The 54,235-nt window shown below is 61.3% G+C and carries 55 protein-coding genes, 1 other RNA gene and 10 pseudogenes (1 of these 66 cut by a window edge); 31 read left to right on the forward strand and 35 right to left on the reverse strand.

Translation table 11 applies throughout. From position 1 onward, the window contains the following. Positions 1 to 40: 40 nt before the first annotated feature. The 6 genes and pseudogenes from ACFQDL_RS29115 (at position 41) to ACFQDL_RS29140 (ending at position 3,768) form a co-directional block, all read left to right on the forward strand. On the forward strand, positions 41 to 643 hold the full coding sequence (locus ACFQDL_RS29115) for a helix-turn-helix transcriptional regulator (protein ID WP_379912285.1): 603 nt from the start codon (positions 41 to 43) through the stop codon (positions 641 to 643). A 118-nt stretch (positions 644 to 761) separates the two neighbouring features. Then, a pseudogene (locus tag ACFQDL_RS29120) lies at positions 762 to 1,645 on the forward strand (threo-3-hydroxy-L-aspartate ammonia-lyase). Between the two features lie 109 nt (positions 1,646 to 1,754). After that, positions 1,755 to 2,177, forward strand: coding sequence for a RidA family protein (locus ACFQDL_RS29125; RefSeq protein WP_379912287.1), 423 nt, complete (start codon positions 1,755 to 1,757; stop codon positions 2,175 to 2,177). A gap of 292 nt (positions 2,178 to 2,469) precedes the next feature. Beyond that, positions 2,470 to 3,165 (forward strand): dicarboxylate/amino acid:cation symporter, encoded by a 696-nt coding sequence (locus ACFQDL_RS29130; protein WP_379912289.1) that lies wholly within the window; start codon positions 2,470 to 2,472, stop codon positions 3,163 to 3,165. After that, positions 3,129 to 3,275, forward strand: a pseudogene (locus ACFQDL_RS29135) (cation:dicarboxylate symporter family transporter); the annotation flags it as partial. The gene ACFQDL_RS29130 and the pseudogene ACFQDL_RS29135, both read left to right, overlap by 37 nt. Before the next feature lie 34 nt (positions 3,276 to 3,309). Then, positions 3,310 to 3,768 carry a dicarboxylate/amino acid:cation symporter gene (locus ACFQDL_RS29140; RefSeq protein WP_379912292.1) on the forward strand — a complete coding sequence of 153 codons (459 nt, stop codon included), beginning with the start codon at positions 3,310 to 3,312 and terminating at the stop codon, positions 3,766 to 3,768. 323 nt (positions 3,769 to 4,091) lie between these two features. On the opposite strand, the gene ACFQDL_RS29145 is transcribed toward ACFQDL_RS29140, so the two are convergent. After that, positions 4,092 to 4,802, reverse strand: coding sequence for an ion transporter (locus ACFQDL_RS29145; RefSeq protein WP_379912294.1), 711 nt, complete (start codon positions 4,800 to 4,802; stop codon positions 4,092 to 4,094). A gap of 585 nt (positions 4,803 to 5,387) precedes the next feature. On the opposite strand from ACFQDL_RS29145, the gene ACFQDL_RS29150 reads away from it, so the two are divergent. The 4 genes from ACFQDL_RS29150 (at position 5,388) to ACFQDL_RS29165 (ending at position 10,531) form a co-directional block, all read left to right on the forward strand. Next, positions 5,388 to 6,401 carry an SIR2 family protein gene (locus ACFQDL_RS29150; protein ID WP_379912296.1) on the forward strand — a complete coding sequence of 338 codons (1,014 nt, stop codon included), beginning with the start codon at positions 5,388 to 5,390 and terminating at the stop codon, positions 6,399 to 6,401. A 9-nt stretch (positions 6,402 to 6,410) separates the two neighbouring features. Further along, complete coding sequence (locus tag ACFQDL_RS29155; protein ID WP_379912298.1) at positions 6,411 to 8,144, forward strand: ATP-binding protein; 1,734 nt, start codon at positions 6,411 to 6,413, stop codon at positions 8,142 to 8,144. Positions 8,145 to 8,292: 148 nt separating this feature from the next. Next, positions 8,293 to 9,057, forward strand: coding sequence for a DUF6602 domain-containing protein (locus ACFQDL_RS29160; protein WP_379912300.1), 765 nt, complete (start codon positions 8,293 to 8,295; stop codon positions 9,055 to 9,057). Between the two features lie 934 nt (positions 9,058 to 9,991). Then, positions 9,992 to 10,531: a hypothetical protein gene (locus tag ACFQDL_RS29165; protein WP_379912301.1), complete on the forward strand. Its 540-nt coding sequence runs from the start codon at positions 9,992 to 9,994 to the stop codon at positions 10,529 to 10,531. An 83-nt stretch (positions 10,532 to 10,614) separates the two neighbouring features. Here the strand turns inward: ACFQDL_RS29165 and ffs are convergent. From ffs to ACFQDL_RS29180, 3 genes are all read right to left on the reverse strand, one after another. Further along, an RNA gene (gene ffs, locus ACFQDL_RS29170) (signal recognition particle sRNA small type) lies at positions 10,615 to 10,711 on the reverse strand. A gap of 128 nt (positions 10,712 to 10,839) precedes the next feature. Continuing rightward, a complete protein-coding gene (locus ACFQDL_RS29175; RefSeq protein ID WP_379912302.1) occupies positions 10,840 to 11,451 on the reverse strand; it encodes a LysE family translocator in 612 nt (203 codons plus the stop codon). A 63-nt stretch (positions 11,452 to 11,514) separates the two neighbouring features. After that, positions 11,515 to 12,438 carry a LysR family transcriptional regulator gene (locus tag ACFQDL_RS29180; RefSeq protein ID WP_379912304.1) on the reverse strand — a complete coding sequence of 308 codons (924 nt, stop codon included), beginning with the start codon at positions 12,436 to 12,438 and terminating at the stop codon, positions 11,515 to 11,517. Between the two features lie 122 nt (positions 12,439 to 12,560). Here ACFQDL_RS29180 and ACFQDL_RS29185 point away from each other — a divergent pair, with 122 nt between their 5' ends. Next, complete coding sequence (locus ACFQDL_RS29185) at positions 12,561 to 13,133, forward strand: cytochrome b (RefSeq protein WP_379912306.1); 573 nt, start codon at positions 12,561 to 12,563, stop codon at positions 13,131 to 13,133. A 2-nt stretch (positions 13,134 to 13,135) separates the two neighbouring features. Next, a complete protein-coding gene (locus ACFQDL_RS29190) occupies positions 13,136 to 13,618 on the forward strand; it encodes a YceI family protein (protein ID WP_379912308.1) in 483 nt (160 codons plus the stop codon). A 304-nt stretch (positions 13,619 to 13,922) separates the two neighbouring features. Here ACFQDL_RS29190 and ACFQDL_RS29195 read toward each other — a convergent pair whose 3' ends face one another. The 3 genes from ACFQDL_RS29195 to ACFQDL_RS29205 are packed head-to-tail and all read right to left on the reverse strand — an operon-like array spanning position 13,923 to position 15,120. Next, positions 13,923 to 14,300 carry an LOG family protein gene (locus ACFQDL_RS29195; RefSeq protein ID WP_379912310.1) on the reverse strand — a complete coding sequence of 126 codons (378 nt, stop codon included), beginning with the start codon at positions 14,298 to 14,300 and terminating at the stop codon, positions 13,923 to 13,925. Further along, positions 14,252 to 14,485 (reverse strand): LOG family protein, encoded by a 234-nt coding sequence (locus ACFQDL_RS29200; RefSeq protein WP_379912312.1) that lies wholly within the window; start codon positions 14,483 to 14,485, stop codon positions 14,252 to 14,254. Before ACFQDL_RS29200 ends, ACFQDL_RS29195 begins: the two co-directional genes overlap by 49 nt. A gap of 14 nt (positions 14,486 to 14,499) precedes the next feature. Further along, the gene (locus ACFQDL_RS29205; protein ID WP_379913427.1) at positions 14,500 to 15,120 is read right to left on the reverse strand and encodes a LysE family translocator; all 621 of its coding nucleotides are present in this window, start codon (positions 15,118 to 15,120) and stop codon (positions 14,500 to 14,502) included. A 187-nt stretch (positions 15,121 to 15,307) separates the two neighbouring features. Here ACFQDL_RS29205 and ACFQDL_RS29210 point away from each other — a divergent pair, with 187 nt between their 5' ends. Next, complete coding sequence (locus ACFQDL_RS29210) at positions 15,308 to 15,853, forward strand: DUF2058 domain-containing protein (RefSeq protein WP_379912314.1); 546 nt, start codon at positions 15,308 to 15,310, stop codon at positions 15,851 to 15,853. Between the two features lie 123 nt (positions 15,854 to 15,976). On the opposite strand, the gene ACFQDL_RS29215 is transcribed toward ACFQDL_RS29210, so the two are convergent. The 3 genes from ACFQDL_RS29215 to ACFQDL_RS29225 all read right to left on the reverse strand — a co-directional run bounded on the left by ACFQDL_RS29215 (position 15,977) and on the right by ACFQDL_RS29225 (position 17,423). After that, positions 15,977 to 16,486 carry a Crp/Fnr family transcriptional regulator gene (locus ACFQDL_RS29215; protein ID WP_379912316.1) on the reverse strand — a complete coding sequence of 170 codons (510 nt, stop codon included), beginning with the start codon at positions 16,484 to 16,486 and terminating at the stop codon, positions 15,977 to 15,979. A 167-nt stretch (positions 16,487 to 16,653) separates the two neighbouring features. Then, positions 16,654 to 16,785: a hypothetical protein gene (locus tag ACFQDL_RS29220; protein WP_379912318.1), complete on the reverse strand. Its 132-nt coding sequence runs from the start codon at positions 16,783 to 16,785 to the stop codon at positions 16,654 to 16,656. A gap of 164 nt (positions 16,786 to 16,949) precedes the next feature. After that, positions 16,950 to 17,423 (reverse strand): peroxiredoxin, encoded by a 474-nt coding sequence (locus ACFQDL_RS29225; RefSeq protein WP_379912320.1) that lies wholly within the window; start codon positions 17,421 to 17,423, stop codon positions 16,950 to 16,952. A 263-nt stretch (positions 17,424 to 17,686) separates the two neighbouring features. Between ACFQDL_RS29225 and ACFQDL_RS29230 the strand changes: the two genes are divergently transcribed. The 3 genes and pseudogenes from ACFQDL_RS29230 (at position 17,687) to ACFQDL_RS29240 (ending at position 21,182) form a co-directional block, all read left to right on the forward strand. Further along, positions 17,687 to 18,796 carry an S-(hydroxymethyl)glutathione dehydrogenase/class III alcohol dehydrogenase gene (locus ACFQDL_RS29230; protein ID WP_379912322.1) on the forward strand — a complete coding sequence of 370 codons (1,110 nt, stop codon included), beginning with the start codon at positions 17,687 to 17,689 and terminating at the stop codon, positions 18,794 to 18,796. Between the two features lie 65 nt (positions 18,797 to 18,861). Continuing rightward, positions 18,862 to 19,705: pseudogene (fghA, locus tag ACFQDL_RS29235) on the forward strand (S-formylglutathione hydrolase). A gap of 172 nt (positions 19,706 to 19,877) precedes the next feature. Continuing rightward, positions 19,878 to 21,182 carry an MFS transporter gene (locus ACFQDL_RS29240; RefSeq protein WP_379912324.1) on the forward strand — a complete coding sequence of 435 codons (1,305 nt, stop codon included), beginning with the start codon at positions 19,878 to 19,880 and terminating at the stop codon, positions 21,180 to 21,182. Positions 21,183 to 21,344: 162 nt separating this feature from the next. On the opposite strand, the pseudogene ACFQDL_RS29245 reads toward ACFQDL_RS29240, so the two are convergent. Next, a pseudogene (locus ACFQDL_RS29245) lies at positions 21,345 to 22,594 on the reverse strand (DUF3422 family protein). A gap of 121 nt (positions 22,595 to 22,715) precedes the next feature. After that, on the reverse strand, positions 22,716 to 23,621 hold the full coding sequence (rimK, locus tag ACFQDL_RS29250) for a 30S ribosomal protein S6--L-glutamate ligase (RefSeq protein ID WP_379912326.1): 906 nt from the start codon (positions 23,619 to 23,621) through the stop codon (positions 22,716 to 22,718). Between the two features lie 414 nt (positions 23,622 to 24,035). On the opposite strand from rimK (ACFQDL_RS29250), the gene ACFQDL_RS29255 reads away from it, so the two are divergent. Further along, entirely contained in the window at positions 24,036 to 24,239 is a 204-nt protein-coding gene (locus ACFQDL_RS29255) for a cold-shock protein (RefSeq protein ID WP_379912328.1), read from the forward strand. 259 nt (positions 24,240 to 24,498) lie between these two features. Here the strand turns inward: ACFQDL_RS29255 and ACFQDL_RS29260 are convergent, their stop codons facing one another. Then, positions 24,499 to 24,894 (reverse strand): ATP-grasp domain-containing protein, encoded by a 396-nt coding sequence (locus ACFQDL_RS29260; RefSeq protein WP_379912330.1) that lies wholly within the window; start codon positions 24,892 to 24,894, stop codon positions 24,499 to 24,501. Next, complete coding sequence (locus tag ACFQDL_RS29265) at positions 24,840 to 25,973, reverse strand: RimK family protein (protein WP_379912332.1); 1,134 nt, start codon at positions 25,971 to 25,973, stop codon at positions 24,840 to 24,842. The genes ACFQDL_RS29260 and ACFQDL_RS29265 overlap by 55 nt, the downstream gene beginning before the upstream one ends. 159 nt (positions 25,974 to 26,132) lie before the next feature. Between ACFQDL_RS29265 and ACFQDL_RS29270 the strand changes: the two genes are divergently transcribed. Next, positions 26,133 to 27,248 (forward strand): peptidase C39 family protein, encoded by a 1,116-nt coding sequence (locus ACFQDL_RS29270; RefSeq protein WP_379913429.1) that lies wholly within the window; start codon positions 26,133 to 26,135, stop codon positions 27,246 to 27,248. 165 nt (positions 27,249 to 27,413) lie between these two features. Here ACFQDL_RS29270 and rimK (ACFQDL_RS29275) read toward each other — a convergent pair. From rimK (ACFQDL_RS29275) to ACFQDL_RS29300, 6 genes and pseudogenes are all read right to left on the reverse strand, one after another. Next, positions 27,414 to 28,318, reverse strand: a pseudogene (gene rimK, locus ACFQDL_RS29275) (30S ribosomal protein S6--L-glutamate ligase). Continuing rightward, positions 28,315 to 28,742, reverse strand: a pseudogene (locus tag ACFQDL_RS29280) (ATP-dependent zinc protease family protein). The pseudogenes rimK (ACFQDL_RS29275) and ACFQDL_RS29280 overlap by 4 nt, the downstream one beginning before the upstream one ends. 25 nt (positions 28,743 to 28,767) lie before the next feature. Beyond that, complete coding sequence (gene zntB, locus ACFQDL_RS29285; RefSeq protein WP_379912334.1) at positions 28,768 to 29,751, reverse strand: zinc transporter ZntB; 984 nt, start codon at positions 29,749 to 29,751, stop codon at positions 28,768 to 28,770. A gap of 57 nt (positions 29,752 to 29,808) precedes the next feature. Next, positions 29,809 to 30,432, reverse strand: a complete 624-nt coding sequence (locus ACFQDL_RS29290) for a serine/threonine protein kinase (protein ID WP_379913431.1) — start codon at positions 30,430 to 30,432, stop codon at positions 29,809 to 29,811. Then, complete coding sequence (locus tag ACFQDL_RS29295) at positions 30,417 to 30,803, reverse strand: phosphotransferase (protein WP_379912336.1); 387 nt, start codon at positions 30,801 to 30,803, stop codon at positions 30,417 to 30,419. The genes ACFQDL_RS29290 and ACFQDL_RS29295 overlap by 16 nt, the downstream gene beginning before the upstream one ends. Continuing rightward, positions 30,796 to 31,194 carry a DUF2750 domain-containing protein gene (locus ACFQDL_RS29300; protein WP_379912338.1) on the reverse strand — a complete coding sequence of 133 codons (399 nt, stop codon included), beginning with the start codon at positions 31,192 to 31,194 and terminating at the stop codon, positions 30,796 to 30,798. Before ACFQDL_RS29300 ends, ACFQDL_RS29295 begins: the two co-directional genes overlap by 8 nt. A gap of 131 nt (positions 31,195 to 31,325) precedes the next feature. Between ACFQDL_RS29300 and ACFQDL_RS29305 the strand changes: the two genes are divergently transcribed. Next, positions 31,326 to 32,384, forward strand: a complete 1,059-nt coding sequence (locus ACFQDL_RS29305) for a M48 family metalloprotease (protein ID WP_379912340.1) — start codon at positions 31,326 to 31,328, stop codon at positions 32,382 to 32,384. Between the two features lie 20 nt (positions 32,385 to 32,404). Here the strand turns inward: ACFQDL_RS29305 and ACFQDL_RS29310 are convergent, their stop codons facing one another. The 7 genes and pseudogenes from ACFQDL_RS29310 to ACFQDL_RS29340 all read right to left on the reverse strand — a co-directional run bounded on the left by ACFQDL_RS29310 (position 32,405) and on the right by ACFQDL_RS29340 (position 38,214). Continuing rightward, positions 32,405 to 32,953 (reverse strand): HupE/UreJ family protein, encoded by a 549-nt coding sequence (locus tag ACFQDL_RS29310; protein WP_379912342.1) that lies wholly within the window; start codon positions 32,951 to 32,953, stop codon positions 32,405 to 32,407. After that, positions 32,953 to 33,399 carry a hypothetical protein gene (locus tag ACFQDL_RS29315; protein WP_379912344.1) on the reverse strand — a complete coding sequence of 149 codons (447 nt, stop codon included), beginning with the start codon at positions 33,397 to 33,399 and terminating at the stop codon, positions 32,953 to 32,955. The genes ACFQDL_RS29310 and ACFQDL_RS29315 overlap by 1 nt, the downstream gene beginning before the upstream one ends. Continuing rightward, positions 33,396 to 33,698, reverse strand: coding sequence for a peptidylprolyl isomerase (locus ACFQDL_RS29320; RefSeq protein ID WP_379912346.1), 303 nt, complete (start codon positions 33,696 to 33,698; stop codon positions 33,396 to 33,398). The genes ACFQDL_RS29315 and ACFQDL_RS29320 overlap by 4 nt, the downstream gene beginning before the upstream one ends. Positions 33,699 to 33,721: 23 nt before the next feature. After that, positions 33,722 to 34,273, reverse strand: coding sequence for a hypothetical protein (locus tag ACFQDL_RS29325; RefSeq protein ID WP_379912348.1), 552 nt, complete (start codon positions 34,271 to 34,273; stop codon positions 33,722 to 33,724). A 315-nt stretch (positions 34,274 to 34,588) separates the two neighbouring features. Then, positions 34,589 to 35,296 carry a sulfite exporter TauE/SafE family protein gene (locus ACFQDL_RS29330; RefSeq protein WP_379912350.1) on the reverse strand — a complete coding sequence of 236 codons (708 nt, stop codon included), beginning with the start codon at positions 35,294 to 35,296 and terminating at the stop codon, positions 34,589 to 34,591. Positions 35,297 to 35,314: 18 nt separating this feature from the next. Then, positions 35,315 to 36,759, reverse strand: a pseudogene (locus ACFQDL_RS29335) (amidohydrolase family protein). 60 nt (positions 36,760 to 36,819) lie between these two features. Further along, entirely contained in the window at positions 36,820 to 38,214 is a 1,395-nt protein-coding gene (locus tag ACFQDL_RS29340) for a uracil-xanthine permease family protein (protein WP_379913433.1), read from the reverse strand. Between the two features lie 426 nt (positions 38,215 to 38,640). On the opposite strand from ACFQDL_RS29340, the pseudogene ACFQDL_RS29345 reads away from it, so the two are divergent. The 5 genes and pseudogenes from ACFQDL_RS29345 to ACFQDL_RS29365 all read left to right on the forward strand — a co-directional run bounded on the left by ACFQDL_RS29345 (position 38,641) and on the right by ACFQDL_RS29365 (position 41,361). Then, positions 38,641 to 39,458 (forward strand): annotated as a pseudogene (locus ACFQDL_RS29345) (ISAs1 family transposase). Positions 39,459 to 39,767: 309 nt separating this feature from the next. Beyond that, on the forward strand, positions 39,768 to 40,043 hold the full coding sequence (locus tag ACFQDL_RS29350; protein ID WP_379912352.1) for a LacI family DNA-binding transcriptional regulator: 276 nt from the start codon (positions 39,768 to 39,770) through the stop codon (positions 40,041 to 40,043). Further along, a complete protein-coding gene (locus ACFQDL_RS29355) occupies positions 40,040 to 40,165 on the forward strand; it encodes a hypothetical protein (protein WP_379912354.1) in 126 nt (41 codons plus the stop codon). Before ACFQDL_RS29350 ends, ACFQDL_RS29355 begins: the two co-directional genes overlap by 4 nt. Next, on the forward strand, positions 40,162 to 40,806 hold the full coding sequence (locus ACFQDL_RS29360; RefSeq protein WP_379912356.1) for a substrate-binding domain-containing protein: 645 nt from the start codon (positions 40,162 to 40,164) through the stop codon (positions 40,804 to 40,806). Before ACFQDL_RS29355 ends, ACFQDL_RS29360 begins: the two co-directional genes overlap by 4 nt. 69 nt (positions 40,807 to 40,875) lie before the next feature. Continuing rightward, positions 40,876 to 41,361 carry a cyclic nucleotide-binding domain-containing protein gene (locus tag ACFQDL_RS29365; protein WP_379912358.1) on the forward strand — a complete coding sequence of 162 codons (486 nt, stop codon included), beginning with the start codon at positions 40,876 to 40,878 and terminating at the stop codon, positions 41,359 to 41,361. Positions 41,362 to 41,369: 8 nt separating this feature from the next. On the opposite strand, the pseudogene ACFQDL_RS29370 reads toward ACFQDL_RS29365, so the two are convergent. Continuing rightward, positions 41,370 to 42,625, reverse strand: a pseudogene (locus ACFQDL_RS29370) (permease). Positions 42,626 to 42,637: 12 nt separating this feature from the next. Then, positions 42,638 to 43,906, reverse strand: a complete 1,269-nt coding sequence (locus ACFQDL_RS29375) for an MgtC/SapB family protein (protein ID WP_379912360.1) — start codon at positions 43,904 to 43,906, stop codon at positions 42,638 to 42,640. Positions 43,907 to 43,999: 93 nt separating this feature from the next. Here ACFQDL_RS29375 and ACFQDL_RS29380 point away from each other — a divergent pair, with 93 nt between their 5' ends. From ACFQDL_RS29380 to ACFQDL_RS29390, 3 genes are all read left to right on the forward strand, one after another. Continuing rightward, positions 44,000 to 44,791, forward strand: a complete 792-nt coding sequence (locus ACFQDL_RS29380) for an MFS transporter (RefSeq protein ID WP_379912362.1) — start codon at positions 44,000 to 44,002, stop codon at positions 44,789 to 44,791. Beyond that, positions 44,692 to 45,402 carry an MFS transporter gene (locus ACFQDL_RS29385; RefSeq protein ID WP_379912364.1) on the forward strand — a complete coding sequence of 237 codons (711 nt, stop codon included), beginning with the start codon at positions 44,692 to 44,694 and terminating at the stop codon, positions 45,400 to 45,402. Before ACFQDL_RS29380 ends, ACFQDL_RS29385 begins: the two co-directional genes overlap by 100 nt. A 121-nt stretch (positions 45,403 to 45,523) precedes the next feature. Next, positions 45,524 to 46,411 carry a fructose bisphosphate aldolase gene (locus tag ACFQDL_RS29390; RefSeq protein ID WP_379912366.1) on the forward strand — a complete coding sequence of 296 codons (888 nt, stop codon included), beginning with the start codon at positions 45,524 to 45,526 and terminating at the stop codon, positions 46,409 to 46,411. A gap of 158 nt (positions 46,412 to 46,569) precedes the next feature. On the opposite strand, the gene ACFQDL_RS29395 is transcribed toward ACFQDL_RS29390, so the two are convergent. From ACFQDL_RS29395 to ACFQDL_RS29405, 3 genes are read right to left on the reverse strand one after another with little or no spacing between them, the layout of a single operon-like run. Beyond that, the gene (locus ACFQDL_RS29395; protein ID WP_379912368.1) at positions 46,570 to 46,902 is read right to left on the reverse strand and encodes a hypothetical protein; all 333 of its coding nucleotides are present in this window, start codon (positions 46,900 to 46,902) and stop codon (positions 46,570 to 46,572) included. 47 nt (positions 46,903 to 46,949) lie between these two features. Continuing rightward, positions 46,950 to 47,882, reverse strand: coding sequence for a hypothetical protein (locus tag ACFQDL_RS29400; protein ID WP_379912370.1), 933 nt, complete (start codon positions 47,880 to 47,882; stop codon positions 46,950 to 46,952). Beyond that, entirely contained in the window at positions 47,873 to 48,421 is a 549-nt protein-coding gene (locus ACFQDL_RS29405) for a sigma-70 family RNA polymerase sigma factor (protein WP_379912372.1), read from the reverse strand. The genes ACFQDL_RS29400 and ACFQDL_RS29405 overlap by 10 nt, the downstream gene beginning before the upstream one ends. Before the next feature lie 429 nt (positions 48,422 to 48,850). On the opposite strand from ACFQDL_RS29405, the gene ACFQDL_RS29410 reads away from it, so the two are divergent. The 3 genes and pseudogenes from ACFQDL_RS29410 (at position 48,851) to arsB (ending at position 51,271) form a co-directional block, all read left to right on the forward strand. Continuing rightward, positions 48,851 to 48,991, forward strand: coding sequence for a hypothetical protein (locus ACFQDL_RS29410; RefSeq protein WP_379912374.1), 141 nt, complete (start codon positions 48,851 to 48,853; stop codon positions 48,989 to 48,991). A 124-nt stretch (positions 48,992 to 49,115) separates the two neighbouring features. Next, positions 49,116 to 50,177 carry an ArsO family NAD(P)H-dependent flavin-containing monooxygenase gene (locus ACFQDL_RS29415; protein ID WP_379912376.1) on the forward strand — a complete coding sequence of 354 codons (1,062 nt, stop codon included), beginning with the start codon at positions 49,116 to 49,118 and terminating at the stop codon, positions 50,175 to 50,177. A gap of 73 nt (positions 50,178 to 50,250) precedes the next feature. Further along, positions 50,251 to 51,271, forward strand: a pseudogene (arsB, locus tag ACFQDL_RS29420) (ACR3 family arsenite efflux transporter). Between the two features lie 211 nt (positions 51,272 to 51,482). Here the strand turns inward: arsB and arsJ are convergent. From arsJ to ACFQDL_RS29435, 3 genes are all read right to left on the reverse strand, one after another. Further along, complete coding sequence (gene arsJ, locus ACFQDL_RS29425) at positions 51,483 to 52,718, reverse strand: organoarsenical effux MFS transporter ArsJ (RefSeq protein ID WP_379912378.1); 1,236 nt, start codon at positions 52,716 to 52,718, stop codon at positions 51,483 to 51,485. Positions 52,719 to 52,721: 3 nt separating this feature from the next. Beyond that, positions 52,722 to 53,735: an ArsJ-associated glyceraldehyde-3-phosphate dehydrogenase gene (locus ACFQDL_RS29430; RefSeq protein ID WP_379912380.1), complete on the reverse strand. Its 1,014-nt coding sequence runs from the start codon at positions 53,733 to 53,735 to the stop codon at positions 52,722 to 52,724. Between the two features lie 71 nt (positions 53,736 to 53,806). After that, positions 53,807 to 54,163 carry a metalloregulator ArsR/SmtB family transcription factor gene (locus ACFQDL_RS29435; protein ID WP_379912382.1) on the reverse strand — a complete coding sequence of 119 codons (357 nt, stop codon included), beginning with the start codon at positions 54,161 to 54,163 and terminating at the stop codon, positions 53,807 to 53,809. Here ACFQDL_RS29435 and ACFQDL_RS29440 point away from each other — a divergent pair. Further along, positions 54,162 to 54,235: the 5' portion of a hypothetical protein gene (locus ACFQDL_RS29440; RefSeq protein WP_379912384.1), read on the forward strand. Its footprint extends 256 nt past the window's final position; only the first 74 of its 330 coding nucleotides appear in the window; the start codon lies at positions 54,162 to 54,164; its stop codon lies off the right edge, out of view. The genes ACFQDL_RS29435 and ACFQDL_RS29440 overlap by 2 nt on opposite strands.

The raw sequence follows: 54,235 nt of genomic DNA on the forward strand, positions 1-54,235 counted from the left end.
CCCGCCCCCTGCCATGACAAAACGTACTCCGGAACAGCGATTGCTGCTCGAACAAATCAAACAGGTCGCCGATGGCCTGGCCAAGACGTTCGCCCCATTCTGCGAGATAGTCGTGCACGACCTGCTGGATCCCTCGCACGCTGTACTGGCGATCCATAACAACCTTTCCGGCCGCGAGGTCGGCGATCCGGCCACTGAGCTCGGGCTTGCCCGCATCATGGATCCGGAGTTCGAGCAGGTCATCGCCAACTATCCGAACTGTTTCCCGGATGGCCGCCAGGTCAAGAGCACCTCGATTGGCATCAAGGACTCCGAGGGGCGATACATTGCCGCACTCTGCATGAACATCGATCTCACGGTGTTTCAGGGCTTCCAGGGCATGCTGAACCAGTTTGTCGATATCCAGGTGGACGCGCCAGCCAAAGAGACGTTCGACCCTGCGGGCGCGGAAGCGATCCGCGCCCGCATCGACCAGTTCGCGGCGCGCTTGGCCACCACGCCCCGCGCGCTCAAGGCGGCAGATCGTCGTATCCTGGTCAAAGAGCTGAAGGGCGCCGGGCTGCTGGACTTGCGCCGGGCGATGGAAATCGTCGCCGCGCACCTGGGCGTCTCTCGCGCATCGGTATACAGCTATGCAAAGTGACGTCCGCTTCCCGGACAAAAACGCGGTAGAGAGGATTCCAATGATCAGCCTTCCAACCTTTGACGACGTTATCGCAGCGTCGGAACGTATCGAAGGGCACGCTCACAAGACGCCGGTGATGACATCCCGCACCGTCGACGAAAAGTTTGGTGCCCAGGTCTTCTTCAAATGCGAAAACCTGCAGCGCATGGGCGCCTTCAAGTTTCGCGGTGCATTCAACGCGTTTTCGAAGTTCAGCCCCGAACAGCGCAAGGCCGGGGTAGTCGTGTATTCGTCCGGTAATCACGCCCAGGCCACCGCGCTGTCGGCGAAGATTCTGGGCATTCCGGCGACGATCGTCATGCCGCACGACGCGCCGGCGGCCAAGGTGGCGGCGACGCAAGGCTATGGCGGCAAGGTGGTGATCTACGACCGCTATACGGAAGATCGCGAGCAGATCGGACGCGACCTGGCCGAGAGGCATGGCCTGACGTTGATTCCCCCTTACGATCATCCCGACGTGCTCAGTGGCCAGGTACGGCCGCCAAGGAACTGTTCGAGGAAGTCGGCGCCCTGGACGCCTTCTTCGTGCCGCTGGGCGGCGGCGGGCTGCTGTCCGGCTGTGCGCTGGCCACTCGGGCATTGTCGCCGGACTGCAGGCTGTACGGCGTCGAGCCGGAGGCGGGAAACGATGGTCAGCGCTCGTTCCTCTCGGGCAACATCGTACACATCGACACGCCCAAGACCATTGCCGACGGTGCCCAGACCCAGCATTTGGGCAAGGTCACCTTCCCCATCATCCAGCGGGATGTCGACGACATCCTGACAGCTTCGGACGCCGAGCTCGTTGACTGCATGGCATTCATGGCAACGCGCATGAAACTGATCGTCGAGCCCACGGGCTGCCTTGGCTTCGCGGCTGCCCGGCAGATGAAAGCCGAACTGAAAGGCAAACGCATCGGCGTGCTCATCAGTGGCGGTAACGTCGACCTGGCGCGTTTCTCCAGCCTGCTGGCCTCTTAGCCCGAGGCGCCAGCCGGCGGGACCCCACCCACTCCCAACGCCCAGCTGTCGATCGTTTTCTATCGACGGTGAGGGATCGCTTTGTCTATTGACCAGAGAGATAAGCACCATGAATCAAGCCGTCCAATGCTCCGATATCATTTGCTCGAACAGCTCGGCCATTACTCGCCCCGCCGGCCACTACTCCCACGTTTGCGTGGCGGCCGGTCAGGTCTTTATCTCCGGCCAGCTACCGATTCAACCGGATGGCACGCCTCTAAGCGGCCGCCCTTTCGAGGACCAGGCAGCCCAAGCGCTGGCGAACCTCGAAGCCTGCCTGACATGCGCGGGGGTCGGTAAGGAAAGCCTGGTACAGGTGCGCGTCTACGTCACCGACATCAACCACTGGCCGCTCTTCAACGCGACATACGCGAAATGGATTGGCGATCACCGTCCCGCCCGCGCGGTCGCCGGTGTGTCGGAACTGCATTTCGGGCTAGACGTTGAAGTCGAAGCGATTGCATTTCTCAGGCCCGGCGCTGAAACCCGCTAGCACGTCTTGCAAGCCAAAGAAGGGCAAGCCTTCGATGAGTCCGTCGAGGGAGTTCACCGAAGGTTTACCCGGATTGTGCCATTTCCGGTGAGAGGGGCGGCAAACCGCAACCTGACCTCGACACCGAAACGACCGGCTCCCGTGTTCCTGCTTCCGACGCCTGGCGCGCACGCAAGCGACATGTCGTCGAGACTGAAGCCCGGTAATGCCGGGGGATAAATAGGAGATAACAATGACAACGAAACCCTCACCTTCGACCTCTCGCCGTGGACCCTTCCGGTTCTGGAGCGGAATGCAGCTTTGGCAACAGATTTTCATCGCGCTGACGCTTGGCCTGGTTCTCGGCATAGTGCTCAACCAAACCGGCAACGCGGATTTCGCTGCCGGCTTCAAACCGCTCGGCGATCTTTTCATTCGCGGGATCAAGATGCTGATTGTGCCGTTGATCTTCGTATCACTGGTCGCCGGCGTCGCCTCGCTGCAGGATCTCGCCACCATGGGACGGCTCAGCGCGAAGACATTCGCCCTTTACCTGGCGACCACGGCAGTGGCGATCTCGATCGGACTCGCCCTGGCAACCGTCTTCAAACCCGGTGTCGGTGCGGTTTTAGGCTCAGCCAGGGCCGTCGACGCCAAGGATGCGCCGACCATCACCGACACGATCCTGGGTCTCGTACCGACCAACCCCGTCGAGGCCCTCGCCAATGGCAACGTGCTTCAGATTATTGTATTCGCGATCTTGTTCGGTATCGCGATCGTACTCGCTGGCGACGTCGCAAACCCGCTGAAACGCTTCTTCGATTCAGCGGCTGAGGTGGTGTATAGGCTGACATCGATCATCATCTCCTTTGCCCCCTACGGTGTATTTGCGTTGATGACCTGGGTATCCGGTACCTATGGCCTCGACCTGCTGGCCCCGTTGGCCAAGGTTATCGCAATGGTCTATCTCGGTTGCGCTGTCCATGCCGTGGTGGTCTACGGGGGCTGATCAGACTCGTCGCGCGCCTCAACCCGGTACGCTACTTTCAGGGCAGTATCGAGCCGATAATGGTCGCCTTTACCAGCACCTCAAGTTCGGGAACGCTACCGGTGTCGATGATGTCGGCCGAGCGCAATTTAGGTGTGTCACGCCGTGTCACGAGCTTCGTCCTCCCCTGGGCGCCACCATCAATATGGACGGCACTGCACTGTACCAGGGGTATGCGCAGTGTTCATCGCCCAGGCGTATGGCATAGATCTGAGCACCAGTCAGTATCTGACCATCGTACTGACCGCGACACTGGCCTCAATTGGAACCGCCGGCGTGCCCGGCGCCGGCCTGATCATGCTGTCGCTTGTACTGACCTCGGCTGGCCTGCCGCTTGAAGGTGTAGCCATTATTGCCGGCATCGACCGCATTCTCGACATGGCTCGTACCGCGGTAAACGTGGCTGGCGACTGTGCGGTCACGTGCGTAGTCGCGCGAAGCGAAGGCGAACTCGATCAAGCCATCTTTGATACCCCCCATGTCCTCAAGGCCGACGATGTACCGGCTGTCCGGGCAAGTGACCCTAATCCCGCCCAATCCCGGCTCGACCGAATCTCGACCTGACCCGTAGCGGGGCGGATCCCGCCCCGCGTCCACGCATGTCTACCGCACAACGCTATCGGGTTCGCGGCGCAGATCGCAGAGAGGCCAATATGTCATGCACAGGAGCACGTCAGGGGGTCCGTCAGGGGGTCAGCGTCAGGGGGATCAGGTCTTGTCTTTTTCCCTCAACGTTCAGTAATAAGGCAAAAAGCAAGACCACCGTCGGCTAATGGGTGATCCCGTACTCCTTCGCGTGCTCCTTTACTTGCTCCTTTATGGATAGGGCGTACCCTCCAGCCTACGCCGCTTGCACCTGTAACGTCGGCGAAACAATCCTGACCAGGCTAGTCGTCACTTGACAGCGACGACGCGATCTCCTCCTGCTTCGCCCGGATCGCCGACAACGACGAGGCGATAATACCGGTGGGTACCGCCACCAGCCCCAGCCCGATCATCAGCACGCAGAAGGTGAACAGACGTCCGCCCAGGGTGATCGGATAGATATCGCCGTAACCGACGGTCGTCAGCGTGACAACGACCCACCAGAGGCTGTCGAAAATGGAGCGGAACTTGTCCGGCTGCGCCGCATGCTCGAAGTAGTAGATACCGACAGCCGCCAGGAAGAGCACCACCAGACTGCCCAGCGTGAACACCAGCAACTCCTCCTTTGCCATAGCGATCGCTTTAGCGAAGCGGTCGAACGCCAAGCGGTACCGAAGCAGCTTGAGCACTCGGCCCAGGCGCAGTAGTCGCAGCAATCGCAACGTCCGCAAATCGACCGAAGTGGCCAGGTAAAACGGCAGGATCGCCAGCAGATCGACCAGGCCATAGAAGCTGAATACGAACCTCAGCCGGTTTTCGGTGCTGTAGATCCGATACAGATACTCCAGCGTGAACAGGCCGACGACCACAGTTTCCGAGATATCGAGAAAACGACGCACCGCGGGTCTAAGGTCCGGCAGGGTATCGATGGAGAAACAGACAACGGAATACAGAATCAGGAACAGTGTGACGCCAACGATCAGGGGCCGATCCAGTAAGTTTTCCGGCTTCATGCTTCACTTTCTTGTTACGTACAGTCTGGGCTACGAATCTATTGCGACACTGCGATAGCGCAACATACTACCGGATCGCCATTAGTGACACTCCGAACGTGAGCCCAGCCCTTCCCTGCCCTGCGCTTAGAGCCTCCAGAAACCCCGCCTACCCGGAGGCTCAGTAGCCGGTGTCACCTCTTTAGAGTCAGCTTTGTGCCCAAAGCGGACATTGCCTGCTCGCGACCGCAAGCGGCCCACAGCTCTACCATCATCTATGCGACCATGCTCTTGAGCACTGGCAATTACCTCGCGTTTGTATCAGACTCAAACGAGTGGACGACTAGATGTGGCTAATTTTTCACATACCTTTTGGACCGGCTGATTGAGAAAATGTATACCTTATAGAAGGAGTAAAAGCTCAATGGGTCGAATTCTATCTTCTTATATCAGATGCTTAAGTGTCTGCAATATTGTCCGATGAAGATTAAAAGGTATTCCTTCTAATAGGTGCTATTAGGTCGGAGGACTCATTGACAGACTGTTAGCGCTTAAAAACACCTGTGGTCAGAATGCAGATTTAAATAATTTAAAAGGGATTTTTAGATGTCAGAATTCGATTACCACAAGCAAGCTCAGGAGTACCACGGAAAGGCTCCTCTGATTATTTTGGGAAGTGGAGCATCGGCTGCCCATGGCATGTCCGGCATGGGAGCCCTTGCGGAGTATCTAGTTGCTAATACTGATATCTCTGGCTTGTCTAAGGCGGAGAACAATGCTTGGGAGACGTTCTGTCAGGTCTTGAACAATGGTGTAGATTTGGAGTCTGCACTTCATCAAGTTGCTGTTACGGACCTGCTTACCGCCAGAATCATTAATGCGACTTGGGAGCTTATTAACACTGAGGATACACAGGTATTTCTAGCAAGCCTTCAAAACAATGTAATGTTTCCTTTAAGTCGTCTGCTTGATCACATATTTAGAAGTAGTCTAAAGGCAGTAAACATCGTTACTACAAATTACGACAGATTGGCCGAGTATGCTTGTGATCAACAAAGAGTCCACCACTATACGGGATTTACACATGGATTCTTTCGCCAATTGGCAGAACCGAACGAAATATTGCCTGCGCGAAAAGTTAATATCTGGAAGGTCCATGGCTCTCTAGATTGGTTTAAATCTCCTCTGGAAGATATAGTGGCCATCTCAAATATTAGCCATATACCCGACAACTATGAGGCGCAAATTGTAACGCCAGGAACTCAAAAATATCAACGTACTCATCTAGAGCCATATCGTTCAATTATTAATAATGCTGATCGAGCTATTACAACTGCCAGTTCATATCTTTGCGTAGGATATGGATTCAATGACGAACACATTCAGCCAAAATTGGTGGTTAAATGTGTCCGTCAAGGCTCCCCGATTACTATTATTACCTATGCCCTTTCAGATGCTGCCAGAAGGCTAATCCTTGACGGTAAGGCGCAGAACTATCTCGCAATAGAACGAGGAGCAACAGACGATCAATCAATACTCTATTCATCGTTAAGTGAGGCTCCCATGACTGTTGAAAAGAATATATGGAGCTTTAAAGGTTACCTGTCACTAATTATGTAGGAAAAAGATATGCCGATTTTTAACTTTATGGATGAAGATGCTCTTGGCAAAGTCGCTTCAGTGGACACGGCAAACGTAATTGTTGAAGTGGATAATGTAGATCAACTAAAAAGATTGCAAGTCAACCATCTAGCAGTGCTCCAAAGTAGCAGGCCTGGACAACACTTAATCGGACTCATTACTCAAGTTACCCGCAAACGAAGTATCGAAGATATAGCTAGTGATGGTATTGCCGAACAGAATGTGGAAGTCAACTTGTGCCGTATCGCACTTATCGGAACATTGCTTGATCGTGACGGTGAAAAGGGGAATGTTTTCCGTCGTACTCTAGAAAGCGTGCCAGAAATCGATGCTAACTGCTTCTCTCTAGAGGGGCGCAATTTAACTGGATTTATGCGAACACTATCCAATGTGTCAGCCGATGAAAATTCTTTGACGTTGGGTACATACACTCTGGATGAACATGCTATTGCATATCTAAATGGCAATAAGTTTTTCCAGCGACATGCATTTATCGGAGGTAGTACGGGGTCCGGTAAATCCTGGACAACGGCAAAAATTATTGAACAGATGTCGGGCCTACCAACCGCAAACGCTATAGTTTTTGACCTTCATGGTGAGTATTCGCCATTGGTAGAAAAAGGCATCCAGCACTTCAAGGTAGCCGGTCCTAGAGATGTCGAGACCAAGCGCACTATTGATGATGGGGTTCTTTACTTGCCCTACTGGCTTCTCTCATATGAAGCACTTGTATCAATGTTTGTTGATCGAAGCGACCAGAATGCGCCGAATCAGGCCATGATTATGGCTCGCGAGATAAATCACGCAAAGCGAAAATACTTAGAAGACATCGACCAGAATGAAGTACTAAAACATTTTACGGTTGATAGTCCCGTTCCATTTGATCTTGCTTTTTTAATGGGCAGGTTGAATGAAATTAATGTTGAAATGGTTCCGGGAGCAAGAGCCGGCAGCGAGAAACAGGGTGACTTCTTTGGGAAGTTGGCGCGCATGATTTCCCGCCTCGAGAACAAAATATCTGATAGACGTCTTGGTTTTATGTTCAATGGAGGCGGAGATATTCTTGATTTTAGCTGGCTTGAAAAGTTCGCTAATGCAGTGCTTGGCAGTTTGGGAGAGAATGGCAAGGCAGGTATCAAGATCATTGATTTCTCTGAGGTCCCTTCAGATGTTCTCCCATTGATTGTCTCGCTTGTAGCTCGTGTAACTTTTTCTGTTCAACAATGGACCCCATCAGAGATGCGTCACCCAATAGCACTACTCTGTGATGAAGCGCATTTGTACATGCCTCAACGAAACATGGCAGATTCCGCAGACGACATTTCTTTGGATATTTTTGAACGTATTGCGAAAGAAGGGCGTAAGTATGGGGTTAGTCTTGTTGTGATAAGTCAGCGCCCATCCGAAGTCAACAAGACGATGCTAAGTCAGTGTAGTAATTTCGTTTCTATGCGACTCACCAATGCAGAAGATCAAGGCGTTATAAAGAGGCTGTTGCCTGATAGTTTAGGTGGATTTAGCGACATACTGCCTACCCTTGATACTGGAGAGGCTTTAGTCGTTGGTGATGCAAGCTTGCTGCCGAGCAGAATTAGAATTGATGAGCCAAAAAACAAACCCAATAGTGGGACAGTTGATTTCTGGGATGAATGGCAAAAGGCAGTTAAAGAAAGGCGTCTTTCGGTAGCTGTAGACAATTGGCGAAAACAGAACATCCAATAACATCTATATTTTCGCTTGGGAACTAAATGTTGGGTAGCAATATTTATTAATGTCGCGCTAGAAAAGCGTTGCACTCGGAAAAATTACTCGCTGCGCTCGCAATTTTCCGGTGAGCGCAACGTTATATGCTACTGTGGAACTGAGAGTTATGAGTAACTATTTTGAATTCGTAAGCCAAGAATTATTGATAAAACTGGCACAAGTCAAGTCATATATTACTAAGCACAACCCAACTATTGGTGTGTTGACTGAAGAAATTCTAAGGGGCTTTCTTAAAGACCACCTGCCACAGTTAGTAAGCGTTGAGCAAGGGTTTATCATAAATGACAAAGGTGAGTTATCGAAGCAATGTGATATTTTGATATATGACTCACAATTATTTGCACCGCTTTATAGAGTTAATGACATTGTAGTTGTACCTTCTGAGTCAGTACTTGCTGTTATTGAGGTCAAAACCACAATTAACAAAAATATTTTCCACAAGGTAATAGATTATTTCAAAAGCTTCGATTATCTTCCTAATGCAAAGACATACTTGTTTATCTTTAACTCAAATAGTATTGAAAAAATTGGAGATTACTTTCATTCATATGAGCATAAAGGAAGCTATCAGTTATTCGATCATGACACATATCAGTACTTGCCAGATGAGATAACAGGTATAAACGAATCATTTCACCTCTGCAAAGATAGTGTTATCACAAACACGGATATGATTGGTTACAGCTCCTGGTTTTATGAAGACTCAAAAGGTTCGGAGATTAATGCTCTTCAGCATTTTTATTCTTCTATCAGGAGAGTAGTCGACTCCTACATCGAAAAGAACTATAGGAGCGTCAATTTTAAAGAGAAAAATGATTACAGAGACTTAAAGCTAAAATCAATATTTGCAATTGAATTGTTTGATATGTAAAAAAGCACATAACACCTATGAGCCGTCCTCACGTCGATAGGCACTAAAAAATTATGAGCTTTTCACCCATAGTTGCTCTTTAACAATTTGAACTACTTGCTTCGCATTTCTGGTCCGTTGGCCGTCGGTGTATGCGGAAACAAATGTAATCTAGTAAAAAACCAACTGGGACGAGCCTTAGGCGCGTCCCTTAACAAATATTGATGTCTCCTTTGTGCCGTTAGGGCAGAAAATTGCTCCTGCATTTCCGGTGCACCGGACCGCTGCATAGACGCGGGGCGGCCTTCCGCCATCCATGGCGATAAGCCGGCGAGCACTGGGAGTCTTTTCCAATCAGGCCCGTCAGGGGCGAGGCATGGATGCCGAGCCGCCGATCCGGCACAGGGATGTGCCGTGATGCGCGGTGCGCCGCTCGACGCCCGGAAAAGGCTTCCAGCGCGCAGTGGAAAGGCTTCTTCGGGCGTCGTCCTGTTGTGGATAGCCTTTGCCTACTTTTCTTTGCACGAGCGAAGAAAAGTAGGTCGCCGAGAGGCGAAACCGGATTATCCGACAGCGGTAACACTTCCAGAATCTAATATTTTCAGAAGAGTACCCTGCAGCCACAGTGTTGGGTTACGACCCTCCGGGTCTTCACCCAACCTACGAATACATCCGTCACGGCAGGTGCGTGCCGAGACACGACCACCCGTCTCATACAGACTCGCTCTTTCCACTCTGCCCTCGTTTGCATTGAGTGCAATCTCAAGTTCATGACTTGTTGCCACAATGCCATCTCTCTTGACTCGCCCGGGCTCTGTTCAGCAGGTACCTTCGCCAGCCTGATCGCATCAAGCTTGCGAGGCAGTGTACTGCAGATTATGGAGATGGCATAAAGTTTGCCTTTCATATAGCTGGTGTTAGACACCTTTTTTCACGATCAAGGAGCAGCCGTTCAATGTTTAATGGGTTGGATGAGCTCGAAGATTTTGCCTCTCGACTTGCGCCCTTGACGCCTGAAGAAGCGGCAGCTTGGAAGCAGAAAAAGGCTTCGGCTGAGACCGGGAGAACCGAAACACAGCCTGTTTCGGATAATGCGGCAGATGCAGTATTGGTACATGTGGCTGCACCGGCGCCGAGCACGGTACCGAAGCCAGTGATCGATAGTGCAGCCGATCCGGAACCACCGCCAGTCCCGCCCGGGCCGCCGGAAACAGCAACGGCGCCTGAACGGGGTCCAGAACTATCTCACAAGTTGCAAGTGCCACCGCCAGAACCCGCAGATGAGAGGGAGCGCAAACGAGAAACAATATCGGCCCCCGTGCAGAAGATCGTTCCGAATGTCGGGCCGGAACAGCCGGCTGAGGCAATGGAAGCGAAACCACTGCTTATTACCCCTGAATCGGAGCTAGAACAGGTGCCCGGGAGCAAACGGTATACCCGATATGTCGTGGTGGCAGGGCTGTTGTTACTCTGCCTGGTGACGCTATTGATTTAGTGCGTCGGGATCTTAGGCAACCATCATCGATCAAGTCGACGGCTGAGCGGCTTGTAAATTATGAGGGGGAGAATTGGGGGCAGCTCCACCAGCCACATCCCGGCACACGAGTCTACCGCTGTGGCTGCTCCCTTCCGGGCCTGACCAGGTTCACGGTTTATCGTTGCGGGAGGACCGGCAGAGCTACCATAACGGGTCGGCTGACCGGTCTCGAACGAGACAGGCGCGCAGTATACCAACCTCGACGGGGATTGCAAAAGGTTTGAAACTAAAAGAAAAATTTCTTTCCCGGGCAAGGCCGAAGCTGCTCAGAAGGTGATCACCCGCAGCGCCAGCAGCAACAGGATGACACCGGTGATACGATCGATCAGGCGGGCACGTTTGCCGAGCCGGGACAGTACGTCCGAGCGCGACAGCACCAGTGCGACCAGGCTGTACCAGAGACCGTCGATCACCGCCGCAGTGGCGACCATCAACGCCTGCCCGGTCATCGTCATGTCCGGCGTCACGAACTGGGAAAACAGCGCCAGGAAGAAGACCGCGAGCTTCGGATTGAACAGCGAGATCATAAAGCCGTCGAGTCCGGCGCGCATCGCCGAGACGGGATCGCCACCACCCCAGGCCAGCGGGGCCTGGCCGGCCGATCGCAGCGCCTTGAGACCGAGCCAGGCAAGATAGCCGGCACCGGCCCAGGTCAGCAGCTGGTAAAGACCCGGCGACTGCACGATCAGCAGCGACAGCCCCGCCACCGTCGCCAGCGCCCAGAGGCCGACACCGAACGCATGGAACAGGCCGGCCAGGATACCGTGGCTGCGCCCTCCTCCCATGGTGTGACGCAGCACGACCGCGAGACTCGGCCCCGGGGACAGGGCTCCGGCACAGCAGATGGCGCATAGCGACAACCAGCTCATCCATGTCATGACAGCAGCTCCCTTCGGTTTCTGATCAATGGGTTAGGCAGGCTATTCTAGCACCGAAGCCACTCAGAAAGCCGGACCGGGCACGCCCGCCAGTTGCCGGCGCACCCACTGGCTCATCGGGTCGCGGTGATTGCGCTGGTGCCAGTACAGATAGAATTTCAGCTCCCGCTCGGCCAGCTCGCCCGGCAGCGGCTGCATGACCAGTTGCCCGTCCCGACACAGGCGCTCGGCGACGATCTCCGGCAACGCAAACAGCAGGTCGGTGCCGGCACAGAACTCCGGCACCGTCAGAAAACTGTTGGTGCGGACGACGACATCGCGCTTCAGGCCGTGCCCGCGCAGCAGCTTGTCCATCACCGAGACGCCGCGCCCGGTCATCGACACGAAGCCGTGACTCGCCGAAACGTAGTCGTCGAGACTTGGCGCCTGTCGTGCCAGGGGATGACCGCGGCTCATCACGCACACCACCCGGGTGGTCGCCAGCGCCACCCGGTTGATCTGAGCTTCGCCCTGGGGCGGACCAAGACCGCTGATGACGAAATCGACATCGCCCTGCTGCAGCAGACGGAAGTGGTCGCCGGGCTGGGAGTGGATATCCAGCTGCATCTGGCGCGCCTCGCGACGCATGGTTTCGAGCAGCTTCGGCAGGAAGAGCGCACCCTCCAGATCCAGACAGGCGACCCGCACCTGGGCACTGGAGCTGGCCGGATCGAACCCGGGCCGGCCGATGAGCTGGCCGAGATCCTGCAGTACCCCTTTCAGCGCCGGCAGCAGCTCCTCGGCCCGGGCACTGAGGTCGTAGCCATGCATCGACTTGACCAGCAGCGGGTCGTCGAAGGTCTCCCGCAACCGCTGCAACGCGCGGCTCACCGCGGGCTGGCTCATTTCCAGCTGCTCGGCGGCACGGGTCACGTGACGCTCCTCGAGCAGCACCTCGAGTATCACCAGCAGGTTCAGGTCGATCTTGCGTAGATTCGGTTTGTGCATAGCGGTAATCATAACAATGCATTAGACGCATTCCCACAGAATCCCTACATTAGGCTGAACGTTTTGCCGGTATCGAAGACTAACTGTCCCGATTCGGATATCGCTTCAATATCAGAGGGATCATGGCCATTACGACCCGACTCAGAAACGACGCCCAGAGCTACGGTTGGATGATGATAGGCATCCACTGGCTGATGGCCATCGCCATCATCGGCCTCTATGCGCTCGGACTCTATATCGTCGACCTGACCTACTACGACCCGGAATACAAGACCATGCCGAACCTGCATCGCAGCATCGGCATCCTGGTGCTGATCGCGCTGGCGCTGCGCCTGGCCTGGAAAATCGGCGACCGCACGCCCCGCCCGCTGGCGAGCCATGGCCCGCTGGTGCGACTGGCCACCGGTGCCGCGCACGGTCTGCTCTACCTGCTGATGCTGGTGACCCTGGTCGCCGGCTACCTGATCTCGACCGCGGACGGGCGCCCCATCGAGGTGTTCGACTGGTTCCAGGTACCCGCCTCGCCGCTGCAGTACGACGGCCAGGAGGATATCGCAGGATGGGTCCACTACTGGAGCGCCACGGCACTGATCGCGCTGGCCGGCCTGCATGCGCTGGCGGCCCTGAAACACCATTTCCTCGACAAAGACGCAACCCTCAAACGAATGTTCGGAATCACCAAGGAGACAACATGAAGATGAAGCTCGTCAAAGGCCTTGCACTGGGTGGCCTGCTGGCCGCCGCGGCACCGCTCTACGCCGCCGATTACGCCATCGACACCCAGGGCGCCCACGCCTCGGTCAACTTCCGTATAAACCACCTGGGCTTCAGCTACGTGACCGGCCGTTTCGAGAAATTCAGCGGCCAGTTCAGCTACGATGCCGCCAATCCGAATGCGGCCAGCGTCCAGGTCGAGATCGATCCGGCCAGCGTCGACACCAACCACGCCGAGCGTGACAAGCACCTGCGCAGCGCCGACTTCCTCGATGTCGAAAACAATCCGAAGGTGAGCTTCGTCAGCACCGCCTACACCACCGACGGCAACGGCGGTGGCGTGCTCGCGGGCGACCTGTCCCTGAACGGCGTCACCAAGCCGGTCGAGATCCAGGTCAGCCAGATCGGCGAAGGCGAAGACCCTGGGGCGGCTACCGCGCCGGCTTCCACGGCACCGCGGAGCTGAAGCTGAAGGACTTTGATATCGACTACAATCTGGGGCCGGCCGCCGAGGTGGTCTACCTGGATCTGAATATCGAAGGCGTGAAGCAGTAAGCGCTACGATCCCCCTTCGAAATGCAAAAACGCGCTTCCCGGAGCGCGTTTTTCACTATTGATGGGTTGCGCCACGTTAAATCCGCTGCACACCGACGACGGTGGGTCATCGCGGCTCCACCCATCCTACTACCGACTGTCCCGTTAAGGGTCAAGCACCAAGGATTAAAGCCGTCATCGCGGAACCCGTCACGCGTAACGCCTAACCTTATGGATCAGCTCCACTTGTCCGCCGGCGCCTCGTAGGACTCGAAGGCACCGAGCAGGGTTTCGGCCTCGCTGGCCATCAGCAGCATTTCGACATACTGCGGCCGCACGAAGCCCTCTTCCCGGCTATGCAGCACGAACTCCATGAGTTTGTCGTAATAACCGTCGATATTGAGCAGCCCGAAGGGCTTGCTGTGCAGTCCGAGCTGTCCCCAGCACCAGATCTCGAAAATCTCCTCGAAGGTGCCGACACCGCCGGGCAGTGCGATAAAGCCATCGGCAAGATCCGACATCATCGCCTTGCGCTGGTGCATGGTTTCGACCATCCGCAGCTCGGTCAGCTCAGGATGAGCGAGCTCGCGTTCGGCAAGACCCTTTGGCAGCACCCCGACCACCCGGCCGCCGGCACTGAGGCGCCGCTGGCGACCGCCCCCATCAGGCCCACCCGGGCGCCGCCGTAGACCAGCTCGATATTGCGCTCGGCCAGCAGCCGCCCCAGATGATATGCCGCTTCCTTGTACCGGCTGCCGGAACGCCCGTCGGCCGAACCGCAAAAAACCGCCAACCGCATCTTTGTCTCCTCCGTTAAAGTTTTGCCATCGCAAGACGCACACCCAGCGCGATCATCACAAGCCCCGTGATGCCATGACAGCAGGCCCTGAGGCCCGGCAGGCGAACCCAGCCCTGTACCCGACAGGTCAGCAGTGCCAGCAGCGACTGCCAGGTCATGGCGATGGCGAAATGCAACGCCGCCAGACCGAGCGCCTGCCATAGCACCGGATGGGCCGGGTCGACGAACTGGGGCAGAAAGGCCATGTAGAAAATAATCGTCTTGGGGTTGAGCAGGTTGGACAGCAGCCCCTCCCGCCAGCAACGCCAGCGGGATACCCGCGCCGGCGCCACCGCCCGCACCGCCCTGCCCGGATCGCTGCGGCTGTGGCGAATCCGACGCAGACTGCCCCAGCCGAGCCAGATCAGGTAGGCCGCGCCCGCAAGTTTCAGGCCTTCGAACAGCCAGGCGGACTGCAGCAGAATCACCGATATGCCCAGTGCCGACAGCACCGCATGGGCGAAGAGACCGCAGCAGATCCCGAAGCTGGTGACCACGCCGTCGGTCACGCCGCCACGGGCGGCATTGCGCACCGTCAGCAGGGTATCGATTCCCGGCGATACCGAGAGCAGCGTCAATGCCACCAGCGCCGGCATCAGATCAATCAACTCGGGCACAGCCAGTCTCCAGTAGCAGAATCAATCGGCAGAGGATCCACGGGACCAGTCGCCCGGGCGTCCTCATCTTACACCAGCCCTGCCCGGCACGGCAGCCTCGCGGCTCTCTTCCCGGGCCCGGCTTATGGTATAGTGCGACTGTTTTCAGATCAGGGGTCGCGACGACATGGCGGGCACACTACAGGATCAGCTTCTGAACATGGGGCTGGCCAACAAGACACAGGCAAAGAAGGCCAAAGAGACCAAACGCAAGCAGACGAAGAAACGCAAGTCCGGCCAGGAGGTCGAGGACAACAGCGCGGCGATTCAGTCCGACCTCGAGCGTCTGCGGCAGGAGAAACAGGCCCGCGACCGGGCACTGAACCAGCAGCGGGAAGAGGAAAAAGCGCAACGTGCAGCCCTGGCCGAGGCCCGCCAGCTGCTTGAGCAACACGCCACCCGCGCGCCGGAAGAAGGCCCGCTGGACTACAACTTCGTCCACAACCGGGTCATCAAGACGCTGCATCTCGACCGCAAGCAACATGCACAGCTGTGCCGTGGCCAGCTGGCCGTGGCGGTCCTGGAGCAGGGCTACGGCCTGATCGCCGACGAGGTCGCCGCCCGTATCGAAGCGAAGGATCCGGGGCTGGTGATCCGCATCACGCCGGAGCCGGAAACCGATCCGGACGACCCCTATGCGGACTATAAAATCCCCGACGACCTTATGTGGTAAGCGAAACCCCGGCCGCGGCCACCTGCGGCCGGGGTCCGGATCGCATCGGAGCCGGCCCCCGATCCGGCGATCCGGCCCCGGCTACCGGACGAGCAAACGCTTACCGACGATCCGACGCGCCGATCAGAGCAACTGAGGCGGACCGTCCCCCGGCGGATGGGCGCGCTCGACAATAATATTGTCCACTGCACGTATGCCTCGGGCCATATCCCGCGCCAGGTTCATCAGCAGCAGCGCGAACTCACGGGTATCACGCTCGTACAGCTCGTTGAACAGGCTCACCGGGACCTTCAGCACGATGACCTTGCCTTCGGCCTGGGCACGGCCGATGCGATGATGCAGGGCGATCATGCCGACAAAGCCGATATTTTCGCCGAACTGGTAGTTGCGGATGAAGGCGTAATGGCCCTGGTGGTACTTGAAGAAGGCCAGATGGCCCTGAAGGATCACATAGAAACCGTCCGACCCGTCGCCGGCTTCGAACAGGACCTCGCCTGTCTCCAGTTCAAGCACCTCGCCGGAGCGGACAAGATGCAAAACGGTCGGGTCACTGAGCGCCCCGAAAGTGGATACACCCCTGAAATAGGGCAACCCGCGCTCCTCGAGCAAACGCTGTCCTGACAGCCTGCGCATCAGGTTCTCTCCTTGAGGCCGGTCTCCTCGCTGACTGCACGTGACAGCAAACAGACGCCGAACACGGACCGGATCAGCCCCGGCGTACCTCCGCAGACGCGATCGGACCGGGGTCTGACCTCGAGTATAGTCGCTTGATTACCGGAACGCGGACAAGGCGCCCACTTTCAATGGCGCTTGTCTTCGTTCATCAGGTGACGCACCTTGATGAAGGCCCAGACCATCACCCCGGCCATCGCCACCACCCCGACGACACTCGGAATCAGAACTTCTGCGCTGTATGCATCTATACCAAACATGGGAATCACCTCTCGTACGGCTTGTTACCTTTGCCTCGAGGTTATTCCCAATCCCGGCCCGTCAACTTGACGCAGCTCAATTTTCCCGTCGCGGCCCCGACGCCTTAGCCGCCAACATTGATCCCGGTCAATTTTGGCAACACCCAACGCCGCGCCCTTCGCAGTCAGACCAGCGCCAGCAGCGTCTGCGCATCGCTGACCTTGAACTCTTTGGGCGCCTCCAGGTTCAGTGCCCGGACGATGCCATCCTCGACCAGCATCGCGTAGCGCTTCGAGCGCACACCGCCAAAATCGCCGGTATCCTGCGCCATTCCGATTGCCCGGGTGAAGGCTGCGCCACCGTCCGCCAGCATGGTGATCCTGTCGGCATTCTGGTCGCGCTGCCAGGCCGCCATCACCGCCGCGTCGTTGACCGACAGGCAGGCAATCATGTCGATGCCCTTGTCGAAGAACGCATCCGCCTGCACCACGTAGCCCGGCAGATGTGCCTTCGAGCAGGTCGGTGTAAAGGCACCCGGTACCGCGAAAAGCACCACCCGCTTGCCCGCAAACAGCTCTGCTGCCGGCACCGGCTCGCTGCCCTCTGTTGTTACACGCGTCAGCGTCACCGCCGGAAGATCGTCACCCACCTTGATCATTTGATCGCTCCTTGCCGTTTTGTCAGAACCTCCAGTCTATCGTCTGCGCCATGGCCGGGATAGCCGATTCAGCGCTGATTTCACAGGTCTCTTTCGCCGATTATTGCAGCTGAGCAAGAATGTTGTGCCGTCTCGAGCCTTAACCTGCCCGGCCCGGCTGGCTAGACTCTCGTCCCGGTACACTACACTTACCGGAGCTCCCGATTCACCGGTTCGCACCGGTGACTGTCACGACTCCCGCAATACAGATAAAGGATACGATTATGAAGTCCCGTGCCGCCGTAGCCTGGGAAGCAGGCAAGCCCCTGCAGATCGAAGAAATCGACGTCGCCGGCCCGAAACAGGGCGAAGTGCTGCTGCGCATGGTCGCCACCGGCGTCTGCCATACCGACGCCTTCACCCTGTCCGGTGACGACCCCGAAGGCATTTTCCCCGCGATCCTCGGCCACGAAGGGGGTGCCGTGGTCGAAGAAGTGGGTCCCGGCGTAACGTCACTCAAGCCCGGTGATCATGTTATCCCGCTCTACACCCCGGAATGCGGTCAGTGCAAGTTCTGCAAGTCCGGCAAGACCAACCTCTGCCAGGCGATCCGCGCGACCCAGGGCAAGGGCCTGATGCCGGACGGCACCACCCGCTTCTCGCTGAACGGCAAGCCGATCTACCACTACATGGGCACCTCCACCTTCTCCGAGTACACCGTGGTGCCGGAGATCGCCGTCGCCAAGATCAACAAGGAAGCCCCGCTGGACAAGGTCTGCCTGCTCGGCTGCGGCGTCACCACCGGCATCGGCGCGGTGCTCAATACCGCCAAGGTCGAGCCGGGCTCGACCGTGGCCGTATTCGGCCTCGGCGGCATCGGCCTGAGCGTCATCCAGGGTGCCGTGCTGGCCAAGGCCTCGCGCATCATCGCCATCGATATCAACGAAGACAAGTTCGAGATGGCCCGCATGCTCGGCGCCACCGATTTCGTCAACCCGAAGAAATACGATGCCCCGATCCAGGAAGTGATCGTCGAGCTGACCGACGGCGGCGTCGACTACTCCTTCGAGTGCATCGGCAACGTCAACCTGATGCGCGCGGCGCTGGAGTGCTGCCACAAGGGCTGGGGCGAGTCCGTCATCGTCGGCGTCGCCGGCGCCGGCCAGGAGATCTGCACCCGTCCGTTCCAGCTGGTCACCGGCCGCGTCTGGCGCGGTACCGCCTTCGGCGGCGTCAAGGGCCGTACCGAACTGCCGGGCTACGTCGACCGCTACATGAACGGCCAGATCAACATCGACGACTTCGTCACCCACACCATGGGTCTGGACGACATCAACAAGGCCTTCGACCTGATGCACGAAGGCAAGAGCATCCGCTCCGTCATCCTGTTCTGATCCCCGCGGCAAAGGGTCCCCCGGGACCCTTTGCCTTCCCTGTACAGACTATCCGGATATACGCCATGAGCCTGGAACGCATCGCACGCAACCGCTGCTTTGGCGGCTGGCTGGAACGCTATCGCCACCGCTCCGAAACCCTCGACTGCGATATGGTATTCGCGGTCTATCTTCCGCCGCAGGCGGAGTCGACCCCCTGCCCCAGCCTCTACTGGCTCTCGGGCCTGACCTGCACCGACGAAAATTTCATGCAGAAAGCCGGCGCCCAACGCATGGCCGCCGAACTCGGACTGGTCCTGATCGCCCCCGATACCAGCCCCCGCGGCTTCGACCTCCCCGGCGAGCATGACAGCTACGATTTCGGCAGCGGCGCCGGCTTTTATCTCAATGCCACCGAAAAGCCCTGGTCCGATCACTACCGCATGTACGACTACGTGACGGCCGAGCTGCCGGCACTGATCGAAGCCCAGTTCCCGGTGACCGCCAAACGCAGCATCAGCGGCCACTCCATGGGCGGGCACGGCGCGCTCGTCTGCGCACTGAAAAACCCGGGACGCTATGCCTCCGTCTCGGCCTTCTCGCCGATCAGCCATCCGAGCCAATGCCCTGGGCCAGAAAGCCTTCAGCGGTTACCTCGGCGATGACCGTGCAGGCTGGGCCGGCTACGATGCCTGCGAACTGATCAGGGGCGAGCTGGACGAGCGCCTGCCGCTGCTGGTCGATCAGGGCGACGCGGACGACTTTCTGGCCGAGCAGCTCAGGCCGGAACTGCTCGAGGCCGCCTGCGAAGCGGCCGGCCACCCGCTGGAGCTGCGCCTGCAGCCCGGTTACGACCACAGCTATTTCTTTATCGCCAGCTTCATCGACGACCACCTGCGTTTCCACGCCCAGGCCCTGGGCAACGCCTGACCGTCGAGACCGCACAGCCGGGCCCGGCCCGGCTGTCGCATCCGCATCGACAGAAGTCGCATAACGACAGCCTCTACGCCGATTTCCGCCCTAGAATCGGCCACCCGGGCCCGCTTCCCCTGCCGGCCCAGCCCCTTTCCATTCCACTGTTACCGCCGGATATTTTGCACGGATGTTCGCAACCGCCCGCACCCTGACTGCGCTTTTTTCCAGCTATGGCCTGCTGCTGCTGGCCAACGGCCTCTTCACCACCCTGACCAGTCTGCGCAGCAAGATAGAGGGGTTTTCGGTCGAGACGCTGGGCCTGCTCATGGCCTGCTACTTCCTCGGCATGTTCGTCGGCGCACGCTTCGCGCCCAAACAGATCGAGCGCGCCGGTCATATCCGCGCCTTCGCGGCGTTCGCCTCGGTGCTGTCGATGTCACCGCTGGTCCACATGCTCTGGATCGACCCGAAAATATGGGCGCTGCTGCGTTATGTCGACGGCTACTGCCTGGCCGGCCTCTTCATCGTCACGGAGAGCTGGCTCAATGCCCGGGCGACCAACCAGACGCGGGGCAGCATCCTGGCACTCTACATGGTGGTCAACTACCTGGCCTACGGTATCGGTCAACTGCTGCTGTCGTTTTCCGACCCGGGTCACTTCGATCTCTTCGCCGTGGCCTCGATCTCGTTTTCGCTATCCCTGGTACCGCTGCTGCTGACCCGCTCCGAGGCACCCGCCCCCGAACCGATGACGAAGCTCACCATCAAGCCGCTGCTGAAAACAGCCCCGGCGGGTTTCTGGGGCGCGATCTGCGCCGGCTCCATCAACTCGGCGTTCTTCGCCATGGCGCCGATCTTTGCCCAGGACCTTGGCCTGAGCGTGCAGCAGATCTCGATTTTCATGATGTGCGGGATTTTCGGCGGTCTCTTTCTGCAGATTCCGATCGGCCGGCTGTCGGACCGCATCGAAAGACGCAGGGTACTGGCGGCGGTCAGCTTCGGCACCCTGCTGGTCAGTCTGTCGATGATCGTGCTGACCCGTCTCGACCTGCCGATTTGGTGGCTCTATGGCACCGTCTTCGCCTACGGCAGCCTGGCATTCGTGATCTACTCGCTTTCATCGGCCCACGTCAACGACTGGAGCGATCCGAGCCAGTTAATGCAGACCTCGTCGGGCCTGCTGGTCGGCTACGGTTTCGGCGCCATAGGCGGCCCCCTGATAAGCGGCGCCCTGATGGGCCAGTTCGGCCCGGCGGCGCTGTTTGCCTATACCGGCAGCTGCGTCTTTCTGCTGATGCTGTTCGCGATCTACCAGTCGGTGGTGGCGGGTCAGGCGCGGGAGAAAATGGCCTTCGTACCGCAGCCGGCGGCACAGTTCCCGGCCGAAGAGCTGTTCCACGCCGCCCAGGATGCGGCGGAACCGGTGGCGGAAGTGGCAACGGAAAGCCCGACAATGCCCCCGAACAACCCTCTGCGGCCCGCTAGAATGTAGGGTGGAATGAGCGCCGAAGGCTCGAATTCCACCGGCGACATCCGATAACCGCGAAGCCAAGCCACTCAAACTTCGAGGCAGGCTGCGAACACCGGTGGAATTCGCTCCGCTTATTGCCACCCTACGCTGACCTGAAAGGGGCCGGTCCGCTTGCCGCCTACGTCAATCGTCCTTGTCGACGCCCTTGAGCAGCCGGCGCACATACCAGAACAGCACCAGCGCGATGAGCGGCACCGAGGCACTGAGCACAAGACTGGCTCGGGACTCGAGGCTGTGGTCTTCCAGCACGTTGCGCAACGTGCGGTCGATCAGGTCGAAGGCGTAATAGGTCACCACGATCACCGTGAAGCTTTCGAGCTTGGCCTGCAGCCTCAACTGGCTGCGGGCACGGCGATTGATGCCGTGAAGCAGGTCGCGACTCTGGTTCTCGATCGACAGATCGACCTGGGAACGTATCAGGTCGGTGGAGCGGGAGATGCGACGTGACAGCCGCTCGATCCGCTCTCCGGTCGAACGACAGGTACGATGCGCCGGGTCCAGGCGCCGCTCCATGAACTGCTCGACCGTCTGCAGGCCTTCGATGCGCGCCTCGCGCAGCTCGGCGATACGCCGGTCCACCAGCGCGAAATAGGCCTCGGTTGCCGACAGCCGGTTGGCCGTGCGTGCCGACAGCGACTCGACCTGGGCCGCCAGCCCCATCAGTTGCTGCAGCAGACCCGCCGGATCCATGTCGGACACCGCCATCTGCTCGACCATGTCCGCCAGCTGCTGGTCGAGCTCGGTGACCCGGGGCACGGTTTCCAGCGCCAGCGGCAACGCCAGCAGTGCCATATGGCGGTAGGTCTCGACCTCGCAGATGCGCTGCAGCAACCGACCGGCCTGGAACAGCGTCATGCCGCCGCGGTCCTCGAGCAGCACCCGGTTGTAGCCGGAATCCTCGTGGACACGGAAATCGGTACGCAGCGACGCCCTGTGCCCCATGACGTCCGAACCGCTGATCTGGACACCGTTGAAAAGGTCTTCGACCCAGCCATCGAAATCCGGCGCTTCCTGGCGAAACAGAACTTCCACGCCGCAAAGGAAGGCCCCCGGGAGCTGCTCGCGCCACTCGGGCGGCAGCGCCGGCACCCGGGTATCACCGAAACGATAGAGCGTCAGGCTGTAGAATTCGCTGTGAGGTTCGTATCGCAGTGCGGTCTGGTCCTGGTGGGCATAAAAGAAGCCACGGGCCTGCGGATCTAGGTCATATCCCGCCTGCCGCCCGAGCCTGCGTACCACGCGGTCGATATCTTCCGGCGCATGGCCATCGTGCAGAATGGCGACCTGAAGCAGCGCCAGGGGGCGCACATGGGCTGGAAAGGCCGGGCGTGTACCTCGGCAATGATCTGGTCGCGTAACGGATGGTTCTGCATGCTGCGGTTCCTGTGCGCGGGAGCTCCGGCCGGTCAACCCTGACAGCCCCCGCCTCCCTGAATGTGCAGTCTATTCTGCGGCAATGCCCCTTGAGCGACAACACCCCCGGGGAGGTAGATTTCAGCCCCGCCCGCGGGTGCGGGTGCGGTGGCTGCGGGCGTTCTTTTCGATGAACGCGATGATGCTGCCGGCCACATCGAGACCGGTGGCCGACTCGATACCCTCCAGTCCCGGCGAGGAGTTGACCTCCATCACCAGCGGGCCATGGTTCGAGCGCAGGATGTCGACACCGGCGACATTGAGCCCCATGGTCCGGGCCGCCCGCACCGCGGTGCTGCGCTCCTGGGGCGTCAGTCGCACCAGGCTTGCGGAACCGCCACGGTGCAGATTGGAGCGGAACTCGCCGGCCTTGGCCTGGCGCTTCATCGCCGCGATCACCTTGTCACCGATCACGAAGCAGCGGATATCGGCGCCGCCGGCTTCCTTGATGTACTCCTGCACCATGACCGATGCCTTGAGCCCCATGAAAGCCTCGAGCACGCTCTCGGCCGCCTGACCGGTTTCGGCCAGCACCACGCCGATGCCCTGGGTACCCTCGAGCAGCTTGATCACCAGCGGCGCACCGCCGACCATCGCCATCAGATCCGGGATATCGGCCGGCTTGTTGGCGAAACCGGTGACCGGCAGGCCGATCCCCTTGCGCGACAGCAGCTGCATCGAACGCAGCTTGTCGCGCGAGCGGGAGATCGCGACCGATTCGTTCAGCGGGTAGGTCCCCATCATCTCGAACTGCCGCAGCACCGCCGTGCCGTAGAAGGTGACCGAGGCACCTATGCGGGGAATGACGGCATCGAAGTCCGGCAGCACCCTGCCCTTCACATGCATCTCAGGCTGCTGCATGTTGATATTCATGTAACAACTGAGCACATCGACCACCTGCACATCGTGACCACGCACCCTGGCGGCCTCGACAAGGCGACGGGTGGAATACAGCTTCTGGTTTCGGGACAATATTGCCAGTTTCAAGCCAGTTTCTCCGCGGGAAACGGCCAGTGACCCAGAGCGCCGGCCGGGAATGAGAAGCAGTTGTAAAAACAGGTCTGACGCCCGATTGACGGGCCTTTCAGCTCTGGACAAGCGAGGAATTATCGGTATCCGGCAGGGTCGCGGCAATAGCTTGATGAAGCTTTTTTGAAGCACGTACAAATATCGCCACAAGGCCGACAAATCCTGTTGACTTCCCCCGGAATTCGCTATGCTCCTTACCAAGCTTGAAATACAGCTCCAGTTTGATGTCAACACACGAAGTTCCTCTTAGTAGTACCTCGTCTGATCTTCATAACGGAATACCTGCATTTCTCAGCTAGACCCGTCCGGGGGCCGTCTTGACGACAGTTGCCGGACATAACGTAAAAACAAGTCCTTATGGAGTTCAGCACAATGTCTACTACTGGCACTGTTAAGTGGTTCAACGAAGAAAAAGGTTACGGTTTCATCGCTCAGGACAACGGTCCGGACGTATTCGTACACTTCCGCGCTATCGTTGGTGACGGCTTCCGTACCCTGGCCGAAGGCCAGAAAGTACAGTTCACCGTCACTCAGGGTCAGAAAGGCCCGCAGGCGGAGAACGTACAGGTTATCTAACGTAACCTGACGTGTAGAAAAACCAGCGCCTCGCAAGAGCCGCTGGTTTTTTTATGTTCAGGATGAACGACGAAAAAACCTCTCCTGCGTTTTTGGCGTTCCAGCCGTCCATGGCTGTCGTACGTCGCGGGCGCATGGATAGCATGCGCACGACTGCATGGACGCAGGAGTTAGAGCGACGCAGGATGCCGAAGCCGAGGAGCGACGGTTGTCAGGCAGCAGCGGCGCCGGTGACAGGTTACGGGTTACGCATAACGCGTCACTTTCTGTTCAGCTCCATCCGGCGCAGAAATTCCGCCATGATCTCGTGGTACAGCGCCACGCCGAGGAAGCGGTCCTCGACACCGGCGTCGACGTTGGGATTGTCGTTGACCTCGATCACCACCACCCGGTCACCGCTCTGCTTCAGATCGACGCCGTAAAGGCCGTCGCCGATGAGTCGTGCCGCCTTAAGCGCCGCCTCCAGCACCGCCGGCGGCACCTCGTAGGTCGGCAGCGTATCGAAACCGCCCGAGTCGACATCGCCGCCGCTGCCGTGGCGGTAGATCTGCCAGTGATTCTGCACCATGTAATAGCGACAGGCGAACAGCGGCTTGTTGTTCAGCACACCGATGCGCCAGTCGTAGTCGGTATAGAGAAACTCCTGCGCCAGCACCAGCGAGGAGTTCTGCAGCAGTTCCCGAAGCCCCTGACGAGCTCCTCCCGGGTTTCCACCTTGCACATGCCGCGGGAAAAGGCGCCATCGGGAATCTTCAGCACCATCGGAAAGCCCAGCGACTCGATCATCCCGTCCACCGTAGCCTTGTCGGCATGGCTGACGATGGCCGTCGCGGGCGTTGCCACCCTGTTGGTCTTGAGCAGCTCGGCCAGGTAGATCTTGTTGGTACAGCGCAGGATCGACGTCGGGTCGTCGATCACCACCAGCCCCTCGGCCTCGGCCTTCTTGGCAAAGCGATAGGTATGGTGATCGATGGCCGTGGTTTCGCGGATAAAGAGGCCGTCATACTCGGGCAGGCGCATCAGGTCGCGCTTGCCGATCATCTCGACGTTGATGCCAAGCTGCCGCCCGCTGCTGACGAAGCGCTTCAGCGCGTCCTTGTCGCTCGGCGGCAGCGCCTCATCCGGATCGACCAGCATTGCCAGATCGAAGCGGTAACGCTTGCGCGCGCGGGGCTTGGCCCACATGCGATTGCTGAAGCGCTCCAGCGCCGCGGCGAACAGCTCCTGCTCGGCCTCGTCGCGGATCTCCTTCAGCGCCATCTGGCGGATGCTGTCGACCTGCCAGACCTTCTGGCGCCTGAGCCGCACCTCGAGCATCGGACAGGGAAAGCGCTCGAACAGCTGCTTGGCCAGCGTCGACAGTTCCGGCATCGTCACTTCGCCGAAGAAGATGCGCAATTCGATCTTCGACTGATCCGCCGACAGCTGACCGGCCAGCTTGTCCAGGGTCTGTGACAGACCGACGAGCTGCAGCGTGTAGAGCGACTTTCGCCGCAGGTCACTGATGACGCGCACCGACGGAATCACATGGTGACCGCGGGCCTCGGCCAGCAGCGAGCAGTAATAGCCCCGCCCGAGGGCCCGGCTGTTGCGACAGCAGTTGAGCACCCGCACCCGGCCCGCACTGCGACTGTCCGCAAGCGCCAGGTACTGGTCAAAGGAGATAACGTCTTTACTGGGGTAGTAGGGCGCCCAGTCGCCCAGGTCGTCGACAACGACATAAAAGGAAGACATTGGCCAGGCGATTCCGCTAGGTTGGATTTTTTGCGATTATGCGCGCCTCTGCCCGCACGGCACAATCATCTGCAGCAAATTTCATGAAGCCCCTCTTCCGCCGCCCGGTCCGGTGCTACTATCGCCCTATCACAGCCTTGATGGACATCTCGCTTGAACATGCCAAGCACCCGCCCGGCCACCGCGGCCGATATCGATGCACTGCTGCAGATCGAACGTCAATGCTTCACCAGCGACCGTCTGTCACGACGCAGTTTTCAGCGCCTGATCCGTCAGGGCCACGCCAGCCTGCTGATCGCGTTCAGCGCCGACAGGCCTGCCGGCTATGCCCTGGCGCTGTATCGCAGCGGCACCCGGCTGGCCCGCCTCTATTCGCTGGCGGTAGTGCCGCAATGCCGCGGCCGCGGCATTGCCCGGAAGCTGCTGCAGGACAGTGAGCAGGCGGCGCGTGAACAGTACTGCATCTTCATGCGGCTCGAAGTCAACGTCGGCAACAGTGCGGCGATCGCTGTCTATCGCAAGGCGGGCTACCACCCGATCGGAACCATCAGCGAATACTACGAAGACGGCGGCGATGCGCTGAAGATGGAGAAGCCGATCCGCCGCAATGCCAGCATCAGCGATGCAAGCCGCACCGCCTTTTATCAGCAGACCACCCCTTTCACCTGCGGCCCGGCCAGCCTGATGATGGCGATGCACCGGCTCGATCCCCGCTACCCTATGACGCGGCGCGATGAACTCAAGATCTGGCGCGAGTCGACCACCATCTTCATGACTGCCGGCCATGGCGGCTGTTCGCCCCAGGGCCTGGCACTGAGCGCCTGGCACCGCGGCTTCGACGTCACCCTCTATTGCAACGAGACCAAGGTGCCCTTCATCGACAGCGTCCGGGATCCGGAAAAGAAACAGGTGATCGCGCTGGCGCACGAGGATTTCGTCATGGAGCTCGAGGAAACCGATGTCACCCTCCATGATCGCGAAATGACCCCGGAACAGCTGCAGCAGCACATCCGCCATGGCGACGTGCTGGTGAGCCTGATCAGTACCTGGCGTCTGAACCGCAACAAGGCGCCGCACTGGGTAATGGTCACCGCCGCGGACGAGCGTTTCGTCTACCTCTCCGACCCGGACAATGACCGTGACGAGTACCAGAGCGAAACCGACTATATCGACGTGCCGATCGAGGTCGACGAGTTTCTGGCGATGGCGGCCTTCGGCCGCTCACGCCTCAAGAGCACCCTGGCGCTGAGCCGGCGCGCTGACGCACTCCCGTAGGAGCCTCGCCCCGAGGCGAACAGATTAAGCACCGCGGCTATTCGCACCGGGGCGGCGCTACGGCGGGCGCTGAAATTTCCGTAGGAGCCTCGCCCCGAGGCGAACAGATTGAGCACCGCGGCTATTCGCACCGGGGCGGCGCTCCTACAGGCTGCCGGCGCTGCTTTACCCCTTGCCGCGGGTGCGGGTCTTGTGGCTGGAATAGTTTTTCTCGACGAACTGGATGATGCGGCTGGCGACATCGAGGCCGGTGGCATTCTCAATCCCCTCGAGGCCCGGCGAGGAGTTGACCTCCATCACCAGCGGGCCGTGATTGGATCTGAGAATATCGACGCCAGCGACATTCAGCCCCATGGTCTTGGCCGCCCGCACCGCGGTGCTGCGCTCTTCCGGCGTCAGCCGCACCAGGTCGCGGCACCGCCGCGGTGCAGGTTGGAGCGGAACTCGCCGGGCTTGGCCTGGCGCTTCATCGCCGCGATCACCTTTTCACCGATGACGAAGCAGCGGATGTCGGCGCCGCCGGCCTCCTTGATGTATTCCTGCACCATGACCGATGCCTTGAGCCCCATGAAGGCCTCGAGCACGCTCTCGGCCGCCTGCCGGGTTTCGGCCAGCACCACGCCGATACCCTGGGTGCCTTCGAGCAGTTTGATCACCAGCGGCGCACCGCCGACCATCTCGACCAGATCCGGGATGTCGGCCGGCTTGTTGGCGAAGCCGGTGACCGGCAGGCCGATCCCCTTGCGCGAGAGCAGCTGCATCGAGCGCAGCTTGTCGCGCGAGCGGGATATCGCCACCGACTCGTTCAGCGGATAAGTGCCCATCATCTCGAACTGACGCAGCACCGCCGTTCCGTAGAAGGTGACCGAAGCGCCGATACGGGGAATCACCGCATCGAAGTCCCCCAGCACCTCCCCCTTCACATGGATTTCCGGGTGCTGCATGTTGATGTTCATGTAGCATTTGAGTACATCGATCACCTGGACCTCGTGGCCCCGTTCACGGGCCGCCTCGACCAGTCGTCGAGTCGAGTACAGCTGAGCATTGCGCGACAGTATCGCCAGTCTCATGGTCGTCCTCCCAGCAGATATGAGGCCGCCGGATTGACGGCGAAGCGGCCGTGCATCGCCGTCCGTCCCAGCAGCATGCGGAATTTCATGCTGTCACGATTGGTCAGCGTCATCTCGATACGCCACTCGTAATCGCCGAGGCGAGCCAGCGTATCGATCACGAAACGCTGCTCGCGGTGGCCGCCCGAGTCCGATACCAGACGCTCGTCGAGCACCGGCGCCACGAAACTGATCACCCGGTTCTGGTCGTTCTGCACCGGATGCACGTCCGCGGCGACCCAGGGAGCCCCTTGTCGCGAAAGGGCTCGACCCTGAACGCATGCAGACAGGAGGTACGGGCACCGGTATCGACCTTGACCTTGATCCGGTCGATACCCAGCTCCGGCAGCGACATCCACTCGCGCCAGCCAATCATTTCCAGCATCACCTTGACCTCATTTTGATAACATTCATAGCCAGTTCCTGCGCCGGAAGATCCACACCTGCAGCGCGACCAGCAACAGCAGCAGGATGGAAAATTCGTAGAAGGCATAGGGGTTCTCCGCGCCGGGGATCCCGCCGACGTTGATACCGAGCAGGCCGGTGAGAAAACCCAGGGGCAGAAAGACCGCCGCCACCAGCGAAAGGACATAGAGCCGGGTATTGAGCTGGTCGGAGAGTCGGCTCATCAGCTCCTCCTGGGTGACCGCGGCGCGCTCGCGTACCGCATCGAGATCCTCGATATGCCGCACCAGCCGGTCGGACACTTCGCGCATGCGCAGCCGAAAACCGTCGTCGAGCCAGTCGAGCGGCTCATTCTGGGTCCGGGTCAGGGCTTCGCGCTCCGGCGCCAGATAGCGGCGCAGACCGATGGTCTGGCGCCGAAGCTGTGCCAGCGGCTGACGCAGCGTGCCGTTGCCGCTGTAGAGCACCTGTTCCTCGAGGTCGGCGACTCGGTCTTCGAAGTCGTCGACGATATCACTCATACGCGCCACCAGCCGGTCGGTCAGCTCGACCAGAAAGTCGCCGCTGCCAAGAGGGCCTCGACCACGGCGCATCTTCTCGACCAGGTCCGATACCGACAGCAACTGGCGCTTGCGCGAACTGACGATCAGATCGGCGGTGACATAAAGCCGGATCGAGACCATGTCCTCCGGATCGGCGCCGGGGTTGAGGTTCACGCCTCTGAGTGCCAGCAGCAATGCATCGCCGACCGGTGTCGCACGGGGGCGGGTCTCTTCGGTGAGCAGCGCGTCCACCACCAGCGGATCCAGGCCGCTGTCATTGCGAAGCCATTGTCGCGCCGCATCGCAGGTATAGTCGAAATGCAGCCAGAGTACTCCCTGTTGCGGCTGCCACTGCCCGGTTTCATCCCATGACAGTTCCCGGGCACCGCCCCGGCGATCCATCACGAATGCGTATATCAACCCGTCGGGCCCGCGCAACTGCTTCATCGATCCATCCCTGAGCGTCTCAAAACTTTAAGTATAGTAACCGCTGGATGCCCGCCCCTACATCAGCAGCAGAGGCGGCTCCTGCAGCGCCGCCAGCTGCTCGCGCAACTCCAGGATATGCTCGCTCCAGTAGCGCGGCGTATTGAACCAGGTGAAGGCCATCGGAAACGCCGGATCTTCCCAGCGCCGCGCCACCCAGGCGGAATAATGCATGATCCGCAATGTCCGCAGCGCCTCGATACTGCGGAGCTCGCGCGGGTGGAAGTCGTAAAACTCGTTGTAGCCGTCGACCACCTCGGCCAGCTGGCGCGTCTGCTCGAGCCGGTCGCCCGAGAGCAGCATCCAGATATCCTGAACCGCCGGCGCCATGCGACTGTCATCGAAATCGACGAAATTCGGCGTTTCATCGCGCCAGAGCACATTGCCGACATGGCAGTCGCCGTGCACCCTCAGCAGGTCCACGGGCTCCGCCATGATCGCATCGACACGTTCGAGGAGGTCCCGGCTCAGGGTCTCGTAGGCGGGCCGCAGCTCCGCGGGGATAAAATGCCTGAGCAGAAATTCGGCGCTGGCATGGCCGTAACTCTGACTGTCCAGCACCGGCCGGTGCCGAAACGGCCGGCTGGCACCGATGGCGTGAATACGGCCGAGGAAACGCCCCATGATCAGCAGGTTGTCCAGGTTGTCGAATTCCGGCGCCCGGCCACCGCGACGCGGATAGAGGGCGAAGCGAAATCCTGGCGCTCGAACAGGCTGGCACCGTCACCGTTGCGCAGCGGCACCACCACCGGCAGTTCGTGCTCGACCAGCTCATAGCAGAACTGGTGTTCCTCGAGTATCTGCTCGCGGCTCCAGCGCCCCGGCCGGTAGAACTTGGCGATCAGCGGCGCCTGCCCTTCGATGCCGACCTGATAGACCCGGTTCTCGTAGCTGTTGAGGGCGAGAATGCTGCCATCGCAGAGATAGCCCTCGGCCTCGATCGCGTCCATGATGAACTCCGGCGTCAGCGTCTCGAACGGATGCTGCGAGTCGGCCAGCATGAGCTCAGTCACCACCGGCTCCGAGCAGCTCCTCGATCGCCTCGCTCAGCTCCCGGGCAGAGAGCAGCACACCCTCGTCGTCGATGCGGGGAAACACCGCGACCAGTATCTCATCTTCTTCGAGTCCCGGTGCCCAGCGTTCGAACCAGGCTTCCAGGTCGATCTTCAACGGTTCGCAACCTTCCCAGCCATCGGTCGCCCAGTCCAGGGCATAATCAGGGTGCGGCCAGACCGGCAGACAGCTTTCGCCGTCGTCGGTGGTGAGCATCACACAGCCTTCACCGTCGGCCAGGCTCCAGATTTCCTCCCAGTCCGCGGACTTCTCGAGAAAGTGATCGAAGCGCTCCTGGGCTTCCCGGGCCAGCACTTTGGCGCGCTGCTGTTCTGTCAGTTTGTAGGTCATCGGTCGTTGCCTGTCGGTCCAAAACGGGGCTCTGTATCGGCCTCCGTCCAATGCCGTGCAGCATGGACGAATGCCGGCGCCCGATCAAGTCGGATTGCCCCCTGCTGCGCTAAACTGACGGAATGTGTCGAATGGACGGAGCTGGCGACGAAGCGATGATGCACCTGCGCCTGCGGTATCACGGGCTGCTGCTTTTGTTGCTGCTGGCCGGCTGTGCATCGCCCGGCTCGATGCCGGAGCCTCCGCCCCGGGCCGAGATCGAGCGGGAAACCCTGCAGCAGCAGCAGCAGGCGCTGGCCCTGCGTCATGCGCGGGCCTTTCGCCTGGCGCGGGTGTCGGTACCGCTGCTTCGGGCCGCCCTGCCGCTGTGCCCTGACAACAGGCGCAGCTGGTTCGGCCTGAACTTCCACTATCGCAATCACTACCCCGCCGAATGGCGGGACGCCGCCGCCACCCTCTACTCCCTCGACGAGCATGCCCGGCTGCGCCCGCCCCTGCCCGACAGCCCGGCGGCACTGGCCGGCCTCAAGGGAGGGGACCGGATTCTGCGCGTCCAGGGGCGCGCCCTCGACAGCCAGCAGCTGCGGCTGGAGCAGGTCGAGCAACTGTTGAAGCGGCAGGAGGGGGCAATAAGGGTCGAGTGGCTGCGCGACGACAGCCGTTTCGAGGCGACGCTCGAACCGGTCCAGCTGTGCGACTGGCCGGTGCGGATGAGCAATGGCGGACCGGTCAACGCCTTCGCCTACGGCAGCCATGTGCGCATTCCCGAAGCGATGCTGCGCTATGCCCGCGAGGATGACGAGCTGGCCCTGGTGGTCGCCCATGAGCTGGCCCATAACGCGCTGCATCATGTCGACAAGCAGCTGCGTAACCTGCTGCTCGGCAGCCTGCTGGACCTGGCCGCGCTGCTGAGCGGTGTACCCAGCCCGGGCCTCGCCGCGACCACCGGCGTCCGCCTCGGCTCCCCGGGCTGGGAGCTCGAGGCCGATTACCAGGCCCTGGTACTGATGCAGCGGGCCGGCTTTCGACTCGAGGGGGCGGCCGATTTCTGGCGCCGCCTCGGCACCGACTTTCCCGACGCCATCCGCCACAGCCGCGGCAGCCACCCGACAACTGCGGAGCGCTACCTGCGCATGAAGGCCGCCATCGACAGGCTGCAGCCGCCCGCCGCCGATCCACGGGGCCTCTGAACCGCCACGGTAGGGGCCGATCAGATCATCGGCGCCAGCAGCTGCAGCGCGCGCTTGACGGTCAGATAGGCGCCCAGGGAGCCGACCGCATATCCCGGCATTACCGCGATCAGCCAGGATCCGCTCCGCTGCAGGCGTCGGCAGCCCCGCGCCAGCAGGACCGCAAGCAGTATCGCCGGCAACAGCGTCAGCTCGACACCGGCGATGAACAGCAGCAGACCGGCCGGGATATCGGCCGGCGCTGCCGCCGGCCCGTCATAGCCGCTGGCGAAGCCCGCACCATGCAGCATCCCGAGCAGCAGCGAAACAATCCAGGGAAAATGCTGGGTAACGTCGTGCTGGCCGTGCCAGCGCCTGACGATCTCGGGCCCGAGAAAGAGTACGCTGAGGGCGACGACGACCTCGAGCGGCGGCAGCGCAAGGTGCAGATATCCCAGCGTCGTGCCCCAGAGCGTGAGGCTGTGGCCGACCAGCAGGGCGATAACGGTCGGGCCGCCCCGCCCCGGACCGCCGCCGACCAGCATCAGGCCGAGCAGGAACAGCAGATGATCGGTACCAAGCGGCTGCATCAGCCCGGCCTCGGCCTGGCGCCGCAGGGCCTCCCATGCCGTCGGCTCGGGGGGAAACGGATCTGCGGTGACACCGGCCCGAGCCTGTAGGTCTCGGTTTCGCCGTCCCCGGAGTTGACCCGCACGATCACCTCGGTTTCGCTGGCAACGAGCCCCTCGAACCGCAAGGTCTTGTCCGCCAGGCCGTCCGGACACTGAAGCCGCCCCAGTTCGATCTCGCCGTCCGCCGACAGCTTGCGTTCCCGGCTCCTGAGGCGGCATTCGGGTGGCAGCACCGGGGTAATCACGGCCCCGGTCGGATCGGTTGGCGCCTTCCAGAGAAAGTCGTAGAGCGCCGGCATAAACGCCTGCAGCTCGAAAAAGCCGGGCTGCCAGGCCTGGGCGCGACCGGATGCCGGCATTGTCAGCATCAGCGCCACCAGCAGCAGTGTCGACAGCGCCCTCATCTGCCCTCGCCCCTGCCGATGCCGTCGTCCTCGGACAGTACCACCACCTCGTAACGCTGGCGCAGATTCGCATAGTAGGCATCCAGTGCCGCCTGCCGCTGCGCTGCCGAATAGGCCCGTTCCACCTCGGGACGTATCTCCTCGAACGGCGGTACCGGCCCCGTGCGACGGTCATACAGATAGACCAGATGCAGCCCGAATCCCGATTCGATCGGGCCGGCCCAGCGACCGGGCTCGAGGTCCTGCAGTTTTTCGGCGAAGGTGGGCCCGAATGCCCGTGCAATCGAACTGATGCTCATGCGCTCGATCTCCCGCGGCACCATCAGCGTATCGCCCCGGGCCCGGATATCGGCATCGCCCCCTCCTCGCGCAAAAGCTTCAACAACCGCTCGATATACCGATCGAGCGAGGCAGGGTGGCGGGCGGGATCGAGGAATATCTGCCGGAAAGCCAGCTCCGGATCAGTACGAAACGCATCGGGGTTGCGGGCATACCAGTCCCTGAGTTCGCGTTCCGTCGGCGCCTGGGCGCTGGCACTGTCCTGCGTCAGAAACTCCAGTTTGTGCCGCAGCCGGGCACGGATCAGGCTGTCATCCCGATCCAGCTCCAGCGCCCTCGCCTCCCGGACCGCGAACTCCTCCCGCACATAGCCGTCGATCAGCGCCGCGAGCTCCCGCTCGCTGGGCGGCCGCTGGCGGATGCGACTGAAGCCGGCGCTCAGTGCCGCTACCCGCTCGGGCGTCACCAGGATCGCATCGCGCGCGTGCCGATCCTGCCACCACTCATGGACCAGGAACAGCAAGACCCCTACCAGCAGAAAGTGCGCCAGGGGCTCGCGCAGTGCCGAGGTCAGGGCGCCGAACAGCACCCTCATGCTCGCCCCCTGTCGCCTTGACCTGGTGGTCGCGGCGGTCGCAGGGGGCAGACCCACTCGTTCGAGGCTGATATCCGGATGCCAGTCATGTCCTTCCATTGGTAGCTGAGGGGCTATTCGATGCAGCGCCCCGGCATTGCAGCACGGCAATACCACAGAGCGTCCGCTGCTACACAATTTAGACCAAGATGGCGAACGCGGCCTCGAACCCTTCACTCATCGCTGATCAGCCCCTGCTTTCCGAGTTCCGAGAGAATCGAACCCCGGCTACGTTCGAACGACCGGGCCATCGACCGCAGATCTTCGCCCGGCGCCTCAGTTTACCAGCACGAAAACGCCCGAGGTGATCGCGAAGACCATCACGAAATTGCGCAGGAAACGGTCGTTGACCGAGCGGTGTATCCAGTGGCTCAGCAGCATTCCGACCAGCAGCGCCGGCAACATCCAGAGCACCGGTTCCAGAGTCTCGACCTGCAGCCGGCCGCTGCCGGCCAGCACCACCAGCGAGACGATCTCGCCGACCAGGAAACAGAGGGCAACCGATGCCCTGAGCGTCGCGACCGGCATGTGCTGATAGACCAGTGCCAACGGCGGTCCGCCGATACCAGTCGCGGTTTCGGTAATGCCGGTGATCACGCCGGTGGAGACGAATGCCCGCCGCCCCGGGGAAAACGCCGGTGCCAGCCAGGTGGCCAGGGATGCCGCGATGGTCGAAACCCCGATCAGGATGTTGAGATAGCTCAGCGGCAGCACCACCAGCACCCAGAGGCCGCCGAAGGTGCCCAGGATACGTCCCAGTGTGATCCACTTGGTACCCATCAGGTCGATGGCCTGGCGTTCGCGCCAGGCGACCGCCGCGTTCAGGGGCAGCATCAGCACCAGCAACCCGATCGGCAGCAGCGAGGGTTCCAGTATGCCCAGGATGGGCGCCACGATCAGCGCGAAGCCCATGCCGGTCGTACCCTGAACGAAAGCGCCACTGGCGACCGCAACGGCCACCCAGATAAAGGATTCAATACTCATAAGCTCTTCAACGTCGAATCAGGTCGGATCGCAGGCAGCGGGGGTGTACAGGCCGCGACTTTTGTTCCCGGCCCGGGCACCGCGGTGCTCCTGCGAGAACGGATGTATTTTCTGAATCGGCGCCTCGGCCACCGCCGCCCTGGCGATTTCACCGACCTGGTGCATCAGCGCCCGCGCGTCCCAGTCGAGCGGCCAGCCCTGCCACAGCCGCAGCCGTCCAGCGACGAAAACACCGTCGATCTGGTCCCGGTTGCACAGCCGCACCAGCTCCCAGTTGAGGTCCCAGGACGGCACCATCTCCGGTACCTGCAGGTCGACCAGCAGAAAATCCGCGGCCCGCCCCTCGGCGATCTCGCCGGTGACGGCGCCCAGTCCCAGCACCCCGGCACCGCCGCCGGTCGCCATGTCGAGCCAGGTCCAGCCGCCGCCACAGGAGGAGTCGCCGACCCCGAGACCGAAGGCGAAGCGCTGCGCGGCCTCGGCATAATCCATCAGGCGGAAGCCGTCGCTGCGGGTGCCATCGGTACCGAGCCCAAGGCGGATGCCGAAGGTGTGCATCAGCTCGGCCTGGGCCACGCCGTTGCCTTTCCAGGCACTGGCGACCGGGTTGTAGCTGACCGCGGTATCGGTTTCCTGCAACATTCTCAGTTCGAGCGGTGTCAACAGGGTGGCATGCGCCAGCAACGCCTGGGCCCGAGGGCGCCAGCCCGGTAAAGGTGCTCGACCGGCCGCTGTCCGCGCTGCTCCAGCGAACGCTCGACCGCCGCCAGGTGTTCGTTGGCATGAGTCTGGAATACGATGCCGGCCTCGCGACAGAGCGACGAGACCCGGTACAGCATCTCGTCAGTGGCGATTTCCGGTATCGGGATTGCCAGCGACGGCGTCACCAGCCGGTCCGCATCCCCCTCGAAGGTGCCGATATGGCGCTCGGCCGCCGCCAGGATCGGTGCCTGATCCAGCAACTGGTCGCCACGCTTGTCGTTGCAGACCATGCCGAGCACACAGCGAATGCCGGCATCCCCGGCGGCCCGGGCAACCGCCCCCAGCGCCGCCGATGAGCGCGTACCGGCATCGCAGACGGTGGTGAAGCCGCCGCGCAGCGCTTCGAAGGCCGCGAGCTTGCTGCTCAGATACAGGAACTCCTCGTTCAGACCGCTCTCGAGGGGCACCCAGACGCGGCGGAAGATTTCCGAGGGCTCGCCGAACACCAGCGACTTGCCGAATGCCTGGGTCAGATGGTGATGGCTGTCGACGAAGCCGGGCATGATCAGCTTGCCGGGCAGCCGCAGCAGCGGCAGCTCCGGCAAGCGCCGCTGCAACTCGGCGACCGTCCCCACGGCGCCGAAGCGGCCGTTGGACAGGGCGATGGCATGACCGGTGACGGGCCCGTCCCTTAGCATCAGCCAGTCGGGTGCCAGTATCCGGTCCGGTTGCGCGAAAAGCTCCGGTGATAATTGAGTCATCGTCTGAATCCTGCGAAATAATTCATTGGTCGGGCAGGCCCCGGGCCTGCCCGGTTAGGGTCAGCACTGGCTTTCGGCTGTGACGGCCTTGTCGTCAGCCGGGGCTCTGACCTCCTTTGAGAAGTGATTGAAAATGGCGTTCAGCACGGCGGCCGTGATGGCACCGGCGGCCACGCCGTTACCGAGGAAGGCCGCAACGCCATTCGGGAAGTTGCTGTAGACGCCGGGCACCAGAATCGGGAAGAGACCGACCGCCAGGGCGACCGCGACCACATACATGTTGTTGCTGTCGCGAAGATTGGTACGGCGCAGCATTTCGATCCCCATGACACCGACCACGGCGAAGAGCACAAGTCCGGTACCGCCGATGACCGCATCGGGGATCGACTGGATCGCTCCGGTCAGCGGCGCCAGGAAGGAGATGATGATCAGCATGCAGCCGGCCGATACGGTCACCCAGCGCGACTTGATGCCGGTGGCCTGGACCACGCCGATATTCTCGCCGCTGGTGATGATCAGCGAGGTGCCGAAGAAACCGCCCAGCAACGAGATGATCGCATCGCCGCGGATGGTGCGGGCCACATCCCTCTCCTTTTTCAGGTCCTTGCCCACGACTTCACCGATGGCAACGGTCTGACCGGTGGCTTCGACCATCGAGATCATGCAGAAGATCATCAGCGGTATCGCTGCGATCAGGTCGAAGGTCGGCATGCCGAACGGCAGCACCTCGGGTACACCGATCACCGGCGTCAGGCTCAGTCGGTCGGTATGGACGGCACCCGCCAGGAAGGCGATCAGGGTACCGCCGAGCAACCCGCCGAGAATCGCCAGCTGCTTGAACACCCCTCTGAGGAAGCGGGCGATCAGCACCGTCAGGCCGATCGTCGCGAACGCCAGGAAGATGTTGGTCGGGTCGGCGAAGTCGGGGGCGTCCGGATTGCGGCCGACGATCAGAAAACCGAGAATCTTCACCAGGTTGATGCCGACCAGAATCAGCATGGTGCCGACCACCACCGAGGGGAAGAATTTCAGCATTCGCTTGAACACCGGCAACACCACGAAATAGAAGAGTGCCGTCAGTATCACCGCCCCCGATGCGGTCGCGACGTCATACTGCTGTGCAATCTGAATGAACAGAATGATCGGGGCGCCGCCCGGCAGCATGATGAACGGCAGGCGGGAGCCGAAGCCGGAATAGCCGATCGACTGCAACAGCGTACCCAGCCCGCAGATCAGGAAGGTCGCGCTGAGCAGGCTGGCGGTGAGGTCGGCATCGAAGCCCAGCACCCTCGACATCAGGAATACCGATGCGATGGGCGATGCGGCCATCACCAACACATGCTGCAGGCCGAACGCGAGCAGCGTCTTCAGCGGCAGTTTTTCATCTACGGGGGCGACGGCGCCCCTGCGTCTCTCTCGAGCATGGCTGATTTCCTTTGTATTTATTGTCGTCAGTGAATCCTGGCAACGCTACCCAAATCGATTTCGGCAAAGTGCGAAAAAAGCCCCGTACCCGTTCGGGTACGGGCTGCCCATGCCAGGTGCAGATATAAGGTAGGCATTACCAAATCGATTCAGGTTGCGAGGAAGCGTTACCCAAATCGATTTGGTCAAAATATATTTTCCTGACCCCCGTGTCAACACTTCTGAATCAAAGCCGACCTGTTCAGCTGTCGTGAGGACCGCCCGACAGACTGCCGCAGGGCAATCGCACTATCACGAGGCGATGACAAGATCGTCAGGGTCGATGTGGTCGGGCCTGTCTGACACGCCGTGAACTCGTCCCTGAGGGCTCGGCTGCCGCCGTCCTGGCGGCAGACGGTCAGCCAGACCCGACCACATCAGCCTCGGCGAGCCCGGTGCCGGTACGAAAACGGCTTAATTCCGGCATTTGCAGCAACCATTGCCATGCTGCCGAACCCCAAGCCTTTCTTCGAATCCCTCCCCGATCCGCGCCGGACCACGCAAAACAAGCTGCATGGGCTGTCGGACATCCTCAGTATCGCCCTTTGTGCAATACTCTCCGGCATGGATGACTGGGAAGCCGTAGCAGAATTCTTGTTCGACCTGGACGGCGTCACGGTGACGATCGACGCTATCGGCTGTCAGAAAACGGTGGCCCGGCAGATCACCGAGGGCGGTGGCGACTATGTGCTGGCCCTCAAGGGGAACCAGAGCACCTTGCATGACGACGTTCGCTTGTTCATGGACACCGAAGCCAAACACCATCCCCAGGGCCACGCCGGCGCCGTGGAGAAAGACCACGGCCGGATCGAAACACGCCGCATCTGGGTCAGTGACGAGATCGACTGGCTGGCGCAGAAGCCGGACTGGCCGGGGCTGCGGACGTTGGTTATGGTGAAGAGCCAGCGCGAACTCAACGGTCAGGTGTCGCATGAGCGTCGCTGCTTTATCACCTCTCATGCCGCTGATCCGGAGCGGATCGGCCGTTACATCCGCCATCATTGGCGGGTCGAGAATAGCCTGCACTGGGTGCTCGACATGGCCTTCAACGAGGACCCGTCAAGGGCAGGAATCGGACATGCAGCGCAGAATCCGGCCCTCACCCGGCGCTTCGCCCTGAACCTCCTGCGCCAGGCCAGGGCTCCAAACTCGGGGTCAAGAATAAGCGGCTGCGTGCTGCCTATGGCGACGCCTTCCGGGCCTCGGTGCTGCAACTGACGCCGCGAGTGCACTGAGGGTTCTCGCCGCCGGCTCGCCTGGGCATTGTCGGGTAGCGAACCGGGTTCGGTGCGTCTGTCGGTTGGCACCGCGCTGTCGAGGGGTGGGGGTACCGCTTCAGGGCGACCGTCTGCCGCCAGGGAGGGCGGCAGCCGAGCGGTCAGGGACGACGTAAAGCGTGTCGCCCGGAAACGGTACCGCCGGCCCGGATTGGCTCTCACAGTCGTCAGGTAGTGCGAGTGCCCTGCAGACTGCCGCCAAATCGATTTAGAATACGCCGGTATAGACGTATACTGGGTCGCAATCCAGGCACATACGAGAGATCCATGTCCGACAGCAGCCCTTCGACCGGCTCACGCATCACCATCGCCGATGTCGCGCGCGAAGCCGGGGTTTCACGCACCACCGTCTCCCATGCCCTGAACGACCGTGGCCAGGTCGACCCCAAGACACGCGCCAGGGTCAAGCAGATCGCCCGGGACCTCGGCTACCGTCCCAACCTTCGCGCTCAGCGGCTTCGCACCGGCAAGGCCAACTCCATCGCCCTGGTATCCTCGATGCCCTTCGCCGTCGCCGGCGGCCCTCGCGTCTGGGGTTCATGATGGAAATCGCCGCCACCGCCATGGAGGCCGCGCTGAAGCAGGGGCTGGCACTGGTGCTGGTGCCACCCTCGATGAAGCCCGACATCTGCTGGATGAGCTCGATATCGACGGCGCCGTGGTGATCGAGCCGGTCGCCGACGATCCCAATGTGGAACAGCTGCAGCGCCGCGGCATCCGCCTGGTTTCGATCGGACGCCAGCCGGGGGCGGATTCAGCCCTGCCCTACATCGACCTTCAGGGACGCGAAACCGGCCGGCTGCTGCTCGAGCACCTGCGTGACCAGGGCGCACGACGCATCGCACTGCTGATCGGCAGCCAGGCGCGCCATTCCTATGTCGATGTCGAGCAGGCCTATCGGGAGTTTGTCGAAGCGTCGGGCATGCCCTGCCTGGTGATCAAGGCCGATGAGACGGGCGGCGAAGAGGCCGGGATGCAGGCCTGCCGGGATCTGCTTGGGGAACACCCCGGGATCGATGCCATCTGCGCCCCCGTCGACGCTTTCGCGGTCGGTGCGGTGCGGGCCCTGAAAGAGATGGGCCGGCGGATTCCGGACGATGTCAGAGTCGTCACCCGCTATGACGGCCTGCGGGCACAAAACTGCCAGCCACCGCTGACGGCCGTCAATCTCCATCTCGACCAGATCGCCTCCCTGGCCATCGAGCTGCTGTTCGAACAGATCAATGGCAGGACCGGTCGGTCCGTCGTGCGCGGTCCGCGCCCGGACCTGGTCGTACGGGCGTCGTCCAGCCGGGACGCCGACTGAGACCACTGCCGTCTTCAGCCCCCTATACTTGGAACAGATCGATCCGCGGCCCGACCCTGGAGGCTGTCCATGCACGCGATAACGACGCTTGAGCTGACCCGAGAGGTTACGCCCGAAAGCCTCCGGGAGTGCTCGGTGTTTGGCGCCCTGTCCCTCGACGCCGTACGCTTTCTGATACAGGAAGGCAAAGGGTATCGACTGGAACCAAACGACCGGCTGTTCGATTACGGTGATCGCGGCGACAGTTTTTTCGTCGTGCTCAGTGGCGCCATCGAATTTTACGCCCGCTATTTCGACAGCTACAGCTACACCCGCACGGCGTGCTTCGGCGACGAAATCGGCTACGTGGCGATGATCGCACTCCATGACCGTTCCGGCCGGGCCATCGCCCGCGAGGAAAGCCTGGTACTGGAAATCTCCGCGGCCCTGTACAGCGATCTGCACGATCGCTACCCTTTCGATTTCGGTGTGATCGTACTGAACCTCGCGCGCAACATGGCCCGCCTGATCCGGTCGCTCAGCGAAGAGCTTGCGATTCAGCGTCTCAAGCGCTGACGACCGGTTCAGAGCCAGGGCGCCACGACCAGTCCGCCGATCAGCCAGGCCAGCGCCACGCTCACCAGGCCATTCATGATTTTCTCCGACAGCGGCGCCCCGCTGTCGTGATGGTGATGTTCGTGCCCGGAATCGCCGTGTTGCTCGCACTGCCCGCCGTCACCCCCATCGGCCTGGCGGGCGAAGAAGATCAGCCATGCGGAGATACCGAGAAAAAACAGATTCAGCACCAGGCCGTAGTCGATGCGGAAAAAATCCCGTTCGGTAATTCCCTCGCCGGTCGCCTGCGGCAACAACTCGAGGGCCGCGAAACCGTAGTGCAGCACCAGCGAGACGCAGACCAGCCCCGACAGCAGCAGCACCAGGATATAGAGCGCCATCTTCCAGCCATAATAGGCGGCGTTGATGCGCAGCACCGGCAGCACCACCATGTCGGAAAAGATGAAGGCCATGACGCCGGCGAAACTGACGCCGCGGTCGTACAGCAGTGCCGCCAGCGGGATGTTGCCCATCGAGCCGATGAAGGTGAAGAAGGCCGCGACCGGGCCGATGACCGTCTGCGCCAGCACCGCGAGAAAGCCGGGATCGGCGCTGGCCTCCCCGCCCGAACCGACGAAGAGCGCCTGGAAAAAGCTGTCCGGCACGAAGGCGGCGATGATCCCGGCAACGGTAAAGCCGATCAGCACATCCTTCCAGACCATCTGCCACTCCATCACATAGGTCTGACCGATCCGGCGCCAGCCCTCCCGGGATCTGATCTTTTCACGCCAGCCGCCATCGCCCTCGCCGTTTTCGTCCTCGTCATCGCCGAGCTTTTCCCGCGCTTCGTAGACCAGCATCTTCGGGCGAGTCAGGCGCACGAACAGCCAGGCGAACAGGATCAGCAGGACTCCGCCCAGGTATTCGCCTACGACGAACTGCCAGCTTAGAAAGATCGCGATAACGATGCCCAGCTCGATCACCAGATTGGTCGACGCCAGCATGAACGCCAGCGACGGCACCAGCCCCGCCCCTTCTGGAACAGCGCCCGGGTCGTCGACAGGGCGGCGAAGCTGCACGAACTGGAGACGAAGCCGAACAGCGTACCCAGAGCGACGCTGCGCGGACCGGTCTTGCCCATGGTGCGTTGCATCCTTCTTTCCGTCACCAGCACCTGAATCAGACTGCTGACCAGGTAGCCCAGTGCGAAAGCCCAGAGCGCACTCCAGAAAAAGCCGCTGCTGGTCAGTGCCGCCTGATGCCATTGTTGCCACAGGGTCTGCACAACGCTTTCCTCCTAGAGCCGTACCAGGGACAGGACGAGTCCTGTCACGGCGCCGCTGGCGAGACACAGAAAGCCCCATAGCACGGGAGCCTGAACGTTCCTGTCGCCGACGACGAAAACGATGCCGAGTTTGAAAATCAGGTTCGCCAGAAACGCCAGTACCACAGCAGTCAGGGTGACAGGAGCCGAGAGGTTGCCGACCGAAAAGAGCCGGATGTTCGAGATCGTGATCGCATCGATATCGGTCAGGCCGGAGAGAAAGGCGACCACGTATACACCCGCATGGGAAAACACATCGTTGGTCCAGGCCACCAGCAGCAGCACCAGCGCAAAGCTGATGGCAAAGCCGACCGCGACCTTGATCTCGGCGGGGTTGCTGACCTCGAATGCCGGCATCCGGTACTGTTCCTTGTCACCATCGGTACGATGGTAGTGCCAGGCGATATAACCCGCTCCCAGCGCGAAACCGCCGACAAGCCAGGGCAGCATCGGCACCAGCAGCGACAGTTCCAGCACCGCGACCACGATGGCCACACGGATGAACAGCACCAGATGGGACAGCAGGATGATGGTCGCGGCCAGGCCGGCGAAAGACGCCTGCCGCTTGCTGTGCCGCGCATAGATCAGGGTCGTGGCCGTGGTCGAGACCAGCCCGCCGAGCAGCCCCATGACGAAGATGCCGGAGCGGCTGCCAAGGAGCCTCAGTACCACATAACCGGTCAGGCTGATGGCGCTGATCAGCACCACCAGCCAGCCGGTCTGATAGGGATTGAACACCTGATAGGGGCCGTAAGTGTCGTCAGGCAGTACCGGCAGCAGGATAAAGGCGATGGCGGCGAACTGGAAAAAGGACGAAACATCCTTGCGCGTGAGACGATGGGGTACCTCGTGCAGCTCTTCGCGGTAATAGAGGATCGCCGTCATGGTGATCGCCAGCGCCGCCGGCAGCAGCTTGAAGTCCGCCCAGAGCATGTACCCCAGGCCGAAGGTCAGGATGGCGGCGAGCACCGTCGTCGTGTCGGGTTCGCTCGCCCTGGACTTGAACTGCGCGACGAGCAGACTGGCGATCACCAACAGCAGCATCATCAGGACGAAATATGGCCGTTCGAACTCCAGGCTGATATAGCCGCCCAGTGAGCCGGACAGCGAGATCAGCGTAAAGGTGCGCAACCCCGCGATGCTGTTGGCATGGCGCTCACGCTCCAGACCGACCAGAAAGCCGATGCCGAGGCTCTGGCCGAAGAGCAGCAGGTGCGACAGCTGTACCGTATAGTCGTCCATTATCCCTTCCATAGACAGCGATTCACTGACCTACTAAGCCTAGTCAGAGTGCTACTCTTCGCAATCTGTTGAGTCCCAAGGCAATATGTGTAGATGAGCTATTCCCCGTTGCAGGACCGGCGCTACCGGCACCTCTTTGCCGCCCAGGTCATCTCCCTCTTCGGTACCGGCTTCACGACCGTCGCCCTGGCGTTGCTGGCGCACCAGATTGCCGGCGGACGCGCCGGCGAGGTGCTCGGCATCGCGCTGGCGCTGAAGATGGTCGCCTACGTCTTCGTCGCACCGCTCATCGGCAGTTACGCTCAGCTGCTGCCGCGCCGCACCGTTCTGGTCGCGCTGGACCTGCTGCGTGCAGGCATAGTGCTTTCACTGCCGTTCGTCACCGTCGTCTGGCAGATCTATTGCCTGGTGTTCCTGCTGAATCTGTTCTCGGCCGGCTCCACGCCAGTGTTCCAGGCCACGATTCCCGACATCGTCAGGGGTAGGCAGCAGTACGACCGGGCCCTGTCGCTGTCGCGACTGGCCTACGATCTGGAAAACCTGTTGAGCCCGACGATCGCGGCCATGTTGATCGCTGTGATGAGCTTCAACGTCCTGTTCGGGTTGAATGCCCTGGCCTTTGTCGCTTCGGCGCTGCTGGTGGTCTCTGTCGTGCTGCCGGCCCGGTCGCCGGACCCGGGCAGCACCTTCTGGCACCGGGCGATAAAAGGCATGAAGATCTACCTCCGCACCCCGAGACTGCAGGGACTGCTGGCGCTCTGCTGGCCGTTGCCGCCGTCGGTTCGATGCAGATCGTCAACACCGTGGTCTATGTCAGGACCTACCTCGGCCTCGACGACACCTGGGTGGCCATCGCCCTGGCGGCAGCGGGAGGAGGTTCGATGATCGCGGCCCTGCTGATGCCCCAAATGCTGCAAAGGGTATCCGAGCGCCCATTGATGCTGGTTGGCGGCGGCATCATGGCGACGGCGGTGCTGTTCGGAACGGTGCAGCCAGACATCGCCGGGCTGCTGGCACTCTGGTTCCTGATCGGCTTGGGCGGCTCCCTGGTGCAGACGCCTGTGGGGCGGCTGCTGATTCGCTCCTGTCACGAAGCGGACCGGCCGGCGGTTTTCGCAGCCCAGTTTTCGCTGTCCCACGCCTGCTGGCTGGTGACCTACCCGCTCGCCGGCTGGATTGGCGCCAACCTTGGCCTGGCGACTGCCTTTGGTGTAATGGGGATCATCGCCCTGCTCTCGGCTGTGGCCGCGCTGACGCTGTGGCCCGCTCATGAAGCCGAGACCCTCGACCACGTCCATGCGTCGATGGATCACAGCCATCTGCACTCTCACGACGCCCATCACCAGCATGAGCACGAAGGCTGGGAAGGTCCGGCCCCCACAGTCACCCGCATCACCATGCACCGACGAAACACCGCCACCGGCTGGTTATCGACGAGCATCATCCCGACTGGCCTGCACGGGAGCGATAGCCAGTCGATTCAGGCCGCAAGGTGATCCCGTCAACACGCCAATCGGCCGACACAATGCCGGTTCTGGCGGTATACTGATAACCCCGGCCAGGTGCCCGGTGCTTCAGTCCGAACTCCCATCCAACCAACAGCACAGGGAAGGAATCATGAACCAGCGGCAATTCGACAAAGTGCATGGCAATAACGGTTTTATCGCCGCGCTCGATCAAAGCGGTGGCAGCACACCGAAGGCACTCCGTCTTTACGGTATTCCCGAGACCGACTATTCGGGCGACGACGAGATGTTCGACAGGGTTCATCAGATGCGCACCCGGATCATCACCAGCCCGGCATTCGACGGCAGCCGGATCCTGGGCGCGATCCTGTTCGAAAACACCATGGAACGCCAGATCGACAGCAAGCCGACGGCGCAGTATCTGTGGGAGGAGAAGCAGGTCGTACCCTTTCTCAAGGTCGACAAGGGCCTGGCGGCCGAAGAGAGCGGTGTGCAGCTCATGAAGCCGATCCCCGAACTCGACGCCCTGCTCGACCGGGCAGTGGCGAACGGCATATTCGGCACCAAGATGCGTTCTTTCATCAGGCTTGCCCAGGAAGGCGGCATCCGCGCGATCGTCGACCAGCAGTTCGAGATCGGCAAACGCATCCTCGACAAGGGACTGGTCCCGATCATCGAACCCGAAATCGATATCAACAGCCCCGAAAAGGCACAGGCCGAGGCCATGCTGAAAGAAAACCTCCTCGCGCACCTGAATACGCTCGCACCCGATCAGAAGGTGATGCTCAAGCTGACACTGCCGGAACAGGCCGACTATTACAGGGAGTGCATCGAGCATCCGAACATCCTGCGCGTCCTGGCGCTATCGGGCGGTTATTCACGGGTGGAAGCGAATGAACGACTCGCACAGAACCACGGCATGGTTGCGAGTTTCTCGCGAGCCTTGACCGAGGGCCTGTCCGTCCAACAGTCCGATGATGCATTCAACGCGATGCTCGACGCCTCCATCCAGAGCATCTTCGAGGCGTCGAAGCGCTAGGAGATATTCAGAAGACTGGCGAACGGGTGCCGGAACAGCCGGCGTTTAATATGCGTCCTGGTGGCTGCGGCCAGCAGCGGATCAATCCCGCTCCGGCCCCGCCACAGGTACAATCCCCCGGAAACCAGAGCGCCTAAAAAAGGCCCCGTGTCTTTGTTTCACCTCTCAGACAGCGATTCCCGATAAGCGTATACCGGCGCAAAACCGCCACCGGGGGTGCGGAAATTGGTTGTCTGGCCCTGATACAGTCGGGCGGCCACCCACTGGACCTTGCCCTGGTAGGCGTAGTTGCGCAGGTCGAACTTCAGCGGCGACACAGCGTCGGCCTGATCGACCCGCCGCTCACCGGGCATCACCAGTGTCTGGGCCACGTAACGCCCCGCCAGTATCTGATCCCATACCCGCCGGGTCAGCTTATCACCGCGATAGGCCGCCTTGCTGCCGTAGCCCGACGCCGGCTTGAAAAACAGTCGCCGCCGTTCGCTCCACAACCGCTCCGCGCTGGAAGGCTCAACGACATCGGTGCGCGGTATCCCGTTCAGCAGTACCGCCCTGAGATCGGCGGGTACCCCAGGGCGTCCAGTTCGTTCGCATCGGTGAGCAAAGCCAGGTTGCGCTTGTCGGCATAGAGGGCATGGGCCTGCGGGTGCGGCGTCATCAGGAGCGCATCGTCCAGATAGGCCTGCCGCAATGTCGAATGCTCGGGCTGTTCCAATGCGAAGTCGGTCAGCCGGTTATAGACGAGATCGATGGCCAGCTCGCCATGCCACAGTCGGCCGTCGCGCAGCTCGAACTCGTCCGGCCCGGCAATCACCGCCGTCATTCCATATTTTTCGAACAGCTTGCGGAACAGCACGAATTCCGGATAGAGGTACTGGCTTTCGGGCCGGTCGTCCACAATCGCGATGCTGCGCAGCGGCCCCGAGTGCCCCGCCCGTTTCCATTCGTCGAGAAACATGGCGACAATATCCCGCTCCAGTTTCTCCGCCATGGCGAGACTTGGCATCAGCGCTTCCACCTCCGCACAGCAGGCTCTCTGGGCCCTGGCCAGAAGCGCATTCAACAGGGCACCGCCGGCATTGGTATTGATCTCGATCAGCCCCAGGCTGTCGCCCCGGGAATGGAAATCGAACCCGAGAAAGACGCCGCTGGCCTGGCCAGGCGCATGCCTGGTGACGTCCGAGGCCCCCGCTAGGACCTGCTCGCACCAGGCTGGCATGGACACGACCGCCTCGATCGCCGCGACAATTCGGGCCATTCTCACGAGCTGGCGGTCGGCGATAAATACCGGCCGACTGGAGAAAAGATAAGGACAGCGTTCCTGTGCCAAGCGATAGAGGCCGGGGGTACCCAGTTCGCTTTCCAGGGCATGTCGAAGCGCTTCGTCATCCAGACTCAGACAGAAACACTCGTCGTTCAGCCGCTCGAGGCCCGGCTGGAGGTCGTGCCGACCCACCTTGGTCAGCGACATCGCTCTGCCCCCACGCCGGAGTGGCAACAGAGCTTGCCGGACGAGTCCCACACAAGGCCGCACCTCTCTGCCAGGGCGTCGCGCAGGCGCTCCCGGGCCCGACGTATCCGGGCTTTGGCGGCGGGCAATGACAGTCCCCTGGCCGTCGCGTATTCATCCTGTGACAGGGCGCCCAGGTCGCAGGTCTCGAGAATATCACGGTCATCGGCCGCAAGCCGTGGCAGAACGGCCTGGATGCAGACATCCAGCTCGGCTACCGGCTCGCGCTCCGACTCACTGTCATCCGGCAAGTCGTCCGGTACCGGTACCCAGGTCTTCCTCAGCCGGTGGCTGTCGGTCAGCGCATTTCGCGCGACCCGGAACAGCCAGCTGCGCGGGTTCTGCAGGTCACAGAAGGAGCCGCCCTCGCGCATGGCCCGCAGGAAGACATCCTGCAGCATGTCATCGGCCGCTGCGGGCTCCCTCAGCTGCCCGAGCAGGAACCGGCGCAACTCGCGCTGAAGGTCGTGCCAGGCCCTTAATACGCACTCATAAGCCACTTTCGATGCCCCGTTTCGTCAGACCCGCTCGACAGCCAATGCGATGCCCTGGCCGCCAGACTACCGCCGTAGGTGCCGATCGCGGTTCTTACCGGACTGCACAGTACCACCTCTTTGTTAGCCATGAGTCTTTCTCCTGCTCTCGATACGCATCAATCGGCTCGCCGCAACAGCACTTCCCGCGACGTGCCCGGCACAAGGACATTAAACCGTGCACGGCATTTTTTGACATTGTCCTGTAGCAACTCCAGGCCCTGTTCACTCCGACAGTTTGTCGCTTTTCGCCGTAGACTCGAGCGAGTACGATGCATTCGCGCAACCTGGACCGGTTGTTACCGTAAAGTTTTTTCGAAAACTGTATCTTTTGGCGAGGCCGCTCGTCTTCTTGTTATAGCGCCCTTTATCCGCCATTTTCGGGACCTGAACACCATGCTGGAACTTTTCACTCATTTTGCCGCCTGGCTGACATACGGCCTGCTGGGCCTGATATTTGTCATCCTGCTGGCCAACTTCGTCCTGGTCGGCTGGGTGATCAATGCACTGGGAGCCCGGCTGTTTGCCGGGTTCTGAACATCAGCCTGACATCATTCGTTCCACAGGAGATTACCCATGAAAACCATCGCAGTCCTCGACACCCACAATGCCTGTCGCAGCATCCTGGCCGAAAGCACCTGAACGGAGAGAAGGTACCTATATGACATCGAAGCCCCTGGATGTGCTCGTCATCGGCGGCGGACAGGCGGGACTGGCCACCGGCTATTTTCTGCGGCGCCACAAGCTCGATTACCGGGTGCTGGACCGGGAGCCCGCGCCCGGTGGTGCCTGGCGCCATGGCTGGGATTCGCTGCAGCTGTTTTCACCGGCGCAGTGGAGCTCCCTGCCGGGCTGGCAGCTGCCGCAAACCGCCGACGGTGAATGGCCGCGTCGGGACGAAGTGATCGACTACCTGAGCGCCTATCAGGACCGCTATCAGATCCCGGTGGAACGTCCGGTCACCGTGGAGCAGGTGACGCGGACGGACGGCGGTCTGGCTGTCCACACCGACAAGGGCCTTTATCACGCCAGGACAGTCATCAGCGCGACCGGCACCTGGTCTCAGCCGTTCATTCCCCAGGTGGAGGGCCTCGCTCTATTCCGCGGCCGCCAGGTTCACTCGGCACATTACCGGCGCCCCGAAGACTTTGCAGGGCAGCGGGTACTGGTGGTCGGCGGCGGGAATTCCGGCGCGCAGATCCTGGCGGAGGTCTCCCAGGTCGCGGACGCCACCTGGGTCACCCGGGATCCGCCCAAATTCCTGCCCGACGACATGGACGGGCGCTCCCTGTTCGAAATGGCCACGGAAAAGTGGAAAGCCGAGCAGGAAGGCCGGGAATACACCCCGGCCGGCACCCTGGCCGATATCGTCATGGTGCCCGCGGTGCGGGAGGCCCGGGAAAGGGGCGTTCTAACGACGAGACCGATGTTTGCCCGCTTCACCACCGGTGGCGTGGTCTGGCCGGACGGCGAGGAAGAGGCGGTTGATGCCGTGATCTGGTGCACCGGCTTCCGTCCCGCACTCGGTCATCTGGAAAGTCTCGGTGTGGTCGAGGAGAATGGCCGGGTCCTGACCGACGGCACCCGGTCGGTGAAGGAGCCTCGTCTCTGGCTCGTGGGTTACGGGGACTGGAGCGGATTTGCCTCGGCCACCCTGCTGGGCGTCATGCGCAGTGCCCGTGCCGCCGCCAGCGAAGTGAACGATTATCTGAAAGAATCCTGAAAGCCATTATCGATAGAGGACAATCATGATCAGTAACACCGAGGTCACGGAAATTAACGAAGCCTCCGGCGGCATGGGACTGTTCGGGCGGTACCTGTCGGTCTGGGTCACCCTGGCCATTATCGCCGGGGTCGCCCTGGGGCAGCTGGCGCCCGTGGTACCGGATACGCTGTCCCGCTTCGAGTACGCCCAGGTGTCCATTCCCATTGCCATCCTGATCTGGGCGATGATTTTTCCGATGATGGCGCAGATCGACTTCAGCGCCGTCATCGGCGTGCGCAAGGAGCCCAGGGGCTGGCGATCACGACTGCCGTGAATTGGCTGATCAAGCCCTTCACCATGTTCGCCATCGCCTGGTTCTTCCTGACGGTGGTGTTCGAACCCCTTATCCCCGCCCCCTGGCCAGCGAGTACCTGGCCGGCGCCATCCTGCTCGGCGCCGCGCCCTGTACCGCCATGGTGTTCGTCTGGAGCTACCTGACCCGGGGCGATGCCGCCTACACCCTGGTGCAGGTATCGCTGAATGACCTGATCATGCTGGTCGCCTTTGCCCCCATCGTGGTCTTCCTGCTGGGCGTCTCCGATATTCAGGTGCCCTGGAACACCGTCATGCTCTCCGTGGTCCTGTACATCCTGATTCCGCTCACGGCGGGATATCTGACCCGCCGCACCCTGATCAGGCGCCGGGGGCAGCGCTGGTTCGACGACATCTTCATGAAGCGGCTCGCCCCCGTCACCCCGGCAGCACTGATCGTCACCCTGGTGCTGCTGTTCGCCTTCCAGGGCGAGGTCATTCTGAACAATCCGCTGCACATCCTGCTGATCGCCATTCCGCTGATTGTGCAGACGTTTCTGATCTTCTTCGTCGCCTACGGCTGGGCCAGGGCCTGGAAGGTGCGCCACTGTATTGCCGCCCCGGGTGCGTTGATCGGCGCCAGCAACTTTTTCGAACTGGCCGTCGCGGCCGCCATTGCCCTGTTCGGATTGCAGTCCGGCGCGGCCCTGGCCACGGTCGTGGGGGTACTGGTAGAGGTGCCGGTTATGCTCATGCTGGTCGGAATCGCCAACAGGACCCGGCACCGGTTTCCGGGCTAGAGCACCCTTGATGACAGTCAGCCCGCGAGCCCCGCGGGCTGGATTGCTAGCAGCCTGTCGGGCTTGACCGATCGTAGCGAGGGAAAGTCCGTTTTGAGGCAGTTTTTGAACTCCTTTGAGGAGAATAGTGGTTCTATTTAACGAAAAAGAGAACAAAAAATGGCCAAAACCGGCTTTGCCGCAGTAGATCAGTGTTAAGTCCGACAGGCTGCTAGGCTTCTCTGGGCTTTCCGGCCATCGGCAGCCAGCAGGAAATCAGCGTCGTGACCGCCAGTAAGGCAGCGGAGATCCACAGACAGGCCGCGAGGCCCGCAGCGCCGAGTCCCGCCTGCTGGAACACCCAGCCCGACAGCAGGGTGCCGAGCAGCCGGCCCAGGGCGTTGGCCATGTAGTAGAAGCCGACGTCGAGGGAAACGCCGTCGCTATTGGCGTAACTGACGATCAGGAAGCTGTGCAGCGAGGAGTTGATCGCGAACAGCACGCCGAACAGCAGCAGGCCGCCGATCAGCAGCGAGGCCGGATCGAGGCGCGTGCCGAGACCGAGCGCGATCAGCACCGGCATCAGCGTCAGCAGCGCCGCCCAGATCAGGGCGCTGCGGCCATCGGGCACGCCGCCGGCCCGGGTGATGCGCGGCGCCAGCGCCTGCACCGCTCCGTAGCCGATCACCCAGAGCGCAAGGAAGCCGCCGGTCTGCCAGTGATCCCAGCCCAGCGTCTGCGACAGGAACACCGGCAAGGCGACGACGAACCAGACATCGCGGGCACCGAACAGGCACAGCCGCGCGGCCGAGAGGATGTTGATGGCGCGGCTCTTGGAAAAGATGTCGCGGAATTTCGGCTTGTTTTTCGCCTTGCCCAGGTCTTTTTTCAGCAGCACCAGGCTCGCCAGCCAGACCAGCGCCAGTGCCGCCGCCATGGCACCCACCGCACCGGCAAAGCCCAGTGCCATCAGCAGCGCGCCGCCGAGGAAGAAGCCGGCGCCCTTGAGGGCGTTCTTCGAACCGGTCAGCAGCGCCACCCACTTGTACAGGGTCCCATGGGCGTGGCCCGGTACCAGCAGCTTGATCGAGCTCTTGGCACTCATCTTGTTGAGGTCCTTGGCGATGCCCGACAGCGCCTGGGCGGCCATCACCCAGGGCACGGTCAGCATCGCCGCCGGCACCAGCAGCATCGCCAGCGCCACCACCTGCAGCGCCAGGCCGATGTTCATGGTGCGGTTCAGCCCGATATGGGCCCCGAGCCAGCCGCCCACCAGGTTGGTGATGACCCCGAAGATCTCGTAGAACAGGAACAGCAGGGCGATCTCCAGCGGACTGTAGCCCAGACCGTGGAAGTGCAGCACCACCAGCATGCGCAGCGCGCCGTCGGTCAGGGTGAAGGCCCAGTAGTTGCCGGTCACGACCAGGTACTGGCGGATCTCCGGGGATAGCTGGCTCAGGGCGCCCAAGGGTCAGCTCTCCCGGTCCAGGCGGCCGACCTTGAGTGCCAGCTCGGCGGTACGGTTGGCGTAGCCCCACTCGTTGTCGTACCAGGCATAGAGCTTCACCTGGGTACCGTCGACGACCAGAGTGGACAGGGCATCGATGATGCTGGAGCGTGGGTCGGTCTTGTAGTCGATCGAGACCAGCGGACGCTCCTCGTAGCCGAGGATGCCCCGGAGCGCGCCCTCGGCGGCTGCCTTGAGCATGGCATTGACCTCCTCGGCCGTGGTCGCATGGGCGACCTCGAACACGCAGTCGGTGATCGAGGCGTTCGCCAGCGGCACCCGGATGGCGTGGCCGTTCAGCTTGCCCTTGAGTTCCGGGAAGATATGGGTGATCGCCGTGGCGGAACCGGTGGTGGTCGGGATCAGGCTCATGCCGCAGGCGCGGGCACGGCGCAGATCCTTGTGCGGCGCATCCAGAATCGTCTGGGTGTTGGTGATGTCGTGCACCGTGGTCATCGAGCCGTGGCGGATGCCCAGCTGTTCGTGGATCACCTTGACCACCGGGGCCAGGCAGTTGGTGGTGCAGGAGGCGGCAGTCACGATGCGGTGTGCGGCCGGCTCGTAGAGATCGTCATTGACGCCCATCACGACGTTGAGCACGCCCTCCTCCTTGACGGGTGCGGTGACGACGACGCGCTTCACGCCCTGGTCGAGGTAGGCCTGCAGCAGCGCCCGGGTCTTCATTTTGCCGCTGGCCTCGATGACCAGGTCGCAACCACTCCAGTCGGTCTCGCCGATGGACTTGTTACGGGAAGTGCCGATACGCCGGTCGCCGACGCAGATCGCATCGCCCTCGGCCCTGGCTTCATGGGACCAGCGTCCGTGCACCGAGTCGAAGGTCAGCAGGTGCGCCAGGGTCGTGGCATCGCCGGCCGGGTCGTTGATGTGCACGAACTCGACCTCGCTCCAGTCCCAGGCGGCGCGCAGCGCCAGCCGTCCCATGCGGCCGAAGCCGTTGATACCTATCTTGATCGTCATCGGTTGAGTCTCCCGTTCGGGTTACGTGGGTCAAGTAGCAGGGCGCTGATCGCTCGTGGAGCTCTCCCCGGTCAGCAGCAGGCGGCAAGGCGCTGGGGCCGGTCGCCCATCTGCGCCAGCCGGCCGGCATCGGGGCTCAGCCAGTGACGGTTGGCGTCCAGCACGCCGCGCAGCAGGTCGACCACCCAGTCCGGCAGATGCGGGTGCAGCCGGTAGTACACCCATTGGCCCTGGCGGCGGTCCTGCAGCAGACCGCAGCCACGCAGCTGGGCGAGATGCCGCGACACCTTGGGCTGGCTGTGGTCGAGCGCGCAGCAGAGTTCGCAGACGCAGAGCTCCGTTTCCTGGGTGATCAGCAGCATGATCCGCACCCGGGTTTCGTCGGCCAGGCATTTGAATACCTTGGTGGGAGTCAGGAGTTCAGCCATGGCGAGTCTCACTTTTTGGTTTTCACCAGCACGAACATCTTTGGGATCTTCCAGTCGAAAAACGGCAATGAA

Origin of the sequence: Marinobacterium aestuariivivens (assembly GCF_042661465.1) — a bacterium.
In the GTDB taxonomy this organism is placed as follows: Bacteria; Pseudomonadota; Gammaproteobacteria; order Pseudomonadales; family Balneatricaceae; genus Marinobacterium_A; species Marinobacterium_A aestuariivivens.

Bases quoted from the DNA above. Each gene is read 5' to 3' on its own strand.
- ACFQDL_RS29125 (WP_379912287.1), top strand. From the start codon at position 1,755: ATGAATCAAGCCGTCCAATGCTCCGATATCATTTGCTCGAACAGCTCG.
- ACFQDL_RS29130 (WP_379912289.1), top strand. From the start codon at position 2,470: ATGCAGCTTTGGCAACAGATTTTCATCGCGCTGACGCTTGGCCTGGTT.
- ACFQDL_RS29145 (WP_379912294.1), bottom strand. From the start codon at position 4,802: ATGAAGCCGGAAAACTTACTGGATCGGCCCCTGATCGTTGGCGTCACA.
- ACFQDL_RS29150 (WP_379912296.1), top strand. From the start codon at position 5,388: ATGTCAGAATTCGATTACCACAAGCAAGCTCAGGAGTACCACGGAAAG.
- ACFQDL_RS29155 (WP_379912298.1), top strand. From the start codon at position 6,411: ATGCCGATTTTTAACTTTATGGATGAAGATGCTCTTGGCAAAGTCGCT.
- ACFQDL_RS29160 (WP_379912300.1), top strand. From the start codon at position 8,293: ATGAGTAACTATTTTGAATTCGTAAGCCAAGAATTATTGATAAAACTG.
- ACFQDL_RS29165 (WP_379912301.1), top strand. From the start codon at position 9,992: ATGTTTAATGGGTTGGATGAGCTCGAAGATTTTGCCTCTCGACTTGCG.
- ACFQDL_RS29175 (WP_379912302.1), bottom strand. From the start codon at position 11,451: ATGACATGGATGAGCTGGTTGTCGCTATGCGCCATCTGCTGTGCCGGA.
- ACFQDL_RS29180 (WP_379912304.1), bottom strand. From the start codon at position 12,438: ATGCACAAACCGAATCTACGCAAGATCGACCTGAACCTGCTGGTGATA.
- ACFQDL_RS29185 (WP_379912306.1), top strand. From the start codon at position 12,561: ATGGCCATTACGACCCGACTCAGAAACGACGCCCAGAGCTACGGTTGG.
- ACFQDL_RS29190 (WP_379912308.1), top strand. From the start codon at position 13,136: ATGAAGCTCGTCAAAGGCCTTGCACTGGGTGGCCTGCTGGCCGCCGCG.
- ACFQDL_RS29200 (WP_379912312.1), bottom strand. From the start codon at position 14,485: ATGCGGTTGGCGGTTTTTTGCGGTTCGGCCGACGGGCGTTCCGGCAGC.
- ACFQDL_RS29205 (WP_379913427.1), bottom strand. From the start codon at position 15,120: ATGCCGGCGCTGGTGGCATTGACGCTGCTCTCGGTATCGCCGGGAATC.
- ACFQDL_RS29210 (WP_379912314.1), top strand. From the start codon at position 15,308: ATGGCGGGCACACTACAGGATCAGCTTCTGAACATGGGGCTGGCCAAC.
- ACFQDL_RS29215 (WP_379912316.1), bottom strand. From the start codon at position 16,486: ATGCGCAGGCTGTCAGGACAGCGTTTGCTCGAGGAGCGCGGGTTGCCC.
- ACFQDL_RS29220 (WP_379912318.1), bottom strand. From the start codon at position 16,785: ATGTTTGGTATAGATGCATACAGCGCAGAAGTTCTGATTCCGAGTGTC.
- ACFQDL_RS29225 (WP_379912320.1), bottom strand. From the start codon at position 17,423: ATGATCAAGGTGGGTGACGATCTTCCGGCGGTGACGCTGACGCGTGTA.
- ACFQDL_RS29230 (WP_379912322.1), top strand. From the start codon at position 17,687: ATGAAGTCCCGTGCCGCCGTAGCCTGGGAAGCAGGCAAGCCCCTGCAG.
- ACFQDL_RS29240 (WP_379912324.1), top strand. From the start codon at position 19,878: ATGTTCGCAACCGCCCGCACCCTGACTGCGCTTTTTTCCAGCTATGGC.
- ACFQDL_RS29255 (WP_379912328.1), top strand. From the start codon at position 24,036: ATGTCTACTACTGGCACTGTTAAGTGGTTCAACGAAGAAAAAGGTTAC.
- ACFQDL_RS29265 (WP_379912332.1), bottom strand. From the start codon at position 25,973: ATGTCTTCCTTTTATGTCGTTGTCGACGACCTGGGCGACTGGGCGCCC.
- ACFQDL_RS29270 (WP_379913429.1), top strand. From the start codon at position 26,133: ATGCCAAGCACCCGCCCGGCCACCGCGGCCGATATCGATGCACTGCTG.
- zntB (WP_379912334.1), bottom strand. From the start codon at position 29,751: ATGAAGCAGTTGCGCGGGCCCGACGGGTTGATATACGCATTCGTGATG.
- ACFQDL_RS29300 (WP_379912338.1), bottom strand. From the start codon at position 31,194: ATGACCTACAAACTGACAGAACAGCAGCGCGCCAAAGTGCTGGCCCGG.
- ACFQDL_RS29305 (WP_379912340.1), top strand. From the start codon at position 31,326: ATGGACGGAGCTGGCGACGAAGCGATGATGCACCTGCGCCTGCGGTAT.
- ACFQDL_RS29310 (WP_379912342.1), bottom strand. From the start codon at position 32,953: ATGCAGCCGCTTGGTACCGATCATCTGCTGTTCCTGCTCGGCCTGATG.
- ACFQDL_RS29315 (WP_379912344.1), bottom strand. From the start codon at position 33,399: ATGAGGGCGCTGTCGACACTGCTGCTGGTGGCGCTGATGCTGACAATG.
- ACFQDL_RS29320 (WP_379912346.1), bottom strand. From the start codon at position 33,698: ATGAGCATCAGTTCGATTGCACGGGCATTCGGGCCCACCTTCGCCGAA.
- ACFQDL_RS29325 (WP_379912348.1), bottom strand. From the start codon at position 34,273: ATGAGGGTGCTGTTCGGCGCCCTGACCTCGGCACTGCGCGAGCCCCTG.
- ACFQDL_RS29330 (WP_379912350.1), bottom strand. From the start codon at position 35,296: ATGAGTATTGAATCCTTTATCTGGGTGGCCGTTGCGGTCGCCAGTGGC.
- ACFQDL_RS29350 (WP_379912352.1), top strand. From the start codon at position 39,768: ATGTCCGACAGCAGCCCTTCGACCGGCTCACGCATCACCATCGCCGAT.
- ACFQDL_RS29355 (WP_379912354.1), top strand. From the start codon at position 40,040: ATGATGGAAATCGCCGCCACCGCCATGGAGGCCGCGCTGAAGCAGGGG.
- ACFQDL_RS29365 (WP_379912358.1), top strand. From the start codon at position 40,876: ATGCACGCGATAACGACGCTTGAGCTGACCCGAGAGGTTACGCCCGAA.
- ACFQDL_RS29375 (WP_379912360.1), bottom strand. From the start codon at position 43,906: ATGGACGACTATACGGTACAGCTGTCGCACCTGCTGCTCTTCGGCCAG.
- ACFQDL_RS29380 (WP_379912362.1), top strand. From the start codon at position 44,000: ATGAGCTATTCCCCGTTGCAGGACCGGCGCTACCGGCACCTCTTTGCC.
- ACFQDL_RS29385 (WP_379912364.1), top strand. From the start codon at position 44,692: ATGCAGATCGTCAACACCGTGGTCTATGTCAGGACCTACCTCGGCCTC.
- ACFQDL_RS29390 (WP_379912366.1), top strand. From the start codon at position 45,524: ATGAACCAGCGGCAATTCGACAAAGTGCATGGCAATAACGGTTTTATC.
- ACFQDL_RS29400 (WP_379912370.1), bottom strand. From the start codon at position 47,882: ATGTCGCTGACCAAGGTGGGTCGGCACGACCTCCAGCCGGGCCTCGAG.
- ACFQDL_RS29410 (WP_379912374.1), top strand. From the start codon at position 48,851: ATGCTGGAACTTTTCACTCATTTTGCCGCCTGGCTGACATACGGCCTG.
- ACFQDL_RS29415 (WP_379912376.1), top strand. From the start codon at position 49,116: ATGACATCGAAGCCCCTGGATGTGCTCGTCATCGGCGGCGGACAGGCG.
- ACFQDL_RS29430 (WP_379912380.1), bottom strand. From the start codon at position 53,735: ATGACGATCAAGATAGGTATCAACGGCTTCGGCCGCATGGGACGGCTG.
- ACFQDL_RS29435 (WP_379912382.1), bottom strand. From the start codon at position 54,163: ATGGCTGAACTCCTGACTCCCACCAAGGTATTCAAATGCCTGGCCGAC.